47 protein-coding genes are annotated in these 53,174 nt (G+C 63.1%); 29 read left to right on the plus strand and 18 right to left on the minus strand.

The window, feature by feature from the left end; translation table 11 throughout:
* Positions 1-231: 231 nt before the first annotated feature.
* On the minus strand, positions 232-1,308 hold the full coding sequence (torT, locus tag ABID37_RS24880; protein ID WP_354199666.1) for a TMAO reductase system periplasmic protein TorT: 1,077 nt from the start codon (positions 1,306-1,308) through the stop codon (positions 232-234).
* A 53-nt stretch (positions 1,309-1,361) separates the two neighbouring features.
* On the opposite strand from torT, the gene torS reads away from it, so the two are divergent.
* Positions 1,362-4,283 (plus strand): TMAO reductase system sensor histidine kinase/response regulator TorS, encoded by a 2,922-nt coding sequence (torS, locus tag ABID37_RS24885; protein WP_354199667.1) that lies wholly within the window; start codon positions 1,362-1,364, stop codon positions 4,281-4,283.
* A 3-nt stretch (positions 4,284-4,286) separates the two neighbouring features.
* On the opposite strand, the gene torR is transcribed toward torS, so the two are convergent.
* Complete coding sequence (gene torR, locus ABID37_RS24890) at positions 4,287-5,018, minus strand: two-component system response regulator TorR (protein WP_354199668.1); 732 nt, start codon at positions 5,016-5,018, stop codon at positions 4,287-4,289.
* 188 nt (positions 5,019-5,206) lie between these two features.
* On the opposite strand from torR, the gene ABID37_RS24895 reads away from it, so the two are divergent.
* The 3 genes from ABID37_RS24895 to ABID37_RS24905 all read left to right on the plus strand — a co-directional run bounded on the left by ABID37_RS24895 (position 5,207) and on the right by ABID37_RS24905 (position 9,271).
* Entirely contained in the window at positions 5,207-6,160 is a 954-nt protein-coding gene (locus tag ABID37_RS24895) for an ABC transporter substrate-binding protein (protein ID WP_354199669.1), read from the plus strand.
* A gap of 100 nt (positions 6,161-6,260) precedes the next feature.
* On the plus strand, positions 6,261-7,289 hold the full coding sequence (locus ABID37_RS24900) for a quaternary amine ABC transporter ATP-binding protein (protein ID WP_354199670.1): 1,029 nt from the start codon (positions 6,261-6,263) through the stop codon (positions 7,287-7,289).
* Positions 7,286-9,271, plus strand: coding sequence for an ABC transporter permease (locus ABID37_RS24905; protein ID WP_354199671.1), 1,986 nt, complete (start codon positions 7,286-7,288; stop codon positions 9,269-9,271). Before ABID37_RS24900 ends, ABID37_RS24905 begins: the two co-directional genes overlap by 4 nt.
* A 156-nt stretch (positions 9,272-9,427) precedes the next feature.
* On the opposite strand, the gene ABID37_RS24910 is transcribed toward ABID37_RS24905, so the two are convergent.
* From ABID37_RS24910 to ABID37_RS24925, 4 genes are all read right to left on the minus strand, one after another.
* Positions 9,428-9,586: a hypothetical protein gene (locus ABID37_RS24910; protein WP_354199672.1), complete on the minus strand. Its 159-nt coding sequence runs from the start codon at positions 9,584-9,586 to the stop codon at positions 9,428-9,430.
* Between the two features lie 106 nt (positions 9,587-9,692).
* Complete coding sequence (locus ABID37_RS24915; protein ID WP_354199673.1) at positions 9,693-9,854, minus strand: hypothetical protein; 162 nt, start codon at positions 9,852-9,854, stop codon at positions 9,693-9,695.
* Between the two features lie 34 nt (positions 9,855-9,888).
* The gene (locus ABID37_RS24920; RefSeq protein WP_354199674.1) at positions 9,889-11,544 is read right to left on the minus strand and encodes an FAD-binding dehydrogenase; all 1,656 of its coding nucleotides are present in this window, start codon (positions 11,542-11,544) and stop codon (positions 9,889-9,891) included.
* A 72-nt stretch (positions 11,545-11,616) separates the two neighbouring features.
* Positions 11,617-12,066 (minus strand): universal stress protein, encoded by a 450-nt coding sequence (locus ABID37_RS24925; RefSeq protein WP_354199675.1) that lies wholly within the window; start codon positions 12,064-12,066, stop codon positions 11,617-11,619.
* A 334-nt stretch (positions 12,067-12,400) separates the two neighbouring features.
* Between ABID37_RS24925 and ABID37_RS24930 the strand changes: the two genes are divergently transcribed.
* From ABID37_RS24930 to ABID37_RS24955, 6 genes are all read left to right on the plus strand, one after another.
* Positions 12,401-12,718, plus strand: a complete 318-nt coding sequence (locus ABID37_RS24930; protein WP_354199676.1) for a hypothetical protein — start codon at positions 12,401-12,403, stop codon at positions 12,716-12,718.
* A 2-nt stretch (positions 12,719-12,720) separates the two neighbouring features.
* Positions 12,721-13,101, plus strand: coding sequence for a hypothetical protein (locus ABID37_RS24935; RefSeq protein ID WP_354199677.1), 381 nt, complete (start codon positions 12,721-12,723; stop codon positions 13,099-13,101).
* A gap of 9 nt (positions 13,102-13,110) precedes the next feature.
* The gene (locus tag ABID37_RS24940; RefSeq protein WP_354199678.1) at positions 13,111-13,278 is read left to right on the plus strand and encodes a hypothetical protein; all 168 of its coding nucleotides are present in this window, start codon (positions 13,111-13,113) and stop codon (positions 13,276-13,278) included.
* A gap of 12 nt (positions 13,279-13,290) precedes the next feature.
* A complete protein-coding gene (locus tag ABID37_RS24945; RefSeq protein WP_354199679.1) occupies positions 13,291-14,688 on the plus strand; it encodes an APC family permease in 1,398 nt (465 codons plus the stop codon).
* Positions 14,689-14,806: 118 nt separating this feature from the next.
* Positions 14,807-15,505, plus strand: coding sequence for a hypothetical protein (locus ABID37_RS24950; RefSeq protein WP_354199680.1), 699 nt, complete (start codon positions 14,807-14,809; stop codon positions 15,503-15,505).
* A 7-nt stretch (positions 15,506-15,512) separates the two neighbouring features.
* Positions 15,513-15,767, plus strand: coding sequence for a hypothetical protein (locus ABID37_RS24955; protein ID WP_354199681.1), 255 nt, complete (start codon positions 15,513-15,515; stop codon positions 15,765-15,767).
* Between the two features lie 145 nt (positions 15,768-15,912).
* On the opposite strand, the gene ABID37_RS24960 is transcribed toward ABID37_RS24955, so the two are convergent.
* Together ABID37_RS24960 and ABID37_RS24965 are read right to left on the minus strand one after the other, a co-directional pair.
* Positions 15,913-16,881, minus strand: a complete 969-nt coding sequence (locus ABID37_RS24960; protein ID WP_354199682.1) for a methionyl-tRNA formyltransferase — start codon at positions 16,879-16,881, stop codon at positions 15,913-15,915.
* A gap of 106 nt (positions 16,882-16,987) precedes the next feature.
* Entirely contained in the window at positions 16,988-18,442 is a 1,455-nt protein-coding gene (locus tag ABID37_RS24965; protein ID WP_435521636.1) for an aldehyde dehydrogenase family protein, read from the minus strand.
* A 187-nt stretch (positions 18,443-18,629) separates the two neighbouring features.
* On the opposite strand from ABID37_RS24965, the gene ABID37_RS24970 reads away from it, so the two are divergent.
* Positions 18,630-19,706 (plus strand): substrate-binding domain-containing protein, encoded by a 1,077-nt coding sequence (locus ABID37_RS24970; protein ID WP_354199684.1) that lies wholly within the window; start codon positions 18,630-18,632, stop codon positions 19,704-19,706.
* A gap of 51 nt (positions 19,707-19,757) precedes the next feature.
* Here ABID37_RS24970 and ABID37_RS24975 read toward each other — a convergent pair whose 3' ends face one another.
* The 3 genes from ABID37_RS24975 to ABID37_RS24985 all read right to left on the minus strand — a co-directional run bounded on the left by ABID37_RS24975 (position 19,758) and on the right by ABID37_RS24985 (position 24,393).
* Positions 19,758-20,282 (minus strand): UCP036055 family protein, encoded by a 525-nt coding sequence (locus tag ABID37_RS24975; protein ID WP_354199685.1) that lies wholly within the window; start codon positions 20,280-20,282, stop codon positions 19,758-19,760.
* Between the two features lie 77 nt (positions 20,283-20,359).
* Positions 20,360-21,670 carry a serine hydroxymethyltransferase gene (glyA, locus tag ABID37_RS24980; RefSeq protein ID WP_354199686.1) on the minus strand — a complete coding sequence of 437 codons (1,311 nt, stop codon included), beginning with the start codon at positions 21,668-21,670 and terminating at the stop codon, positions 20,360-20,362.
* 41 nt (positions 21,671-21,711) lie between these two features.
* On the minus strand, positions 21,712-24,393 hold the full coding sequence (locus ABID37_RS24985; RefSeq protein ID WP_354199687.1) for a phosphoenolpyruvate carboxylase: 2,682 nt from the start codon (positions 24,391-24,393) through the stop codon (positions 21,712-21,714).
* Between the two features lie 30 nt (positions 24,394-24,423).
* Here ABID37_RS24985 and ABID37_RS24990 point away from each other — a divergent pair, with 30 nt between their 5' ends.
* A complete protein-coding gene (locus ABID37_RS24990; protein ID WP_354199688.1) occupies positions 24,424-24,585 on the plus strand; it encodes a hypothetical protein in 162 nt (53 codons plus the stop codon).
* A gap of 267 nt (positions 24,586-24,852) precedes the next feature.
* On the opposite strand, the gene ABID37_RS24995 is transcribed toward ABID37_RS24990, so the two are convergent.
* From ABID37_RS24995 to ABID37_RS25020, 6 genes are read right to left on the minus strand one after another with little or no spacing between them, the layout of a single operon-like run.
* Positions 24,853-26,154: a glycerate kinase type-2 family protein gene (locus ABID37_RS24995; RefSeq protein WP_354199689.1), complete on the minus strand. Its 1,302-nt coding sequence runs from the start codon at positions 26,152-26,154 to the stop codon at positions 24,853-24,855.
* Positions 26,154-27,122, minus strand: coding sequence for a 2-hydroxyacid dehydrogenase (locus tag ABID37_RS25000; RefSeq protein ID WP_354199690.1), 969 nt, complete (start codon positions 27,120-27,122; stop codon positions 26,154-26,156). The genes ABID37_RS24995 and ABID37_RS25000 overlap by 1 nt, the downstream gene beginning before the upstream one ends.
* 38 nt (positions 27,123-27,160) lie before the next feature.
* Positions 27,161-28,060: a succinate--CoA ligase subunit alpha gene (sucD, locus tag ABID37_RS25005; RefSeq protein WP_354199691.1), complete on the minus strand. Its 900-nt coding sequence runs from the start codon at positions 28,058-28,060 to the stop codon at positions 27,161-27,163.
* An 11-nt stretch (positions 28,061-28,071) separates the two neighbouring features.
* Positions 28,072-29,262: a malate--CoA ligase subunit beta gene (locus tag ABID37_RS25010; protein ID WP_354199692.1), complete on the minus strand. Its 1,191-nt coding sequence runs from the start codon at positions 29,260-29,262 to the stop codon at positions 28,072-28,074.
* A gap of 12 nt (positions 29,263-29,274) precedes the next feature.
* Positions 29,275-30,225 carry an HpcH/HpaI aldolase/citrate lyase family protein gene (locus ABID37_RS25015; protein ID WP_354199693.1) on the minus strand — a complete coding sequence of 317 codons (951 nt, stop codon included), beginning with the start codon at positions 30,223-30,225 and terminating at the stop codon, positions 29,275-29,277.
* 13 nt (positions 30,226-30,238) lie between these two features.
* Complete coding sequence (locus ABID37_RS25020; RefSeq protein WP_354199694.1) at positions 30,239-31,429, minus strand: aminotransferase class V-fold PLP-dependent enzyme; 1,191 nt, start codon at positions 31,427-31,429, stop codon at positions 30,239-30,241.
* A gap of 322 nt (positions 31,430-31,751) precedes the next feature.
* On the opposite strand from ABID37_RS25020, the gene ABID37_RS25025 reads away from it, so the two are divergent.
* The 9 genes from ABID37_RS25025 to ABID37_RS25065 all read left to right on the plus strand — a co-directional run bounded on the left by ABID37_RS25025 (position 31,752) and on the right by ABID37_RS25065 (position 42,593).
* Positions 31,752-32,477, plus strand: a complete 726-nt coding sequence (locus ABID37_RS25025) for a helix-turn-helix domain-containing protein (RefSeq protein ID WP_354199695.1) — start codon at positions 31,752-31,754, stop codon at positions 32,475-32,477.
* 494 nt (positions 32,478-32,971) lie between these two features.
* Positions 32,972-33,868, plus strand: coding sequence for a class II glutamine amidotransferase (locus ABID37_RS25030; protein ID WP_354199696.1), 897 nt, complete (start codon positions 32,972-32,974; stop codon positions 33,866-33,868).
* 3 nt (positions 33,869-33,871) lie between these two features.
* Positions 33,872-34,606 carry a GXGXG domain-containing protein gene (locus ABID37_RS25035; RefSeq protein ID WP_354199697.1) on the plus strand — a complete coding sequence of 245 codons (735 nt, stop codon included), beginning with the start codon at positions 33,872-33,874 and terminating at the stop codon, positions 34,604-34,606.
* Between the two features lie 10 nt (positions 34,607-34,616).
* Positions 34,617-35,945, plus strand: a complete 1,329-nt coding sequence (locus ABID37_RS25040) for an FMN-binding glutamate synthase family protein (RefSeq protein ID WP_354199698.1) — start codon at positions 34,617-34,619, stop codon at positions 35,943-35,945.
* A 25-nt stretch (positions 35,946-35,970) separates the two neighbouring features.
* Entirely contained in the window at positions 35,971-37,314 is a 1,344-nt protein-coding gene (gene glnT / locus ABID37_RS25045) for a type III glutamate--ammonia ligase (protein WP_354199699.1), read from the plus strand.
* Between the two features lie 41 nt (positions 37,315-37,355).
* Complete coding sequence (locus ABID37_RS25050) at positions 37,356-38,606, plus strand: sarcosine oxidase subunit beta family protein (protein WP_354199700.1); 1,251 nt, start codon at positions 37,356-37,358, stop codon at positions 38,604-38,606.
* 15 nt (positions 38,607-38,621) lie between these two features.
* A complete protein-coding gene (locus ABID37_RS25055; RefSeq protein WP_354199701.1) occupies positions 38,622-38,930 on the plus strand; it encodes a sarcosine oxidase subunit delta in 309 nt (102 codons plus the stop codon).
* Positions 38,927-41,989, plus strand: a complete 3,063-nt coding sequence (locus ABID37_RS25060) for a sarcosine oxidase subunit alpha family protein (protein ID WP_354199702.1) — start codon at positions 38,927-38,929, stop codon at positions 41,987-41,989. The genes ABID37_RS25055 and ABID37_RS25060 overlap by 4 nt, the downstream gene beginning before the upstream one ends.
* Positions 41,982-42,593 (plus strand): sarcosine oxidase subunit gamma, encoded by a 612-nt coding sequence (locus ABID37_RS25065; RefSeq protein ID WP_354199703.1) that lies wholly within the window; start codon positions 41,982-41,984, stop codon positions 42,591-42,593. The genes ABID37_RS25060 and ABID37_RS25065 overlap by 8 nt, the downstream gene beginning before the upstream one ends.
* 169 nt (positions 42,594-42,762) lie before the next feature.
* Here ABID37_RS25065 and ABID37_RS25070 read toward each other — a convergent pair whose 3' ends face one another.
* Entirely contained in the window at positions 42,763-43,440 is a 678-nt protein-coding gene (locus ABID37_RS25070; protein WP_354199712.1) for a response regulator transcription factor, read from the minus strand.
* 328 nt (positions 43,441-43,768) lie between these two features.
* Here ABID37_RS25070 and ABID37_RS25075 point away from each other — a divergent pair, with 328 nt between their 5' ends.
* The 8 genes from ABID37_RS25075 (at position 43,769) to ABID37_RS25110 (ending at position 52,900) form a co-directional block, all read left to right on the plus strand.
* Positions 43,769-45,481, plus strand: a complete 1,713-nt coding sequence (locus ABID37_RS25075) for a trimethylamine N-oxide permease (protein WP_354199704.1) — start codon at positions 43,769-43,771, stop codon at positions 45,479-45,481.
* Positions 45,482-45,784: 303 nt separating this feature from the next.
* Entirely contained in the window at positions 45,785-46,684 is a 900-nt protein-coding gene (locus ABID37_RS25080; protein WP_354199705.1) for a bifunctional methylenetetrahydrofolate dehydrogenase/methenyltetrahydrofolate cyclohydrolase, read from the plus strand.
* A gap of 57 nt (positions 46,685-46,741) precedes the next feature.
* Positions 46,742-48,421 (plus strand): formate--tetrahydrofolate ligase, encoded by a 1,680-nt coding sequence (locus tag ABID37_RS25085; RefSeq protein ID WP_354199706.1) that lies wholly within the window; start codon positions 46,742-46,744, stop codon positions 48,419-48,421.
* A gap of 174 nt (positions 48,422-48,595) precedes the next feature.
* The gene (locus ABID37_RS25090; RefSeq protein WP_354199707.1) at positions 48,596-49,729 is read left to right on the plus strand and encodes an aminomethyl transferase family protein; all 1,134 of its coding nucleotides are present in this window, start codon (positions 48,596-48,598) and stop codon (positions 49,727-49,729) included.
* Positions 49,730-49,751: 22 nt separating this feature from the next.
* Entirely contained in the window at positions 49,752-50,342 is a 591-nt protein-coding gene (locus tag ABID37_RS25095) for a dimethylamine monooxygenase subunit DmmA family protein (RefSeq protein WP_354199708.1), read from the plus strand.
* Positions 50,339-51,304 carry a PDR/VanB family oxidoreductase gene (locus ABID37_RS25100; RefSeq protein ID WP_354199709.1) on the plus strand — a complete coding sequence of 322 codons (966 nt, stop codon included), beginning with the start codon at positions 50,339-50,341 and terminating at the stop codon, positions 51,302-51,304. The genes ABID37_RS25095 and ABID37_RS25100 overlap by 4 nt, the downstream gene beginning before the upstream one ends.
* Before the next feature lie 24 nt (positions 51,305-51,328).
* Positions 51,329-52,369, plus strand: a complete 1,041-nt coding sequence (locus ABID37_RS25105) for a heme-dependent oxidative N-demethylase family protein (RefSeq protein WP_354199710.1) — start codon at positions 51,329-51,331, stop codon at positions 52,367-52,369.
* Positions 52,370-52,498: 129 nt separating this feature from the next.
* Positions 52,499-52,900 carry a group II truncated hemoglobin gene (locus tag ABID37_RS25110; RefSeq protein WP_354199711.1) on the plus strand — a complete coding sequence of 134 codons (402 nt, stop codon included), beginning with the start codon at positions 52,499-52,501 and terminating at the stop codon, positions 52,898-52,900.
* Positions 52,901-53,174 lie beyond the last annotated feature (274 nt).

Genomic DNA, 53,174 nt, shown 5'->3' on the forward strand with positions numbered 1-53,174 from the left:
AACCTCATAGCGCTCCATCCCTGCAGGCAGCGCGAGCGAGCCGGGAAGCAAAATCCCGCTCGCACGAGGTGGGCCAGGCACCACATCGGGATAAGGGGCACCTGTCATGGCCATCACCGCCCTCCTCGCAGCAATCGACTGAAACCTGGTCGCCAAGCTAGCAGCCTGCTGTGAACCAGTCCGCCGACACAGGTGAAAATCACCGCACCGGATGTGAAAAATTGTGACAGTCTACTGGACCTCGAAGGTCGGCTTGAACCAGGCCGGGGCGAGACTGCGCTCGAGGTCGAGCGATTGCACATTGCCACGGTCGACAATCGCGACCGGCGGCCCGACATGGCGGTAGCGCAGCGTGCCTTCGATCGCCCGGATCGCCTGGTCGATGGCGATGCGGCCCTGCAGGGGCGGCGAATCCGTTGGTGCCGCAACCACCTTGCCGCGGTTGATCTCGCGGAACGTGCCGTGCGTGAAGTAGTCGGCCAGCACCTGGACGTGATTGGCGCGGCCCTGCGCCCTGAGGATGCTTACCGCGGCATCGGCCGTGGGAGCGCTGCCGACGATGTAGTCGATGTCGGGCTGGGTCTCGAGCACCTCCTCGATCAACAGAAGCTGGATCTCGACGCCGGTGTCTCCCCATTTTACTGCCGATATCTCGGCCGAGCTCTGTTCCAGCGCCCGCCGGAAGCCCGTCTCGATGAACTTGACCCATCCTGCGTCTTTTGGTCCGGGGAACCAGGCGACGCTGACGGGCATGGTGCCGGCCGGATGCATGCGGGCGAGATAGGCGCCGATCGACTGGCCCATCTCCTCCCAGGAGACGCCGGTCTTGGCGGAGATGCCGGCGTCATCGATGTCGTTGATGGCGGCGATGACCGGGATGCGCTCGGCGATTTCCCTGATGGTCGGCGTCAGCCCTTCATAGGATACGGTGCCGACAATGAGAGCGTCGGCATTGGCACTGCAGGTGCGGATCTGCTCGATCTGGCGGTCGAGATTGGGATAGCCGCCCGCTTCGACGACCGTCAGCTTGACGCCGGACGAACGTGCCTGCTCGACCATGCCGTAATTGACGCTGACCCAGTAGGAATCCTTGAGATGCGGATAGGAGGCGCAGATGCGCCACGGCTTCGCCGCCCTGGCGACGGGCTGGTAGTCGATCGTCGTCGGAGTCCGCGTGTAATCGAACGGCGGATCCCAAGCGTTGAGCTTCCAGCTCGTTTCCGCAGCCAGGGCGAAATGCCCGAGGCCGCACGCCAAGAGGGCGGTCGCGAGCAGGCGCAGGCATTGGCGGCCGGCAGATACGTACATTGCTTTACGCTAGACGGCTTACGTTGGCAGCGCAAACCATGGTTATATGAGCCATGCTTCATAGGTTCGGCATCGGTGGGAGGCTGTTCCTCGCCTTCCTGTGCATCACTGGCCTGTCCCTGACATCCGGCCTGGTTAGCTGGCTGATCCTGCGCAACATCGCCGATGCGCAGGCTGTGGTGAATGCACAGGCCTTGCCGGCGGTGGCGGTGACCCAGCGCACCGCGGAGCTCAGTGCCAAGCTGATCGCCACCGCTCCGGCGCTTGCGGCAGTGAGATCGCGCGAGGAGCTCCTCGCCGAGCAGGCGAAGCTCACGACGCTGTCGCAGGAAATAGTCAAGTCGCTCGCCGAGGTCCGGCGCCTGTCGATCGACCCCAAGCTCGTGGAGGCCTTCGCCGGCTCGGTCGAGAAGATGCTGGCCAACCTCAAGCAGAACAACGAGCTGGTGCGGCAGCGCCTCGACGAGGACAAGGCTTATCGGGACGGTGCGGACGCTGCCGCCGCTGCTGCGCAGCAGATCCTGCTGCTATCGGAAACGTTGATCTCCAACGCCTCGGCAGGTGCGTCGGCGGTGACGGCCAACCTCTACGGGCTGATCGGCGATCCGGCGCGGCGCGAGGATGCCTATATCGCCCTCGATCGCCTGATCGAACATGACATCTACCTGATGGAGCGCATGTACGAGCTGCGCCACCGCAGTGCCCAGATCAGCCTGCTGGCCAATCGTCTCGGCCGCGCCGAAACGAAGGCAGAGATCAACGAGATCAGCAACATCTTCCAGGACCATGTGAAGGTGATCCGCCGACGCATCCTCAGCATCGACGACCCAGTGCGACGCAAGCAGGGCCTCGAGTTGTTCGCTTCCATCGAGGCCGCCGCAGGCGAGGTCCCCGTCGCCGGTTCGATCTTCGGCCGTCGCCAGCATGTCGTCGATCTGGCCAGCAGCCTCGACGCCATGGCCCAGGCCAACCGCGACCTCGCGGTGACGCAGAACCAGGTAGCGCGGAACATCCTCGACCGCTCCGACGAATTTGCCCGAACCACGGCCGAGCGGGCCGACAATGCCGTGCGTATCGGCGTCGTCGTGCTGGTGGCCACGTTGCTCGGTGCCGTCCTCGCTTCGGGTGCCATCGTCTGGTTTTATGTCGAGCGCAATCTCGTCCGTCGCCTCAGCGGGCTGTCGCGGGCGATGCAGCGGCTAACTGCGGGGGATCTCGACGTAACCGTCACCGACGATGGCGACGACGAGTTGCGCACCATGGCGGTGGCCGTCAACCAGTTCCGCGACGAGTCGCGCCGGCGGCTCGAACTGGAGCAGGAACGCGAGCGCATCACCGACGAATTGAGGCGTCACCGCGAGGAATTGCAGCAGCTCGTCGAGGAGCAGACCGAGCAGATCAGGCTGGCCAACAAGCGCCTGCGGCAGGAGGCGGTCGAGCATGATGAGGCGCGTGCCCGCGCCGAGCAGGCGAGCAGCGCCAAGTCTGCCTTCCTTGCTACGATGAGCCACGAAATCCGCACGCCGATGACCGGCATGCTGGGCATGATACGTCTTCTCGCGGACAGCAAGCTTGGACCGAAGCAGCGCGAGCACCTTACGGTCGCGGCAAGCTCCGGTGAGGCTCTGCTGGGCATCCTCAACGCCATCCTCGACTATTCGAAGGTGGAGACCGGCAATGTCGTCATCGACAAGATCGACTTCGACCTAGCCAAGCTGGTGAGGGGCGTGGTCATGTTCATGCGGCCGATGGCGGCGGAGAAGGGACTGGATCTCAGGCTGGTGGTCGATCGCAAGCTGGCACGCGCCTTCAATGCCGACGCCGGCAAGATACGCCAGATCCTGTTCAATCTCGTCAGCAACGCCATCAAGTTCACCGAGCATGGTCATGTGCTGGTCGAGGTCATGGTGGCGGCCAATCGCAAGCAGAGCCAGACCGTTCACCTTGCCGTTTCCGACAGCGGCATCGGCATCGCGCCCGAGCGCCAGGACGACGTCTTTCAGCCCTTCACCCAGATGGATGCGTCGATCACCCGCCGCTTCGGCGGCAGCGGGCTCGGGCTTGCGATCAGCCGCGAGTTCGCCCGGCTTGTGGATGCCGAGCTCACGGTCGCATCGCAGCCGGGGAAGGGGAGCACGTTCAGGCTGGAAATTCCGCTGCAGAAGGTGGCTGCCGGCACGTTGTCGGCGTCAGGGCAACGCCGTGCCCGCCGGCCTTCAGGTGCCGCACAGGCCATCCTGGTAGTCGAGGACGACGACGCCACGCGCATGGTGGCGACGGAAGTGCTGGAACGGGCTGGCCATCGCGTGAGAGCCGTGAATTCCGGCTATCTCGCGCTCGAGGCGATCGACGACTTCAGGCCGGATGTCGTTGTCATGGATGTCAGCCTGCCCGGCATCGACGGTATCGAGACCATGAGTCGCCTGAGGTCCAAGCTTTCCGCTCCGGATCTGCCGGTCGTCGCGATGTCGGCCCATGTCTTCAGGACCGACATCGAGCGCTATCTTGACGCCGGTGTGGACGCATTCGTGGCCAAGCCCATCGTACACGAGCAACTGCTCGATGCGGTCGCATCGCTGGGCCTTATGACTGCACCGGCCAAGCCGGTTGCCGCCGCCATAGACATCGTCGCCTGCCGGGCCGACATGGATGCGCTCGGCCCGGAAACCGTGAGGCACCTGCACCGTATTGCCCGTGACAACTTGCCAAGGCGCTTCAAGTCGATGCGGGAGGCGCTGGCGGCAGGTGATCGCGAGATCTTGCGCGATCTCGCCCATGCCACACGCAGCACGGCCGGCTCCATCGGCTTCCCACGCCTGCTGGAAGAAGCGGAAGCGCTCGAGGCGGCTGCCGCGCAGTCGCCGGCCGCCAAACTCGGTGCCATGGTCAAGGCTTGCGAGAAGGCCTATGCCGACGGTTCCCGGCAATGGGAGGCGATGCTCGACGAGGCTGCCGATCCGGCACACCCTGCCTGAAGATCAGTTGGCGCTAGCAAAGGCATGTTGCGCAGCGTCGGGGGCGAAGAAATAGCCCTCGCCGTGCGAGGTGACGATGATGCGCGGGGCCCTCGGATTGTCCTGCAACTTCCGTCTGAGACGCCGGACCAGGACGTCGACCGTGCGATCGCTGGCATCCCATTCGCGCCTTGATATCTCGTGCAGCAGGCGCTCGCGCGACAGCACCTGGCCGGGGTTGGCGGTCAGCACTGCGAGCAGCTTGAACTCGGCGCCGGTCAGTTCGACGAAGGTGCCGTCGGCGGCCTGCAGCGTCCGCCTTGGCACCTCCAGCGTCCAGCCGTGGAACTGCCGTGTCGCCGAGGCCGCCTGCGGCAACCTGTTCTTGCCGACGCGGCGCAGCAGCCCCTTTACGCGGGCAAGAAGTTCGCGATGTTCGACGGGTTTGGTGACGTAATCGTCGGCGCCGATCTCGAGGCCGACGATGCGGTCGATGGTGTCGGAACGGCCGGTGACCAGGATGATGCCGACATCGGAGCGTTCGCGTTGTTCGCGGGTGAGCTTGAGGCCGTCCTCGCCGGGCAGGTTGATGTCAATCATCAGGAGATCGGCCGGGTACCTGCTCATGATGGCGCGCATCTGCTCGCCGTCACCCGCCTCGCTGACCTTGTAGCCCTCGGCTAGGAAATAGCTGGCGAGCTTGGCCCGTGTGACCGGGTCGTCCTCGACGATCACGATGTGATGCTGGACCCGCATGCCATCCTACCCTCCCAAGTCCGTTAACATCATTTCACAAGTCGGCCTACGACTTTTACACCCCGGGCGACACCGGTTCACTTCTCGCCGCTATCTTTGCGGTAATGGAGCGGAAATGAACCGGCCCGCAGAGGCCGGCACTCCGCCTTCCATGGGAACAATCGCAACACAAAGGAAAGGGAGGTTCAATGACGAATTTCACGAAGTCCGCAACTATGGCCACGGTCATGGCTTTCGCGACCGGTACTGCATTCGCCCAGGATTCCACCGACGTCATCAAGATCCCGACCCATAACTGGTCAAGCCAGATCGTCGGCGCCCATATCGTCGGTAAGCTGCTGGAGAAGGGTGGAGCCAAGGTCGAGTATGTCTCGGCCGACAGCCAGGTGGTCTACACCGCCCTCTGCGAAGGGGACGTCAGCCTGGTCCATGAGGTTTGGGAGGGGGCCTTCGGCGTCGCCTTCCAGAAGGTGGTCGATGAGGGCTGCGCCATCGATGCCGCCACCCATGATGCCAAGACGCGCGAGGAATGGTGGTACCCGACCTATGTCGAGGAGGCTTGCCCCGGCTTGCCGGCCTGGGAAGCGCTCAACGCCTGCGCCGACAAGTTTGCGACGGCCGAAACCGCTCCCAGGGGCCGCTTTCTCGGTGGACCGGTCGACTGGTTGAAGCACGATGCCGAGCGCGTCGAGGCACTTGGCATGAACTTCGAGGTCGTGAATGCCGGTTCGGCGGCGGCGCTCTGGGCGGAGCTCGATTCCGCCGTCAAGCGCAAGGAGCCGCTTGTCCTGTTCAACTGGACGCCGAATTTCGTCGAGGCGCTTTATGACGGCAAGTTCGTCGAATTCCCTGCCTTCGATCCCAAGTGCAAGGACGATCCGTCATGGGGCTCTAACAAGGAGCTTTCCTATGACTGCGGCAACCCTAAGGACGGCTACCTGAAGATAGCGGCCTGGAAGGAATTCCCCGCCAAGTGGCCCAAGGCCTACGCGATCCTGCAGAAGGTCAACTTCTCCAACATGGACATCGCCGTGCAGGCCAAGCTGGCCGACATCGACAACATGGAGCCGGAACAGGCCGCCGACAAGTGGCTGGCCGACAACGAGGCGCGCTGGAAGGCCTGGCTGAACAACGCCAGCTAGTTCCAGCATCCAAGGTCCTGTTCCGGTGTCGTGGCGCCCGCACAGCGGACGCCACCTCTCCACGTGCACCCATCGGCCCCCTGGCGAGAGGCAGCCCGACATGTCCGAAGCGAAAATCGCATGCCGCAACCTGTGGAAGCTCTACGGCTCCGATCCGGCCGGGTTCCTGCGCCGCCATGCCGGCGATCTCTCGATCGAAACCATCAGGGCCGAAGGTTACGTTTCCGCCGTCCGCGACGTCTCTTTCGAGGTGATGCCGGGTGAAATCCTCGTCGTCATGGGGCTGTCAGGGTCGGGCAAGTCGACCCTGCTGCGCTGTCTTGCCCGTCTTGTCGAACCGACTTCGGGCGAGGTGATGTTCGAGGGCCGTAACATCCTTGCGGCCACCGAGCGCGAGCTGATCGACATCAGGCGCCACAAGATGGGCATGGTCTTCCAGCATTTCGCCCTGCTGCCGCATCGCACCGTTCTCGACAATGTCGCCTTTCCCCTCCAGGTGCGCGGTACGGATCGCCAGAAACGCGAGGCCCGCGCCCGTGAGGTGATCGAGCTGGTGGGGCTCAAGGGCCGCGAGAGCTACTATCCGCGCGAGCTTTCCGGCGGCCAGCAGCAGCGTGTCGGCATCGCCCGTTCGCTCGCTGTCGGCCCCGACGTCTGGTTCCTCGACGAGCCGTTTTCGGCGCTCGATCCGCTCATTCGCCGCGAGATGCAGGACGAGTTCCTGCGCCTGCAGCAGGTTCTCAACAAGACCATTGTCTTTATCACCCACGATTTCGACGAAGCGATCCGCGTTGCCGATCGCATTGCCATCATGAAGGATGGCGTCGTCGAACAGCTTGGCACTGCAGAGGAGCTGGTGACCCGTCCGGCCACGCCCTATGTCGGCGAGTTCACCCGCAACGTCTCCCACGACCGTCTGCTGTCGGTGCGCTCAGTCATGGCGCCCGCATCCTCCCGCTCGCCTGAAGCGACGGCCGTCCAAGCGCAGGCGCTGCTGGCCAGCGTCGCCCGTCAGGTGCTGTCGTCGGAACAGCCTGTCGACGTCGTCGACGATGGCGGAGCGCTGGTCGGCACGCTGAGCCGCAGCAGCCTGATCAATGCGCTCTACGGCAAGGAACAGCGCTCATGACAGCCGCGACGCTGACCCGCCCCGCCGAGATGGAAGAGCAGAGGTCCGTGAGCTCGATGACGAAACCTCTCCTGGTGCTGCTGCCCTTCCTTATGCTCTTGTTTGCCGCGTCCCTGCTTCCCGACTGGGCGGCGCAGGTGCCCAGGAACTGGACGATCCCCTTCGTCGGCTGGGTCAATACGCTGATCGAGCATCTGCGCGACGACGCGATCTTCGGGCCGTTTTCGTTCCGCGACCTTACGCGCGGCGCAGCCGAGCTGATCACCTGGCCGCTGGCTTTCGTCGAAGGGCTGCTGGTGTCGGGCTTTCCCGGGGTCGGGCTCGCGGCCATGCCGTGGGTCATGATTGCAGGGCTGGCAGGCGTGTTCGGCTGGTATCTCCGGGATTGGCGGCTCGGTCTGCTGTCGGCCGGTTGCGTCGCCTACATGGCGATCTTCGGCAAGTGGGACCTGTCGATGATCACCTTGTCGGTGGTGCTGGTCGCAGCTCCCATCGCCGGTCTCATCGGTTTCGGCATGGGTATCCTCGCAGTGAAGAAGCAATGGTTCGAAGCGCTCATCGTGCCGTTGCTCAATGTGCTGCAGTCATTGCCGCATTTTTCCTACCTGATCCCGATCGCCGTGTTCATAGGCGTCGGCCACAAGGCGGGTGCCATCGCCACCGTCATCTTCGCCATCCCGCCGATGGCCCGGCTCACCATCCTCGGCCTCAAAGGCGTCGCCGAGGAAGTGCGCGAAGCGGGCAAGATGGCCGGCTGCACCCGCTTCCAGATCTTGTGGATGGTCGAAATCCCCTCCGCCCGCCAGTCCCTTTTGGTCGGCGTCAACCAGGTCATCATGCAGTGCCTGGCGATGGTGGTCATCGCGTCCTTCGTCGGCGCGCGCGGCCTCGGCCACGATCTCTTGTTCAGGCTCCAGGCCCTGAAGATCGGCCAGGCGCTGGAGAGCGGCGTCGCCATCGTCCTCATGGCCATCACGCTCGATCAGCTGAGCCGTGCCGCTGCCTACAAACAGCCCTCGCATGTTTTGCCCGATGCCACCTGGCTGCAGCGCTTCCCGTTCCTCGCAGCCGCGGTGGCGGTTGTGCTGGGCTCGCTGCTCCTGGCGGCTGTCACGCCCAACGCCCGGGCCTGGCCGGCGGAACTCGCCCTGAGCACAGCGCCTTTCTGGGACGCGCTTGTCGACTGGGTCACGGTCACGCTCTACGACCCGCTGCAATATCTCCGTAACGCCATGCTGCTCTATGTGCTGATCCCCATTCGCGACCTGTTCCAGAGCATCCCGTGGACGGCGATGGTAGCGCTGGTCGCGGCCGCCGGCTGGACGCTCGGCGGGCTGCGCCTGGCGCTGATCGTTACCGGCTTCGTGCTGTTCATCGCCTTCGCCGGCTACTGGGAGCGGTCGCTGATCACAGCCTACATGGTGACGGTCGCCGTGCTGATCTGCATCGCCATTGGCCTGCCGATCGGCATCTGGGCTTCGCGCAGCGAGCGCCGCACCGGTATCGCCAAGCTTGTGTGCGACACCTTCCAGACCTTCCCGTCCTTCATCTACCTGATCCCGGTGATCATGCTGTTCAAGGTCGGCGACGTCGCAGCGATCTCGGCGATCATCATCTACGCGATGATCCCGATCGTGCGTTACACCATTTTCGGCCTGCGCAATGTACCCCAGGAGATCGTCGAAGCCGGCCTCACCTCGGGCTGCACGCAGCGGCAGCTTTTGTGGAACATCTGCATGCCGCTGGCCTTCCCCGAGATCATGCTCGGCATCAACCAGACGATCATGTTCGCGCTGTTCATGGTCATCATCGCGGCCTTCATCGGCACCAAGGACATCGGCCAGGAGATTTTCCGTGCCCTGACCTTCAACGATGCGGGCAAGGGTTTGGTGCTTGGCCTCTGTGTGGCCTTCATGGGGTTGACGGTCGACCAGCTGATTACGGCCTGGTCGACGAAAAGGAGGCAACGGCTGGGGCTTTAGCGAACCGTGAACTTTCAGGAGGGCACCCATGCGGGTATGGATGCCCAATCACGGCAAAATCATTACTGACGAGGGTGATGTCAGGTTGGCGACGGCGATTCCGACTGGCAGGCGGTCGACGCGACTGCACCTGATCTGATCAGCCGCGCACGCATTCTAGACGATGCGTGGCAGTTTGCCGAAGGATGGGCTGTGCAGGAAGTTCGTCAGCAGGCACCCAATCTCGATTGCCTTGCGGTTGATGATGAACCATGCGGGCTTCGGGAACATGCGGAAAGGCTGTTCCAGAACAGTCCGCTCTGGCTTGTCGAACATGAGCGTGTTGTGAACGTCGCCGATGCCGCTTTGCACGTCCTACAATGTGTGGCGACATTCTTCAGGAACGCTTTGCCTCACCTTTCTTGCGCGCGGCGGTCCTGGTTCAGGCTTCGGCAATCTCCAGCGTATCGTCGGCGATCCTGTTCAGCAGCCTGATACGCTCCTCGTTGCCCGTGCGCGCCGATTTGAGGCCGTCGAGTTCGGCCAGGGCGGCATCTAGTTCCTCCCTCCAGGGCTGAGGGGCCATCTTCAGCCGGGTAGCCATTCTGTACTCCCTTTCCCGGCTGACCGAGTTCGGATCATTTCCGGCCCGCCGCGCGGCGGCCGGCATTGCGGCCTGAAAAGATGCAACCGCCGAGGAACGTGCCTTCCAGCGCGTTGTAGCCGTGATAACCGCCACCGCCGCCGCCGGCGACTTCACCTGCCGCATAGAGGCCCGGCATGGGCTCGCCCTTGCTGTCGAGCACCTGCGCATCGACATTCGTGTGCAGCCCGCCCAGCGTCTTGCGGGTCAGTATATGCAGCCGCACCGCAATCAGCGGGCCGTTCCGAGCATCGAGGATCTTGTGCGGCTTGGTCACGCGGAAGATCTTGTCGCCCAGATAGCGACGCGCGTTGCGAATGCCGGCGATCTGCGCGTCCTTGGAATAGGATGCCTCCACCTCGCGGTCACGCGCCTCGATCTGCCAGCGCAAACGGTCATGGTCGAGAAGACCGTCACCCGAAAGCTCGTTCATTGCCGCAACCAGGTCACGAAGGGTATCGCGCCGGATGAAATCCTCGCCGTGGTCGAGGAAGGCGCGCACCGAAGGCGGAGCCTTGCCGCCGCGCCGGTTCTTCAGCACCGCGCGCCAGTCCTTGCCGGTGAAGTCGAGGTTCTGTTCCGAACCCGACAGCACGAACTCCTTCGCCGCCATTTTCGATGTCAGCACGAACCAGGAGTAGTCATGGCCGGTGGAAAGGATGCGCCGCAGCGTTCCGAGTGAATCATAGGAGGGGAAGAAAGGTGCTTCCAGCCGTTCGCCCAGGGCGTCGAACCACATAGGGGAGGGCGCCGACAGGATGCGGATGCCATGGTTCGGCCAGATCGGGTTCCAGTTGCGGATGCCCTCGACATAGTGCCACATCCTGTCCTTGTTGATGGTGGCGGCCCCCGCTTTCTCGGCTATGGCGAGCATGCGCCCGTCGACATGATGCGGTACGCCCGCCACCATCGATTTGGGGGCAAGGCCCAGCCGATCCGTCGGCCACATTTCGCGAACCAGATCGTGATTGCCGCCGATGCCGCCCGAAGTGACGATGACGTTCGCGGCGGCGAACTCGAATTCGCCGACCACATTGCGGCCCGACTGCTGGCCGCGGGCCACATCGGCCGGCTCCAGCACCTCGCCGGCCACGCCCGTGATTGCTCCCCCGGTCTTGACGAGCCGCGAGACCTGATGACGGAATTTCAGCGTGGTGAGGCCCTTGGCGACATGTTCGCGCACCCGCCGTTCGAACACCGCGACCACGCCGGGGCCGGTGCCCCAGGTCAGGTGGAAACGCGGCACGGAATTGCCGTGGCCATGCGCCAGAGCGCCTCCGCGCTCGGCCCAGCCCACAACCGGCCACCACCGCATGCCCATGCCGTACAGCCACGCGCGCATCTCGCCGGCGGCGAAATCGACATAGGCTTCCGCCACCTTGCGCGGCCAGTGGTCCTCGGGCCGGTCGAACTGTGCCGAACCTTGCCAGTCCTGCCAGGCAAGCGCGCGGCTGTCCCTGATCCCCAGACGGCGCTGCTCGGGCGTGTCGACCATGAACAGACCGCCGAGCGACCAGTAAGCCTGGCCGCCGAGCCAGTCGCCGCCTTCCTGCTCGACGATAAGCGTTTTCCTGCCGGCGTCGCCCAGCTCCGCGGCGGCAACGAGGCCGGCCAATCCTCCCCCGACAACAATGGCGTCCCAATGTTCCACCAACTGCCCTCCGTGGACCACGGATTTGTATCTCGCCGGTGGGTTATTTCAACAGCCTGGAGCAGAACTTTCCTACCGAACAACCAGCACGGGCACGGTTGAGTGATGTACGACCTCTGCCGTCTGGCTTCCCAAAAGCAGTCGCCCGATCCCCCGCCGTCCATGCGAAGCCATGACGATCAGGTCGCAACCCTGGCTCTTGGCGGTCGCAAGAATACCTTCAGCCGGGGAGTGGTCCGAAACCTGCTTGTATTTCGCTTCGACTCCCAGCTTTTCAGCCGCTTTCCGGGCATCTCCCAACACCGTATCGGCGAACTCCTTTTGACTGGCGTCATACCGGATTTGATCGTTCTCACCCGAAACCCAGCCCGTAACGTCAATTACACCCTCCATCGGGAAAGGCTTCGTAACGATGACCACCGTGGCGTTGCATGAAAGTGCCTTGGCTAATGCCAATCCATGATCAACACCCTTGTGGGATATAATTGAACCGTCCGTTGCAATAAGAATGTTGTTGTACACCTGCTATCTCCGTTGTGATTGTTCGGCCTTGGCCAGGAGCGGTATCCTGTGACGAAGGCTCTCCCGGTCCTAATCCTGCATCGCATTCAGCCCAGGTGGAGAAGATAGTTTTTCATGAACGGCCATTGATCCAAGGCAACATGATGCCGATCGTGTGGATCGAATGGTGCGTCCGTCAGCCAGGTTCTCCCTCCAACACGCAAGGCTTCAATTTTTCCACTGTTTAAAAAAGTTTCACTTGACAGAAAAATCCTACCATTAAATATTCCTGGAGGGCAACATCATTTCTGCCCATGCAAGTCACTGCTTGACGCACTTCATATGGGAGGAACCAATGGAAGCGGTCAGCATACACTTCAACACAGATAGTGAGCTAGAACAGCGCATCAGCAGAATGCATGCGCGCGATCGTGCCGGACTTATCGCGTTTGTGCTGGTCCTCTGGTGCACCCTTCTGTTCACGATAATCAGCATTTGGTCCTACATTTCGGTTCCCGCCATCCAGGTCATACTGGTGACTGCCGGCAGCTTCGTCCTTGCCCTCAATTCCGCAGCCGTCCTGGCCATGTTGCGCCACTACGATGAGGACAGGCATTTCATTTATGGCCTCGATCTCAAGCATCTCGACGAGATGCGTCAGCGGCGGAGGTGACGATGGCGTATCAACCGAAGGAACAGGGTCTGGTAGCGCAGATCATCGACGTCGTAACCTTGCTCATACTGACGGTGGGCGCGCTCTATATCCCGCTCTACATGGGGCTTGCCGGGGCAACGAAGACGCCCAACCCGATAGCCGACCCCACCTGGGAAGCCCTTGGGCAAAACGCAAGCGAACAGAGACAATGGGCTGCGTTGGGATTTACCGATCCCGCCGCGGCAAATGACATCATCACCGCGCGGTTCGACTACAGCTTCAGCTGGACGGCGCTCATCATCATGGCCGTCTTCGTCATCGGCTACTTCGTTCTTATAGTCAGGCTCTCCGACAAGGAGTACCGCGAGGTAATAGCCGAACGTTTTGCGAACAAGCGCTAGGAGGCGACCATGGATGTATGGAACATTCTGGAATATCTCGCCTGGGCACTCTCGATCATGTTCGGCGCCCTGCTTCTCCTGGACCTCGTCCGCATAGACACGACCTATGACAACGCGCTGCTGACCTCCTCTCGCGAAGGCGAGATCGAGGCCACGCAAGAGCGTCACACGATCTAGGGGGCGGCTCACATGTCAAATGTTTCGACCAACGCCGGTGAGCCGGAACGGCTTCAACTGTTGCGCGTGCTCGGTCCGGCGCATGTCTGGGCGCTTGGTGTCGGCATCGTTCTCGTCGGCGAATATATGGGCTGGAATTTCTCGGTCGGCAAAGGCGGCATGATTGCCGGCCTGGTTGCCTGCTGGGTGGCAGGTCTGCTCTACACTTGCGTGGCCATGATCGATTCGGAAGTGACATCCACCGTCGCAGCCGCAGGCGGTCAATATGCGCAGGCCAAGCACATCGTCGGTCCGCTTATGGCCTTCAATGTCGGTCTCTATCTAGTCATGGCCTACACCATGCTGGAGGCGGCCAACGCCATTACCGTCGGCTTCCTTCTCGATTCCGTGGCAGGCATGCTCGGCCATACCGGACTCAACCAGCAGCCGTTCATCGTGCTGGCCATCATGTTCCTGGCCTGGCTCAACTATCGCGGCGTGCTGGCAACGCTGACGTTCAACCTGGCGATCGTGGCCATCGCGTTCACCGCAATTGTCGTGCTGTTCCTGGCGATTCAGTTTGGCGTTTCCGCGGTCCCGCTCGACTTCTCCGCCGTTACCGAGGAACCCCTGCCTTATGGGTGGGTGGGTATCGTCGCCGCCCTGCATTTCGGCCTGTGGTACTACCTTGGCATTGAAGGCACCTGTCAGGCGGCAGAAGAGGTCCGATCGCCGGCCCGCTCGCTGCCCTATGGAACCATGGCCGGGATCATGACGCTGCTGATTGCTGCAACCATGACGTGGTACATGTGCTCGGGCCTGATTCCGTGGGAATATCTCGGTCAGGCGGGAACGCCGCTTTTCGATGCGGCGCGTGTTACCGGCAGCACCTGGCTGATGGTGTTGTTGTTCATCGGTACAATGTTTGCGACGCTGGCATCCGCCAATGGCTGCATCAATGATGCCTCGCGGGCGTGGTTCTCCATGGGCCGTGACCGGTACCTGCCGAGCTGGTTCGGTGCCGTCCATCCTGTCTACCGCACGCCTTATCGCTCGATCGTGTTCCTGGTTCCTATCGCCCTGATCTTTGCTTTGGGTGCGCCGCTCGACCAGGTGGTGACGTTCTCGATCCTGTCGGGCCTTCTCGGCTATACGTTCATGACCTTCAACATGGTGATGTTCCGTCGCAAATGGCCGCTCGACACGATCAAGCGAGGCTATGTGCACCCGTTCCACCCGCTGCCGACGATCATCCTGCTCATATTGTGCTCGACGGCATTCTTCGCGGTGTTCCTGGGGTATGGCACCCAGCTTATCGCGATGATGTGCTTCTACATCATTGCATCGCTGTGGTTCCACTACAGGCGCTATCAGTTCGTGCGGCGCGGTGACCAGTTCACCATGCCGTGGCCGAAACCGCTGGGGTATTGAATTAAGCGTAGCGGCGGCAGTCCGCCGCTACGCGCCTTATGCCTGAATGTTGCAGTCCCAATTGCTGCCAGTATTGGACTAAGCTGTTGGGAGTTTTGGTTCACGAGAAGGCACGTCGTTGACGGTTATCAATCTCGCCTTCATGGCCTTTGCAGCCGTTTCGCTGGGATGGCTGTCCATGCGCGCTCTGAGAGATCACCGCATGGCTCTTGCGGAGCGCAGTGGCCTGCTGGATTCACTAACCGTACTGTTCAGCGACGTGAACATAAGGCTTGGCCGCGATGCCTTTCCGGTCTTGGTCGGCAAGCTGCCGGATCAACGTTCGGTGAAGATCGAACTGATTCCCGACACCCTGGTCTTTCGCCGGCTTCCGCAACTTTGGCTGCAGGTCACCCTTGCGGAAACCGACATCCAGCGGCGACCGTCGATCGGCGCGCTGGCACGGCCGACGGGGGCCGAATTCTATTCGATCGTCCATGAATTGCCGCAGTGGATCGACCCGCCTCAGGCAGATGTGCCGTTGCTGGTGCGTGGGGACGGCAAAGCGACTGCCGCACAGATCGAATGCGTGTCGGCGTTGTTTCGGAGCCTGTTCTCAGATCCCACTGTGAAGGAGGCGGCGATAACACCACGTGTTGTAAGATTGACCCGGCAGGCCGCGCAAGGTGATCGCGGGTCGCATCTGATATTGAGACAGACTCGGTTTCCGATAGGCGCCATTTCGCCGGAACAGGTAAAGGCAGCGATTGCGGACGCCGAGATCTTGCGCCAGGTTTTGCCTGGGGAGCGAAGCGCTGCCGTCTCAGCGGTGGCCTGAGGTTGCAATGTCGAAGCTGTCTCGTCCCTGGATCGTCCTGGTGCTCGCAATCCTCCTGCCGGGGGCCGGCCATGTGGCCATACGAGAGGCAACCCGCGGACTCGTTTTCGTGCTTTTCGTCGTATTGTTTTCAGTCCTAAGTTACGTGACGACCACGCCCGATCAGTCGTTTATCGGGCGCCACGCCGGTGGCCTGTTTATCTGGGCGCTATCTATTCCCGACGCATATCGGCGGGCTGCGTTGAAAGCCCGTGCAACGTGAATAACGAAGCCGCTCTCGCGAAACCGCCGGGAGCCTGACAGTCTGGTGTTCAAGGATAAGCGGCAGTCGCGCGAGAAGTCGTGCGCCTGCCGTCTGCCGTTCACGATGCCTCGATCGCTCGGCAGGAGAGGGGCAGTCCGGAAGGTCATTGACCCGCTGCCGCCGCAAGGTCGGTTTCCGCCTGAGACTCCAGCCGATCGCCAATCGAAAGGCCATGCAATTTCACGAACGCAGCCGCCGAAAGCTTCTGCCCGGACTCAGTGCGGACCTTGGCGATCTCGATCGTTCCGCCCTGGACCGATACGGCAATTGTCTGCTCTGCGACCTCCACGATCTCGCCCGGCTTGCCCTGCACATCGCCGAAGCGGCGGACGGGCTGCTTTTTCGCATCGAACAGCCTCACCTTGGCGCCGAGCACGGTCGTCCATGCGCCCGGAGCAGGATCGCAACCGCGGATGAGGTTGTGGATCATGTCGATATGCGCATTCCAGTTGATCTGCGCTTCGGCATCGCGGCACCAGCCCTCGTAGGAGGCTTCGTCCTCGTCCTGCACGGTCTCGGTGTGACGTCCGGCGACGACGAGATCAGCGGCCTCCAGCATCGCCTCGACACCCAGCGGAAACAACCCGTCGAAATAGATGCTGCCCAGCGTGTCTTCGGTGTCGATGGTGACGCGCTTCTGCAGGATCACCGGGCCTTCGTCCAATCCGTCCGTCGGCCGGAAGATGGTGAGCCCTGTCTCGGTGTCGCCCTTGATGATCGGCCAGTTGATGGAACTCGGTCCGCGGTACTTCGGCAGCAGCGACGGATGGTACTGGATGGTGCCATGCCTGGGGATGTTGACGAAGGATTGCGGTGCGAACTGCAGCACATAGGCCATGACGGCGAGATCGACATCGAGCGCGCGCAGCGCGCCTTCCGCCGCGAGGCTCTTCAGGTTGGGAAGCTGAAACAGCCTTAACCCCAGCTCTTCGGCGGCCACACGCAGCGGATCGGGGCGCGCGCCGGGCTTTTCGGGCGCGCAGAACACGCCCGCCACTTCGTCCCCCCGTGCCAGAAAGGCTTCCAGGACACTCTTTCCAAAGGCCTGCTGGCCGATAATTGCAATGCGCATGCTTTCTTCCTCCTCGGTTTTGGACAAAGACCGGCCGTGCATCGCCGATGGCTGCGCGCCGGGGCGGCAGACCTGTCGGCAATGGCTGGCGGGTGGGTGGTGCGGGCTAGCGGCCCGTATTGATCCAGACGACCTTGGGTTCGGTGAAGTTCTCGATGGCCGCGTCGCCATGCTCGCGGCCAAAACCGGAGTCGCGCGCTCCACCCCATGGCAGGCGGATATCGGTGGGTCCGTAGGTGTTGACCCAGACCGTGCCTGCTTTCAGCCTGCGGGTGAAGCGGTGGGCCCGGCCGATATCGCCGGTCCATACACCCGCGGCCAGGCTGTAGACGGTGCCGTTCGCAATGCGCAGAGCATCCTCATCGTCCTGGAAGGGGATGACCGCTGCGACCGGACCGAAAATCTCCTCCTGGGAGATGCGCATTTCGTGACGCACGCCGGCGAAGACCGTAGGCTCGACGAAATAGCCGGTGTCGCCGCGCCGCGAACCGCCGGTGACCAGCGTGGCGCCCTCCTTGCGACCGACCTGGATATAGTCGAGGACGCGCTTCATCTGCACTTCCGATACCAGTGGCCCCATGCCCGTCGAGCTCTCCAGCGGATCGCCGATGCGGGTCGACTGCGCACGCGCGGCCAGCCGCTCCACCACCTCGTCATGGATGCTGTGATGCACCAGGATGCGCGAACCGGCCGAGCAGACCTGTCCGGTGTTGAAGAAGATGCCCGCGCCGGCGGCCTTCACCGCCGCATCGATATCGGCGTCGGGGAAGATGATGTTGGCGGATTTGCCGCCCAGTTCCAGCGTCACGCGCTTGAGGTTCCCGGCCGCGCCATGCAGGATCTGGCGTCCGACCACCGGCGAGCCGGTGAAGGTCACCTTGTCCACGTCCGGATGATCGACGAGCGCCTGCCCGGCGACCTTGCCGAAGCCCGGCACCACGTTGAGCACGCCGGCCGGGAACCCGGCCTCCAATGCCAGCTCGCCGATCCTGAGCGCGGTGAGGGGGGTGATCTCTGCCGGCTTCAGCACCACAGTGCAGCCGCAGGCCAGCGCCGGCGCGATCTTCCACATGCCGATCATCAGCGGGAAGTTCCAGGGAATGATGGCCCCGACCACGCCCAGCGGCTCGCGCACAGTGTAAGTGAGCGCATCGGGGCGGGCGGGAATGACCTGGCCGTTTATCTTGTCGGCCATGCCGGCGTAATAGGTGAGCGTGTCGATCACGGCCGGCAGGTCCTGACGGCGGATAGCCGAGACGGGCTTGCCCGAATCCAGACTTTCCAGCCGCACCAGCTCGTCCTCATCGCGACGGATCAGGTCCGCCAGCCTGAGCAGCAGCGCGCCGCGCTCACTGGCCTTCATGTGACCCCATGCGCCCTCGAAGGCGGCGCGAGCCGACCGGACCGCCGCATCGACATCGGCTGCGTCCGCCTCGGCAACCCGGGCCAGGATCTCGCCCGTGGCGGGGTTCAGGGTCTCGAAGCTGCGCCCGGAGACAGCCGCGACGCGGAGCCCGTCTATCAGCAGCTTGTGTGTGTCGTCGGTAACTCGATTCAGCAAGTTCGAATCTCCCATAATATGAAACTTAGTTCATATATTAGCTACTACCGAAGTCTATGAAGACTATGATAATAGCAGGGTATCCGGTGAATTTAGTTTCGTGAATATGAAATTTATTTCCTAATATGAAAGGGTAAAATATGATCTGAAGTTCCAATTTATGGCTTATCATGCCTTAGGAGGAAACATGATCCAGATTCAGATCGAGCCCGTCTGGCGCTTTCGGCGTCGCGAGGATGATCAGTCCCTCGAGATCCTGCTCGATTTCCTGGCGGAGATACGCACGACCGGAAAGATCACCGCTGCCGCCGAGCGGGCAGGCGTTTCCTATCGCCATGCATGGAATCTGATCGAGAAATGGTCCGATTTCTTCAACATGCCGATCGTCGTGCGCCGGCAGGGCAGGGGCACCAGACTCACTCCGTTCGGTGAAACGCTGGTCTGGGCGGGCCAGAGGCTGGAAGCGAGGCTGAGGCCCTTGTTGCAGAACCTGTCGCAGGAACTGGAAACCGAGATCAACCAGATGCTCGCGCACGGTCCGCTGGTGCTGCGCGTGCATGCCAGCCACGGCTTCGCCGTGCCGAAGTTGCGGGAACTGCTCGCCCGCGAGCCCGACATCGACGTCGATTTCCGCTATGTCAGCAACCAAAGCTCGCTCGTCTCGCTGGGGCACGACGGTTGCGATCTGGCCGGCATGCACCTGCCCCAGGGCGAGTTGCGCAAGCGTGCGATCGCTGCGGGCAAGGGCTGGTTGAACCCCAGGACGCACCGAGTCATTTCGTTCGTCACGCGCGAGATGGGCCTTATGGTTCGGCGCGGCAACCCGCTCGGCATCTCGGCGGTGGAACGGCTGCTCGACCCGCAGATCCGCTTCGTCAATCGTGATCCGGACTCCGGCACGCGGCTTCTCTTCGAGCAGTTGCTGGCCCGTCATCGCATCGACGGCAGCCGCATCAACGGCTACGAGCATTCCGAATTCACGCATGCCGCCGTCGCTGCCTATGTCGCCAGCGGTTTCGCGGATGTGGCCTTCGGTGTCGAGGCCGCTGCCCGCCAGTTCGATCTCGATTTCGTGCGCCTGCTGACGGAAGACTATGTCTTCGTCTGCCGCAAGGAAATCCTCGAACTGGAGGCTGTGCAGCGGGTATTGTCGGTCATGCGTGGCCACGAGTTCCATGCCGCCATAAACCAGTTACCCGGCTATCAGGTGAAAGAGGCGGGAGCCATCAAGACCATCAGCGAGGTGTTCCGGCAAACGCAATAGCGGCTCGATGGAGCCGCTGCGAGATGCGGCATTCCCGGGCGCATACACGGATCAGTCCACCGCCCGCGGCCGCTCCGCCCGGTGGCGCGCGACGGCCGCGCGCATCGACGCCGACCGGCCTTCGACCTCGTCCGCCGCGCGTTCGTCGGCAGTGGCCTCCTCGATAAGCAGTTCGGCAGGAGGATAGGCGGACAGATACCGTTCCGCCTCGGCGAGATCGCTTGCGATATCGAGCAGCTCGACCTCGCTGTCGGAGCCGCGCAGCACGCGAAACGTCCCGGATTTAGGACGCTCGACAATCTCGAAGCGCAGGTCGCTGTCCACCGAAAAGGTCAGCAATCCGCTGTCGCCGGTACCAGGTCCATCGAGATCAAGGGTACGCAGTGTGATGGAAGCCGGCGGCGCCCAGCTTCGCAGTTCGGGTGAAGGTTCTCTCTTTGCCAGAAGCCCGGTGCCGTTCCGCTTTCGCCACGTCTTGAATTCGCTCGCGACCTCATCCGAAGGCTTGGGCGTGCCGTCGGAGAAGCGGATCAGGCTGCCAAGCGGTGCATTCTCGTAGACATGATATGCGGACATGTAGACCTCTTTTGGTGAAGAGACTGGATCTGGCGGCGCTCCAGCGCGCCGCTGATACCTGAAAGGCAGCAGCCGCTTCAGTCATAGATCGGGAATCTACGGACCAGGGCCTGCGCTTCCTCACGGACCTCCGCTTCGACTGCGGCATTGCCCTCTTCGCCATTCGAAGCCAGCCCGTCGATCACGCGCATGGTCATGCGACCGACCTCGCGGAAGTCTGCCACGTCGAAGCCGCGCGTGGTGCATGCGGGCGTGCCGAGCCTGACGCCGGATGTGACGGTGGGTCCCTGCGGATCGAAGGGGATGCCGTTCTTGTTGCAGGTGATATGGGCGCGGCCGAGCGCGGCTTCCACGGCCTTGCCGGTCAGGTTCTTGCGGCGCAGGTCCACCAGCATCAGGTGGGTGTCGGTGCCGCCGGACACGATGTCCACGCCGCCATCCGCCAGCGTCTCCGCAAGCGCCTTCGCATTGGCCACCACGGTCGCCGCATAACCTTTGAACGCGGGCGTCAGCGCCTCGCCGAAGGCCACGGCCTTCGCGGCTATGACATGCATCAGCGGCCCGCCCTGAAGACCGGGAAAGACGGCCGAATCGATCTTGCGGCCGATCTCCTCGTCGTTCGAAAGCACCATGCCGCCGCGCGGTCCGCGCAACGTCTTGTGGGTGGTGGTGGTGACGACATGGGCATGCGCGAGCGGATTGGGATGGATGCCGCCCGCGACCAGACCGGCGAAGTGGGCCATGTCGACGAAGAGCTTGGCGCCGACCTCGTCGCTGATCTCGCGGAATGCCTTGAAGTCTATCACCCGCGGATAGGCCGACCCGCCGGCCAGGATGACCTTGGGGCGATGCTTGAGGGCAAGGTCGCGCACTTCGTCGAGGTCGATGCGATGGTCGTCCGGCCGCACGCTGTAGGAAACGGCGTTGAACCATTTACCGGACATATTTGCCTTCGCGCCATGGGTAAGATGCCCGCCGGCGGCAAGGTTGAGGCCAAGGAAAGTATCGCCGGGGCTCATCAGGGCCAGGAACACCGACTGGTTGGCCTGGCTGCCGGAGTTGGGCTGGACATTGGCATAGGTGCAGTCGAACAGCGACTTGGCGCGCTCGCGCGCCAGTTCCTCCACCTCGTCCACATAGGCGCAGCCGCCATAGTAGCGACGCCCCGGATACCCTTCTGCATATTTGTTGGTGAGCACCGAGCCCTGTGCCTCCAGTACTGCCTTGGAGACGATGTTTTCCGAGGCGATCAGCTCGATCTCCTCGCGCTGGCGTCCAAGCTCGCGCTGTATCGATCCGTTCACCGCCGGATCGGCTTCAGCGACACCGGCGCCGAAGAAGCAGTTGGTTTTGCCGGTGCCCGGCCTGTTGGGAATATTGACGTTCATGGAAACCCTCCCTTGCGTCACCTGACGGTTGGCAAATGTTGTCAGCCGGTCCATCCGAGACCGGCCGATATGCAATTGATGGACAAGAGCAGCGAATTGACCGACCGTTTCGGGGCGTTGCCTTCGCGGACCTCGCGCAGGAGCTGCACCTGGAGACGGTGAATGCTGTCCATCTGCGGCCTGACGCGGTCGAAATCCCGCTTGAAGGCGGGGAACCGTTCCGGCAGCAGCTTGCCGCCATTCACCTGGCTGATCATCCGGCAGGTCAGCGCGAATTCGGCGGCGATCTTGTCGTAGATGCGCCTGGCGACGTCATCGTCCTGCACGAGTTCGGCATAGAGCCGGGCGATTTCCATGTCGGCCTGGTAGAGGACCTTGTCGACTTCATCGACGACCAACCGGAAGAAACGGAAGCGCTCGAACATCTGTTGAAGAAGCTCCAGACCGTTGTCGCCGCGCACCGTCACGAAGGAGTTGAGCGCGCTGCCTATCCCATACCAACCGGTCAGCAGATGACGGTTCTGGCTCCATGCGAAGACCCACGGAATGGCGCGCAGATCGGAAAGATCGCGCGCGCCGAAGCGCCGCGCCGGCCGCGAGCCGATCTTGAGCAGGGCCAGTTCCTCGACCGGGCTCGCCTGGTTGAAATAGTCGATGAAGCCCGGCTCGCCGACGAGGCCGGCATAGGAGGCCTGCGACATGCCCGTCAGCGCCTCAAGCGCCTCGGTGTATTCGGGAACGGCCTTCAATTCCTCTTCGTCGCGGGACTTCACGCTGTGGGCGAAGACGCTGGCGGCAAGGATTTCGAGCTGGTAGAGGCCGGTTCCGCGATTGGCGAATTTCGACGAGACGACCTCGCCTTGCTCGGTCACCCGCATGACGCCGCCGACCGTGCCGGCCGGCTGCGCGGCGACGGCCCGGCCTGTCGGGGCGCCGCCCCGGCTGACCGATCCGCCCCGGCCATGGAAGAAACTGATCCTGACCTTGCGCCGGGTGCCCAGATCGGCGATCCGCCTCTGGGCCTTGCTCAGTTCCCAGTTGGACGCCAGGAAGCCGCCATCCTTGTTGGAATCCGAATATCCCAGCATCACCTCCTGGCAGTTGCCGAGATCGCGCACCGACCGGCTGACGATCGACACGCTGAGCAGCCGGTCGAGAATATCCGGCGCCGCGCGCAGGTCGGCGATGGTTTCGAACAGAGGGACGACCTTGAGGGCTATGGTGCCGCTGCCGTCCGGAGCTGTCGCCAGCCCGCAATATTGCGCCAGCAGATAGACGGCCAGAAGATCCTCGCACGAACGCGTCATGCTCAGGATGAAGGCACCGACCGCTCCGCCGTTGAGGCCTGCGCGCGCATCGCGGATGACATCGAAAAGGTCGAGCATCTCGCGTGCTTCCGGTGACAGGCATGCCCTGTCGAGATCGAGGCGCTCTCCGCTGTTGAGCGCCGAGCGGATGCGTTCGCTCCACCGCGGCCCACCGGGCTCGGGCGCGCCGGCCTTGTCCGTGAAGCTGAAGATCTCGGCGAGAACCCGATTGACGACCGTCGAATTCTGCCGGATGTCGAGGGACACCGTGCGGAAGCCGAAAGTCTCGACCTGCCGCAGCAGAGGCCGCACGAAGCGACGTGCCGCCTTCCTGCCACCCACCCTGGCCAATGCGTGCTGGAGGCTGTGCAAGTCCGACGCGAACGCCTCGGCGCGCGGATAGGCCGTGCCCGTCCCGTCGCCCCGGGTCGCCAGAAGCCGCTCCAGCATGGCCGCGCAAAACTGGCGGAACGGCTCGTCGGGGTTGCGCGCCGCAATCCTCTCGGCATCGCCGCTGTGTTCCAGAACCGCGGAGAGGGCGGCGCGAAATTCATCCGGAATATCCACCACCCGGGCGCTGACGCTCAGCACCGCAACCAGCCTGCGGACCTGGGAGACATACCAGTTGAGGGCGGCACGCCGACATTCCGCCAGCGCGTGAGCGGTGATCTTTGCCGTCACGTCCGGATGGCCGTCACGGTCGCCACCGATCCATGACGCATAGCGCATGAAGGAGGGAACGGGGAAGACGTGTTCCGGATAGTGGTGCGCGAGTGCTTCCTCGACGGTTTCATAGAGCTTGTGTGTCGCCTCGAAGATCACTTCGCGGAAGAAGTGCAGTCCCCAGGCGATCTCATGCTCGACCGAAGGCCGTTCGAGCCGCAGTTCTCCCGACATCCACAGCAGCTCGATCTCGCCCCTGAGATCGTCGATGTGCTGTGCGCGTTCACGCGGTGCCCATCTGTGCTGTTCCAACTCGGTGAGCTTGCGGTAGATGCGCCGGTGGATTTCCAGCACAGTGACACGTTTGGCCTCGGTCGGATGGGCCGTCATGGTCGGACCGACAAGGAGGCTGTCGAGCGCCTCCTGGACCCGTTCGGCCGGATAGCCGGCGGCTGCAATCTCGCCGATCACGTTGGCGAAAGAGCCCACCACATCGTCCGCGCCGCCAAGCTTTTCCGCCTCCCGGCGGGCTCGCATGGCCAGCAGCTCGTTGGCGATGGCGACAAGCTGGAACCAGATGCCGGTCGCCTGCAAGGCAGGGATGCGTTCGTGGGACGCCAGCTCGTCGAGGGCAGTGCGGCCAATCAGCACCTGCGCCACGGTGGGCTCGCGCTCCTTGACCACCGACACGAGCTGCCTGAACAGCAGGCTCCTGGCATCCTCATGCTGGGTTAGAGGTTTTCCCTGGTCCAAGTGACACCGTTCCTCCCGCCGCAGCTCCGCTTGATCGTCCTGGCTCGTCACAGAGATGAACCGACGACGCTGGCTTTCGCCGAAGCGGGCCTGTTGCGGCTTATGTTCCTCAAGGACCGAGCAAAGCTCTTTTTCCCGCAAATCGAAACGCCCGGACGGGTAAAAATCCCGATCCTTCGGGTGGTGGTTTGATCGGCTGGCGGGTAGGTGGAAAAGCGCGTTCGCGTATCCGTAAGCAGCCTTTGCCCCTGCCGAGGGGCAAAGCCATGCCAAATGCTTGAAAACCGCTGCGTTGAAGGCTTTGCAGACCGGTTGAACCGAAGCGTGACTTCCGCTCCCGGACAAGAAAAAGCCTCCGGCCGGGACCGGAGGCAAGTACCGGAAACCTACCCGGTAAGGGGAGGCAGGCTTCCGAACCGGACCCGTTCGAGAGCCCGGAGCGGGTCAGGATCGTCCGAGCTATCGCATGAGCAGGATTTGCAGATCGGCCACATTGGTGCCCGTTGCGCCGGTCAGCAGAAGATCCCCGGATGAGGCGAGTGCGGGATATGAATCGTTGTTGGCCAGATGCATGTCCGGATCGCAACCGAACTGGCGCATCCATCCCGTCGACCCTGCATCGACGATCCCGCCGGCAGCATCGGTGGGGCCATCGCGCCCGTCCGTGGCGCCGCTGAGGAACACCCACTGGCGGCCGATCGGAGCGTTTTCCTCAAGCACGGCGAAGCGCAGTGCGAGTTCCTGATTGCGCCCGCCCGTGCCGCCGCCCTTCACCTTGACGGTCGGCTCTCCGCCGGCCACGATCGCGATGGGACCGGTCTCGCGGGCGGCGTAGAGCGCGATCCTGTGGAGGGCGCAGGCGGCATCGGAAACGTCACCGTCGAGCCAGTCGTTCGCCTTCACCACAGCCGGGAAAAGCGAGCTGGCGCGCTCCATCACCTTCTTCAGGCTGATGTCGTTGCCGCCGATCACGATGTTCTCGACATGATCGAAGCTGTCCGCCTGTCTGCCCGTTTGGCAGGCGAGGCGGTTCAAATGCTCCCGCATCGCGGTCGGCAGCGCGCCGGTCAGCCCATACCGGTCGAGAATTGCCCGGGCATCCGTCTCGCGCGGTTTCGCCGTCGGCCCGCTGGCGATGGTGGATATGTCGTTGCCTGGCACGTCGGACAGGATCAGCGACAGCACTTGCGCGCCCGTCGCCAACTGGGCGAGGCGGCCGCCCTTGAGGCGGGAGAATGCCTGCCGCACCGTATTGATCTCGCGGATGTCGGCGCCTGACCGGATCAGCGCGTCATTCAAGGCAATCTTGTCGGCCAGCGCGATGCCCGGCGCCGGCGCGCAGAGCAGGGCGGAGCCGCCGCCGCTGATGAGGACCAGCAACAGGTCGCCCGGCCCGGCTGACCGCGCGACGTCCTCGACCATCTGTCCCGCCCGCAGGCTGTTTTCATCGGGAAGCGGATGGCCGCCCGCCAAGACCGCGACCCGGTCGTCGAGGCGTGCCAGATTCTCGGGATTGGTCACGGCGCACGCGGCGTGCAATTTGCTGCCGAGGAAGGGCAGGGCGCCTTGCGCCATCGGACAGGCTGCCTTGCCGAAGGCAATCAGGATCACACGCCGGGCGGCGGCAATCATCTGCCTGCGCTGATCCAGCGCCTCGGACACGGCCTTTTCGGGATCGGAGGCGCGGATGCCGTCGCGAAACAGTTCCAGCGCCTGCTTGCGCAACGTGATCAGGTCGGAAGCGGAGGCAGAAGGTTCCATCACGCCACCCGATCCGGGACGTCGCGTCCTTCGAAGAAGGCGATGACGTTTTCCACCACCTTCATGCCCATTGCGACGCGGGTTTCCTCTGTGGCGCTGCCGAGATGCGGCAGAAGCATGACGTTGTCCATGCGCTTGAGGGCCTCCGGCACCGCTGGCTCGCCGTCGAAGACATCCAGGCCGGCGCCGGCGATTGTTCCTGCTTCGAGCGCACCGATCAGCGCCTGCTGGTCGATCACGTCGCCGCGGGCGGTGTTGATGAGGAAGGCGCCGGGCTTCATGCCGGCAAGCCGGCGGCTGTCTATGAGGTGCCGGTTTTCCGCCCCGCCCGGACAATGGAGCGAGACGAAGTCGGCATCGGCCAGCACATCCTCGATGGTCGGCAACTGACGAGCGCCCATGGCGCGGGTCTCATCGTCATCGACTTTCGAGCGGTTGTAGAACACCACGTCCATGCCGAAGCCGAAATGCGCTCGGCGTGCAGTGGCCTTCCCGATCCGCCCCATGCCGATGATGCCCAGTGTCTTTCCCGAAACCCGGGTGCCGATCATGTGGGTGGGCCGCCATCCGGTCCAGGCGCCGGCACGCAGTTCGCGTTCTCCTTCTCCCGCCCGGCGCGCGATGCCCAGCAGCAGCGTCATGGCGATGTCGGCGGTGCAGTCGGTCAGCACGCCCGGCGTGTTGGTGACGGTGATGCCGCGCTGGCGTGCGGCATCGATGTCGATGTGGCTGAAGCCGACGCCGAAATTGCCGATGAGGCGCGACCGCGCGCCGGCATCCGGAAACACCGAGGCTGGCAGGCTGTCGCTCACCGTAGGCAGGATAGCGTCATATTCGGCGAACGCGTCGCGCAGACGATCCTGTCCAAGCGGCTCGTCGGAGCGGTTGAAGGTGGTTTCGAACCGCTCCGCCAGCACCTGCTCGACAGCCGCCGGCCAGCGTCGGGTGACGATAATACGTGGTTTCATTGTTTTGCCCGGTTGGTTCGGAAGAGATCTCTCTGCGATCAGGCGGCCTTTGGCTGGGCCTGCAGCACCTCCGAGACGACCGGGCCGAAAGCCGCTGGCGTGGGCACGATGGTGACGCCTGCTTCCCGAAGGATCTCCACCTTCTCCTGCGCGGACTCGCCGAACGCCGAAATAATGGCGCCGGCATGACCCATGCGCTTGCCCTTCGGCGCCGAAAGGCCGGCGATGTAGGCGATCAGCGGCTTGCGCATATTGTGCTTTGCCCACTCTGCCGCTTCGGCTTCCTGCGGTCCGCCGATCTCGCCGATCATCACCACCGCGTCGGTGTCCGGGTCTTCCTCGAACAGCTTGAGGATGTCGCGGAAGGACGAGCCGTTGATCGGATCACCACCGATGCCGACGCTGGTCGAGACACCGATGCCGTGCGCCTTCATCTGTGACGCCGCCTCATAGCCCAGCGTTCCCGAACGGCCGACGATGCCGACGCGGCCCGGCAGGTAGATGTTGCCCGGCATGATGCCCATCATGGCCTGTCCGGGCGTGATCATGCCCGCGCAGTTGGGACCGACGAGGCGCATGCGATCCTCGAAACGGAAGCGCAGCATGAAGCGCTTGACCCGCATCATGTCCTGGGACGGGATGCCGTCGGTTATGCACACGCACAACCTGATCCCGGCCTCGGCCGCCTCCATGATGGAATCGGCCGCGAAGGGCGGCGGCACGAACACGATGCTTGCGTCCGCGCCGGTCTCTCTCACCGCGCCCCGCACGGTGTTGAAGACCGGAATGCCCTGGTGGACCTGCCCGCCCTTGCCGGGCGTGACGCCGCCCACGACGTTGGTTCCGTAGCGCCGCATCTCGTCGGCATGGAAGCTGCCGATCTTGCCGGTAAGGCCCTGCACGATCACACGCGTCCTGCGGTTCAACAGAATTGCCATCTCGTCCTCCCTCAGTTCGCTTTCTTCTTTTTCTTCGCAAAGGCGCGCATGGCCTCGACCGACTTCTCGGCGGCCTCGGCCAGCGTATCGGCGACGATCACGTCCTCGCCCGAATCCGCCAGTATCTTGCGGCCTTCCTCCACATTGGTGCCGGCCAGGCGAACCACCAGCGGCACGCCGACGCCAACCTCCCGGATGGCCTTGACGACGCCCTCGGCAACCCAGTCGCAGCGGTTGATGCCCGCGAAGATGTTGACGAGGATGGTCTCGACATTGTTGTCGGCAAGCACGGCGCGAAACGCCTTGGCGACCCGTTCGGGCGAGGCGCCGCCGCCGATATCGAGGAAGTTCGCCGGCTCGCCGCCCGCGATCTTGATCATGTCCATGGTGGCCATGGCCAGGCCGGCGCCGTTGATGATGCAGCCGATATTGCCATCGAGCCCGACATAGGAGAGGCCACGATCGCTGGCGAAGGTTTCGCGGGGGTCCTCCTGCGACTTGTCTCTCAGTTCGGAGATCTCGGGTCGTCGGAACAGCGCGTTCTCGTCGAAGGACATCTTGGCGTCGAGGGCGATCAGGTTGCCGTCGCCCGTCACCACCAGCGGGTTGATTTCCAGCATGGAGGCGTCGAAGTCGCGGAATACGCGGTAGCAGCCCATGAGGGTGTCGACCGCCTTGCTGATGAGCCTGTTCTCCAGCCCGAGTCCGAAGGCGATCTCGCGCGCCTGGAACTGCTGCATGCCGACGCCGGGATCGACGATGGCGCGAATGATGGAGTCCGGCTCCTTCTCGGCAATCTCCTCGATCTCCATGCCGCCCGAGGCCGAGCCGACGATCATGACGCGCTCGGACTTGCGGTCGAGAACGATGCCGAGATAGAGCTCCTGGCGGATATCGACAGTCTCCTCGACATAGAGGCGCGAGACGAGCTTGCCCTTCGGGCCGGTCTGGGTCGTGGCGAGCTTGCGGCCGAGCAGGCCTTCGGCGGCCTTCGCGACTTCGCCGTCCGAATTGCAGATGCGGATGCCGCCTGCCTTTCCGCGTGCGCCGGAGTGGATCTGCGCCTTGACGACCCATTTGCCGCCGCCGATCTCGCTCGCGCGATAGGCAGCCTGCTCGGGGCTGTAGGCCAGACCCCCACGCGGGATCTGCACCGAATAGCGCGACAGCAATTCCTTGGCCTGGTATTCGTGGATATCCATCTTTACCTCCCGTCAGACTGCGTGCGCGGCGCGCTCGATGGCTTCATGGACGACGAGCACGTTGCGAGCCATGCGCTCGGACGCGGCGTCGATCATCTTGCCGTCCAGCGCGGCCGCGCCCCTGCCTTGATCTTCGGCTTCCCTGAGTGCCTCGATGATGCGCCGGGCGCGGGCCACCTCCTTCGCCGGCGGCGAGAAGACCTCGTTGGCAAGCTCGATCTGCGAGGGGTGGATGGCCCACTTGCCCTCGATCCCGAGCGCGGCGGCGCGCTTGGCGGCGTCCAGATAGGCTTCCGGATCGGAAAAATCGCCGAACGGCCCGTCGATGGCCCGCAGCCCGTAGGCACGGCAGGCCACCGTCATGCGCGACAGCGCGAAATGCCACTGGTCACCCGGATAGTCGGGATTGAGGCCGCCGATGCTGACCGTGCGGGCCTTGCAGCTTGCCGCATAGTCGGCGACGCCGAAATGCATCGCCTCCAGCCGCCCACCATAGGCGGCGATCGCCTCGACATTGGCCATTCCGAGCGCCGTTTCGATCAGGGCTTCCAGACCGACACGTGTCTGGTAGCCTTTCGCCATCTCGATCTGGTTGACCAGCGCCTCGACCATGTAGAGATCGGCGGGCACGCCCACCTTCGGCACCAGAATGGTGTCGAGCCGGTCGCCGGCCTGCTCCATCACGTCGACCACGTCGCGATACATGTAGTGGGTGTCCAGGCCGTTGATGCGGATCGAGACGGTCTTGCCGCGGCTGCGCCAGTCGATCTCGTTCAGCGCCTGGATGATGTTGCTGCGGGCCTTTTCCTTGTCCGGCGGGGCCACCGCGTCTTCCATGTCCAGGAACACGTAGTCGGCAGCGCCTTCGGCGGCTTTGCGGATCATTTCCGGATTGGAGCCCGGCACAGCAAGCTCGCTGCGCTGGAGCCTCGGTTTGCGAAGATGATGGAGGGTATGGCTCATGTCCGTGCCTCCCTCAGGCCGCTTTGGCGACGGCTGCACGCGCCGACTGGCGATAATGCTCCACTGCCGCGCCGACGCCGGAGCCGGCCTGGATCTTAACGCCGCAATCGAGCAGGGCCATTTCGGCGGCCGCCAGTGCGGAACACATCATCACTTCGTTGATCCATCCGATATGGCCGATGCGGAAGACCTTGCCGGCAACCTTGTTGAGGCCGACACCCAGCGAAGTCTGGTATCCGTGATAGGCGCGGCGCACGATCTCGGTGCTGTCGATGCCGTCAGGCACGATGACCGCGCTCACCGTGTCGGAATGCCACTTTTCCCCCTTGGCGCAGATTTGCAGGCCCCATGCCTTGACCGCTTCGCGGACACCCTGTGCCAGCCGGTTGTGGCGCGCATAGACATTGTCGAGCCCCTCGTCGAGCAGAAGGTCGAGCGCGGCACGCAGGCCGCGCAGAAGCTGGACGGCCGGCGTGTAGGGGAAATAGCCGGTGTCGTTTGCCCGGATCATGTCCTCGAAGGAGAAATAGGTGCGGTGCTGCTTCGCCTGCTTGTTGGCGGCCAGGGCCTTCTGGCTGACGGAGAGGAACGCCAGGCCAGGCGGCAGCATGAAGCCCTTCTGCGATCCGCTGACGGCGCAGTCCACACCCCACTCTTCCTGGCGGAAATCGATGGAGGCGATCGAGGACACGCCGTCGACGAAGAGCAGCGCGGGATGCTTGGCGGCATCGAGCGCGGCGCGCACGGCCGCGACGTCGCTGGTGACGCCCGTCGTGGTCTCGTTATGGGTGACGAAGACCGCCTTGATGCGGTGCTCCTTGTCGGCGGCAAGCCGCTCGGCGTAGATGTCGACGGGAACGCCGGTTCCCCATTCGGTGTCCACGACATCGACATCGAGGCCGAACCGTTGCGCCATGTCCACCCATAACAGCGAGAACTGGCCGAAACGCGACATCAGCACGCGATCGCCCGGATTCAAGGTGTTGGCGATGGCCGCTTCCCATGCGCCGGTACCGGACGAGGGAAAGATGAAGGCGCGGCCGGTCTCGTTGCGGTACACTTTCATCAGGTCTACGAAGAGACCGTTGACGAGCTGTGGATAGTCCGGTGCGCGCATGTCCTCCATGGGCATGTTCATGGCCTGACGGACGGTTTCTGGCACGTTTGTCGGACCCGGAACAAAGAGATGAGTATAGCCAGCCATCAGAAATCCTCCCACGGAATGCGGCGCAAGCGCCTGTTCGGCTTGCTCGAAGGATCAGCCTGGCCCTGGGAAGTAACAACACCTGTCCAGATAGAATCATGGACCTTGTGGCGTTGGAAAGAACCTACTCATTCAGCCGCGTGGATCTCCGATAGGATAGGCTGGACCTACCCGCCTATTCTCCTACCGGGCCATCGATTCATGGAGCTGACGAAGGACAACTCGGGGCTGCGGCAAGCGCTACACTAGGAATCGCCGCCATCAACATGGTACTGACATGAACAGACAAAGCATAATCACAGGCAACGGAGCGTCGCACCAAATGGCGGAAACCATGAAGTCGGTGAAGAAGAGCCGGGCAACCAAGGCCGCAGGCAAAGCCAAGCCGGAGGCGCCGGCTGCCGAACTGCGCCGCCTCGTGTCGTTGACCCAGGATCCTCATTCCGTGCGCGACACCCGCGAGAATGTGCTGGAAGTCGCGATCGGCCATGAAGTGCGTACATTCCGCAAGCAGCTCGGCATCACGGTGGCCGATCTTGCGGCCGCGACCAACATCTCGCTGGGCATGCTGTCGAAGATCGAAAATGGTATCACCTCGCCGTCCCTGACGACCCTGCAGGCATTGTCGCGGGCGCTCGGCGTGCCGTTGACCGCACTTTTCCGGCGCTTCGAGGAAGAGCGCAGCGCCGTATTCATAAAGGCGGGCGAAGGTGTCGACGTGGAGCGCCGCGGTACGCGTGCCGGCCACCAATACACTCTGCTCGGCCATATCGGCGCCAATACGAGCGGTGTCGTCGTCGAGCCGTATCTCATCACGCTGGCGGAGGATTCCGACGTGTTCCCCACCTTCCAGCACGAGGGGATGGAGTTTCTCTACATGCTCGAAGGCGAAGTCGTGTACAGGCACGGCAGCAAGCTTTTCCGCATGCTGCCCGGCGACAGTCTGTTCTTCGACGCGGATGCACCTCACGGTCCCGAGGAACTGACCCGGCGGCCTATCCGCTACCTGTCCATCATCTCCTACCCGCAGGGCAGCCGTCGCAACTGACGTCAGCGTCCCGAGGGCCCCTGTAGGCGCACGCAGGTGAGCTGTGTCGCAAGCATCGGCCCGATGTCCGCCGGCCATTGCGGCTGCCGGAATTCCTACACATGGATCGCCTGCATTGGTTGCGCCCTGCCGTTTCGTCCGCTGAATCGGCGGGCAGGCGATCCACGGTTTGCTCGCCGGCAGGACACCCTGAAGATTCCGGCCGCATCGGCAATGCCGCATTTCACCAAGAATGCCGTCCGGACGGATGCGCGCATGGCGGGCAGCCGCGACCATAGCGTTCGCATACCGATGTGACGTCCCATCCAATCCGCGCAACCCGCCAGCGTCGGCGGAGACGAGCGTCCATAAATGGCAGCACAGCCATGGCGCCGGCTGGGCACCCTGGGACTGCCACTTGTCCTAAATGAAAAAAAAATTCATACGAGTTGAATTGGAGAAATATGCCTGCTATCGTCCTTGACAGGGAAAGAGCTTGGAAGAGGTGAATATACATGTGTGGCATTGTAGGGCTGTTTCTGAAGGACAAGTCATTGGAGCCGCAGCTCGGCGCCATGCTGTCCGAAATGCTGGTGCTGTTGACCGATCGGGGCCCCGATAGCGCCGGCATAGCAATTTACGGATCGTCGGCTGCCGGGCATGGCAAGATCACCATCCAGTCGCCGTCGCCGGACGTGGATTTCACAGGGCTCGATTCCGAAGTTTCCAGGGAGATCGGCGCCCCGGTCGCCATGACCGTCAAGTCCACCCATGCGGTGCTGGAATTGCCGGCCGACAAGCTCGAGCTTGCTCGCGATGCCATCGCTACGCTGCGGCCCGACGCCCGCATCATGGGTGTCGGCGAATCCATCGAAATCTACAAGGAAGTCGGCTTGCCGGAAGAGGTGGCGAAGCGCTTCGACTTGTCAGCCATGTCGGGATCGCACGGCATCGGGCATACGCGCATGGCCACCGAATCCGCGGTGACGACCATGGGCGCACATCCATTCTCGACGGGTCCCGACCAGTGCCTGGTGCACAACGGCTCGCTGTCCAACCATAACAATGTGCGCCGCGAACTCAGGCGCGCGGGCATGAAGTTTGAGACCGAGAACGACACCGAGGTGGCGGCCGCCTATCTGTCGCACCAGATCGCGACCGGCAAGGGTCTGGGCGAAGCGCTGGAATCGAGCCTGAACGATCTCGATGGCTTCTTCACTTTCGTGGTCGGCACCAAGAATGGTTTCGGCGTCGTGCGCGACCCGATCGCCTGCAAGCCGGCCGTCATGGCGGAAACCGATCAATATGTCGCGTTCGGAAGCGAATACCGGGCCCTGGCGAACCTGCCGGGCGTCGAGCAGGCAAGGGTCTGGGAGCCCGAGCCATCCACCGTTTATTTCTGGGAGCACTAGGCGATGGCTACATCCAACCTTGCCAAGGCGGTTACGCCGGAGGACCACGGGGCGAGAATCTTCGATCTGTCGAAAACGACCCTGCGTGAGTTGAACCAGGCCCTTCACGAGGTGACCGAAGGTTCGAATCTGAGGAGCTGGGAAATCCTCAACCCCAAGGGAAGCCATGCCGTGGCCGTGGGCGTGGATACGCCCGTGCAGATAGATGTGCGCGGCAGCGTGGGCTACTACTGCGCCGGCATGAACCAGAACAGCACGATCACCGTGCATGGCTCTGCCGGTCCCGGTGTTGCCGAGAACATGATGTCGGGCACCGTCGTGGTGAAGGGCGACGCCTCGCAATATGCCGGCGCCACGGGCAGGGGCGGCTTGCTCGTCATCGAAGGCAACGCCTCCTCGCGCTGCGGCATCTCCATGAAGGGCATAGACATCGTCGTGCGCGGCAATGTCGGGCACATGTCGGCCTTCATGGCGCAATCGGGCAACCTGGTGATTCTGGGCAATGCCGGCGACGCGCTGGGCGACTCGATCTACGAGGCACGCTTGTTCGTGCGCGGCAAGGTCAAGAGCCTCGGCGCCGACTGCATCGAGAAGGAGATGCGCCCCGAACACATCGCGATCCTGCAGGGTCTGCTGGACCGCGCCGGGATCACCGATGTGAAGCCGGAGGAATTCAAGCGCTACGGTTCGGCGCGCACCCTCTACAACTTCAACATCGACAACGCCGACGCGTACTAAGAGGCCGGACATGACCTATCACAATCCACCGACCACGCCACGCCAATCGGCAACGTTCGACGAATACAGCCTGTCGGAAATCCGGCGCGCGGCCGCGACCGGAATCTATGACATCCGCGGTTCCGGTGCCAAGCGCAAGGTGCCGCATTTCGACGATCTGCTGTTCCTCGGCGCGTCGATCTCGCGCTATCCGCTGGAAGGCTATCGCGAGAAGTGCGAAACCAAGGTGGTGCTCGGCTCGCGTTTCGCCAAGAAGCCCATCGAACTGAAGATACCGATCACCGTTGCCGGCATGAGCTTCGGCTCTCTGTCCGGCCCCGCCAAGGAAGCGCTGGGGCGCGGTGCGACGCTGGCCGGCACGTCCACCACCACCGGCGACGGCGGTATGACCGAGGAGGAGCGCGGGCATTCTAAGACCCTGGTTTACCAATACCTGCCCTCGCGTTACGGGATGAACCCGCGCGACCTGCGCCGCGCCGATGCCATCGAGGTTGTCGTCGGTCAGGGTGCCAAGCCCGGCGGCGGCGGCATGCTGCTCGGCCAGAAGATTTCCGACCGCGTGGCCGAGATGCGCACCTTGCCGAAGGGTATCGACCAGCGCTCGGCCTGCCGCCATCCCGACTGGACCGGTCCGGATGACCTTGAAATCAAAATTCTCGAAATCCGCGAGATCACCGATTGGGAAAAACCGATCTACGTCAAGATCGGCGGTGCAAGGCCCTATTACGACACCGCCTTGGCGGTGAAGGCGGGCGCCGACGTCGTCGTGCTCGACGGCATGCAGGGTGGCACTGCCGCCACGCAGGAAGTTTTCATCGAGCATGTCGGCCAGCCGACGCTTGCGTGCATCCGCCCCGCGGTGCAGGCTCTCCAGGATCTCGGCATGCATCGCAAGGTGCAGCTCATCGTGTCCGGCGGCATCCGCAACGGAGCGGATGTGGCAAAGGCGCTGGCTCTTGGCGCCGATGCCGTTTCGATCGGCACGGCAGCGCTTGTCGCGCTGGGCGACAACGATCCGAGATGGGAGGAGGAGTATCGCAAGCTTGGTTCGACCGCCGGGGCGTATGATGACTGGCACGAAGGCAAGGATCCGGCAGGCATCACCACCCAGGACCCGGAACTGATGAAAAGGGTCGACCCGATCGCCGCTGGCCGCCGCCTGGCCAACTACCTGAAAGTGATGACACTGGAGGCACAGACGATCGCACGCGCGTGCGGCAAGAACCATGTTCATAATCTCGAGCCGGAAGACTTGTGCGCCTTGACGATCGAGGCGGCGGCCATGTCGGGAGTTCCGCTGGCCGGAACAAATTGGGTGCCTGGGAAGAGCGCCTTTTAACAAGCTTGAATTGGGGAACGATTCAATGGGTACCGTATTCAACGCAAGGCAAGACACATCGACGCAGACCAACCTCGAAGCCTACGCTAAAGCGAAGAACATCAAGTTCTTCATGGTGACATACACCGACGTGCTGGGCTACCAGCGCGCCAAGCTGGTGCCGTCCCGTGCCATCTCCGACGTGCAAAAGGACGGTGCCGGCTTTGCCGGCTTCGCCGGCGGCATGGACATGACGCCTGCCAATTCGGACATGCTGGCCATCCCGGACCCGGGCTCGGTCATGCAACTCGCATGGAAGCCGGAAGTGGCATGGCTGGCGTCCGACTGCGTCATGGACGGAAAGAGTGTCGAACAGGCACCGCGCAACACGCTCAAGCGTCTCGTCGAGGAAGCGGCGGCGCAGGGAATCCGTGTCAAGACCGGCGTCGAGCCGGAATTCTTCCTGACGACGCCCGACGGCAAGTTGGTCGCCGACGAGCATGACCGCATGAGCAAGCCCTGCTACGACCAGCAGGCGCTGATGCGGCGCTTCGACATCATCGCGGAAGCCAGCGAGGCGATGATCGAGCTCGGCTGGGATCCCTACCAGAACGACCACGAGGACGCCAACGGACAGTTCGAGATGAACTGGCGTTACGACGACGTGCTGGTGACGGCCGACCGCTATTCGTTCTTCAAGTTCATGATCAAGACCATCGCCGAGCGGCATGGGTTGCGGGCCACCTTCATGCCGAAGCCCTTCCCGGGCCTCACCGGCAATGGCTGCCACGCGCACATCTCGGCCTGGGACCTGACCGGAACCAGGAATGTCTTCGCCGACGACAATTCGCCGAACGGGCTGTCAAAGCAGGGCATGCACTTCCTCGGCGGTATCATGAAATATGCGCCGGCGATGACCGCGATCATCTGCCCCACAGTGAACTCCTACAAGCGCATCAACGCACCCCGCACGACCTCGGGTGCGACCTGGGCGCCGAACGCGGTGACATGGACGGGCAACAACCGCAGCCACATGGTGCGCGTGCCGGGACCCGGCCGCTTCGAACTGCGCCTGCCGGACGGTGCCGCCAATCCGTATCTGATGCAGGCGGTCATCCTCGCAGCGGGCCTCGCCGGTCTCCGCGACAAGCTGGACCCCGGCCAGCGAAGCGACATCAACATGTATGAGGAAGGCCACACCATCAAGGATGCCCCCCGCCTTCCCCTCAATCTCCTGGATGCGCTTCGCCTGCTCGAGGGCAGCGAGGACTTCAGGCAGATGCTCGGTGCGGAACTGGTCGACGCCTTCGTCAAGATGAAGATGAAGGAGTGGAACGCCTACGTTTCCCATTTCACCGAATGGGAACGCGACAACGCCCTCGACATCTGAAACGACGACGCCGGATCGCCCTCAACCCCGGAAAACATGCGATGAAATATTCGATCTTCTCCCTCGCCCGGGCGGCCATGACCGGCCACAGGGGCTGGACAAGGGCCTGGCGCGATCCGGCGCCGAAAAGCCGCTATGACGTGATCATCATCGGCGGCGGCGGCCACGGCCTCGCCACCGCCTACTTCCTTGCCAGGGAATACGGCATCCGTAACGTGGCCGTGCTGGAAAAGGGCTGGATCGGCTCCGGCAATGCCGGCCGCAACACCACCATCATCCGCTCCAACTACATGCTGCCCGGCAATGTCGGCTTCTACGAGCTTTCCATGAAGCTGTGGGAGCGGATGGAGCAGGATCTCAACTACAACACCATGGTGAGCCAGCGCGGCATCATCAACCTCTATCACTCGGATGCGCAGCGCGACGCGTTCGCCCGGCGCGGCAACTCCATGCGCATCAATGGCATCGATGCCGAGCTGCTTGATGCCGAACAGATCCGCAAGGAGCTGCCGTTCCTGAACTACTCCAATCCGCGCTTCCCCATCATGGGCGGCCTGGCGCAGCGGCGCGGCGGCACCGCGCGCCACGATGCCGTGGTGTGGGGCTATGCGCGCGCCGCCAACGACTTCGGCGTCGACATCATCCAGAATTGCGAGGTGACCGGCTTCCAGCGCACCAACGGCCGCATCACCGGCGTGGAGACGACGCGCGGGCCGATTGCCGCCGGCAAGGTCGGCATGGCGGTGGCCGGCAATACCTCGCGGGTCGCCTCGATGGCCGGGCTGAAGCTGCCCATCGAGAGCCATGTGCTCCAGGCCTTCGTCACGGAGGCGATCAAGCCGCTCATCCCCGGCGTCGTCACCTTCGGCGCGGGCCATTTCTACATCAGCCAGTCCGACAAGGGCGGCCTGGTGTTCGGTGGCGACCTCGACGGCTACAACTCCTATGCCCAGCGCGGCAACATGCCGGTGATGGAGGACGTCTGCGAAGGCGGCATGGCCGTCATGCCAATGATCGGCCGGGTACGCATGCTGCGCCAGTGGGGAGGCATCATGGACATGTCGATGGACGGCACGCCCATCATCGACAGGACCCCGGTCGACGGGCTCTATCTCAATGCCGGCTGGTGCTATGGCGGCTTCAAGGCAACTCCGGCCTCGGGGCTGGTCTTCGCCCACCTGATCGCGCGGGACGAGCCGCATCGGGAGGCCGCCCGGTTCAGGCTCGACCGGTTCCGGCGTGGCGCGATGATCGACGAGAAGGGCCAGGGCGCCCAACCAAACCTCCATTGAAAGCGGTATCGGCCAATGCGAATTGCATGTCCCTTCTGCGGCGAACGAGAAGTCGGCGAGTTCAGCTATCTCGGTGACGCCTCGCCCAAGCGCCCCCGCTACACGGTCGATGACGGCTCCGATCCCGCGGCGCTGGAGGAAGCCTTCTACGACTACGTCTATCTGCGCGACAACGTGGCCGGCACAATGCGCGAATACTGGTATCACGGCGGCGGCTGCCGTTCCTGGCTGATAGCCGAGCGTGACACGCGGACCCACGAATTCAAGTCGGTGCAGGCGGCTCCTGGCGCGGGAGCGTCCAGGGCGGCGCTGCCGGGAGAATGAGCATGTCGGGCTATATCGAATCCCAACCGCTGGGCAGGACGTCTGCCAAGGACGATGCCGCAGGGAACACGCAGGCGACTGGCGGCACGCAGTCGCATCGCCTGCGCGCCGGCGGCCTGATCGACCGCCAGGCGCCGCTTGGCTTCACCTTCGACGGCAAGGCCATGACCGGTTACGCCGGCGACACGCTGGCTTCCGCCCTCGTGGCCAACGGCGTCAAGCTGGTCGCCCGCTCGTTCAAGTATCATCGTCCGCGTGGCATCATGACGGCCGGCTCCGAGGAGCCGAGCGCACTGGTGGAAATGCGCACCGGGGCGCGCCGCGAACCCAACACGCGCGCCACCACACAGGAGCTCTACGACGGCCTTGTCGCCAACAGCCAGAACCGCTGGCCGTCGCTGCGCCGCGACTTCATGGCGGTCAACTCGTTGCTGTCGCCGATCTTCGTGGCCGGCTTCTACTACAAGACCTTCATGTGGCCGGCGAAGTTCTGGGAAAAGATCTACGAGCCGATGATCCGGCGGGCCGCGGGCCTCGGCAAGAGTGCTGAACAGCCCGACCCGGACCACTACGACAAGGCCTGGGCGCATTGCGACGTGCTGGTTGTCGGCGCCGGTCCCACGGGACTGTCGGCGGCCCTCGCCGCAGGCCGGATCGGCGCGCGCGTCATAGTGGTGGAAGAAGATACGCAGCTTGGCGGTCGCCTGCTCGGCGATGGCGGCGAGATCGACGGCATGCAGGCCGGCGAATGGGTCCGCCGGGCCGAAACGGAACTGGAAGCCCTGCCCAATGTACGCGTCATGAAGCGCACGTCGCTGTTCGGCGTCTATGACGGCGGCACCTATGGCGCGCTGGAGCGCGTCAACGACCATGTCCCGGTGCCCGGGCCGCACCAGGTGCGCCAACGTCTCTGGCGCATCATCGCCAGGCGCAGCGTCGTGGCTGCGGGATCGATAGAGCGTCCGATCGTGTTCCCGGGCAACGATCGTCCCGGCGTGATGATGGCATCGGCCGTGCGCACCTATGTCAATCGCTTCGCGGCCCTGCCGGGCAGGCAGGTTGCGCTCTTCACCAACAATGACGATGGCTGGCGCACGGTCGAGGCGATCCGCCGCGCCGGCGGTGAAGTTTCAGTGGTCGTGGACTCGCGCGGCCAGGTGCCCGTGGAATATCAGTCCGTCGTCAAGGCATCCGGATTGCGGGTGCTGTCCGGCTGCGTGTCGGACGTCAAGGGTGGCGTTGACGGCGTCAGGGGCGTCGTGGTCACAGGCGCGGACGGCCGCAGGCAAGAGGTGGCCGCGGACTGCCTGGCCGTTTCCGGCGGCTGGAATCCGAATGTCGGCCTGTCCTGCTTCCATCGCGGCCGTCCGGCATGGCGCGACGACATCGCCGCCTTCGTGCCGGGCGATTGCCCGCCCGGCATGAGGATGGTGGGCGCCGCCGAGGGCACTTTCGCGCTCGGCGAATGCCTTCGCGACGGCCATGCAGCCGGCGTTTCGGCTGCGGTGGATTGCGGCTTCGCGGAAGATGCCGGCAGTGCTGCCGAGGCGGGCGACGAAGGCTACGCGATCTCGCCGCTGTGGCAGGTGCAGGCCAAGGGCAAGGCCTTCGTCGATTTCCAGCATGACGTCACCGCGTCCGACGTGACGCTGGCGCAGCGCGAAGGCTATGAGAGCGTGGAGCATCTGAAGCGCTACACCACGCTCGGCATGGCCACCGATCAGGGCAAGACCTCCAACATCAATGGCCTTGCCATCATGGCCGCCACCACCGGACGGTCCATTCCGGAGACCGGCACGACCATCTACCGGTCGCCCTATTCGCCGGTCGCCATCGGTGCCTTCGCAGGCCACAATCGCGACGAGAATTTCCACGCCTGGCGGCTGGCCCCCTCGCACCATTGGGCGGCGGCGCGGGGTGCGGTGTTCGTCGATGTCGGCCTGTGGAAGCGCGCGCAATGGTATCCGCAGCCGGGCGAAACGGACTGGCTCCAGTCGGTCAGCCGCGAGGTCACGACCGTACGCAACGGCGTCGGCTTCTGCGACGTCTCGACCCTCGGCAAGGTCGATGTCCGCGGCGCCGATGCAGGCACCTTCCTCGACCGGGTCTACATCAACGCCTTCTCCTCGCTGGCCGTGGGCAAGGCGCGCTATGGGCTGATGCTGCGTGAGGACGGCATCGTCATGGACGACGGCACCACTTCGCGGCTGGCCGAAGATCACTATTTCATGACGACGACCACCGCCAAGGCCGGCCCCGTCATGCAGCACCTCGAGTTCTGCCGGCAGGTTCTGTGGCCTGAACTCGATGTGCAACTGTCATCTGCGACCGACCAGTGGGCGCAGTTCTCGATCGCAGGCCCGAGGACGCGCGAGCTGCTGCAAGCGCTTTGCGATCCCGCCGAAGACCTGAGCAACGAGGGCTTCCCCTTCATGGGCGCGCGAGAGGTGAAGTTGCGCGGCGGCATTAAGGCGCGGCTTTTCCGCATATCCTTCTCTGGCGAGATGGCGTTTGAAATCTCCGTGCCGGCGCGCTTCGGCAACGCCATGGCGGAAAACCTCATGATTGCCGGCAAGCCGTTCGGCGTCGTGCCGTACGGCACGGAAGCGCTCAGCGTCATGCGCATCGAGAAAGGCCACGTCGCAGGCCCCGAGCTCAACGGCACCACGACGGCGGATGACCTTGGCCTCGGCAAGATGATGTCGAAGAAGAAGGATTTCATCGGCCGCATCATGGCCGGCCGCGAGGCGCTGGCCGCGCCTGACCGGCAGGTCGTCGTCGGCATCAAGCCTCTGGACCGGCATCGGCGTCTTCGTTCCGGCGCTCATGTGGTGCCGAAAGGCGAAAAGCCGGGGCCGGATACGGACCATGGTTATGTGACCTCCGTGTGCTTCTCGCCGACGCTGAACCAGTGGCTCGGTCTCGGCCTTGTCACGCGCGGCCGCGAGCGTTTCGGTGAGATCGTTCGCATCTACGATCCGCTGCGGAGCGAAGACTACGAGGCCGAGATCTGCAGTCCCGTCTTCTACGATCCGGAAGGAGTGCGCCAGCGTGGGTGATTTTTCCTGGACTTCCCAATCGCCGCTGCAGAAGGCGCTCGTTCCCGGCGTGCACGGGGCCGGCAGCGTGCCGGGCGTCGAACTGACCGAGATCCGCAACATTCTTCTGGTGCAGGTGATGGCCCGGCGCGGCAACGCAGCCGCTGCGGCCCGGATTGCGAAGAAACTGTTCGGCATCGAACCGCCTTCGCGGCCCGGCGCGGTCTTCGGCAAGGGAGTGGCCCTTGTCTGGTCAGGTCCCGACCAGTTCCTTGTCTTTGCTCCGCAGGGCGACGGGAGCCTGATGGAAAGGATCGCCGATGCCTTTGCCGGTATTGCCTCTCTTTCCGACCAGTCCGATGGCCGCTGCCTGATCCGCATCTCCGGTGCGCGCGCAGCACAGGCCATGGCCAAGTTCCTGTCGCTTGATCTTGACGATGGCGTCTTTCCGGTCGGCGCCGCGGCAACGACGTCTCTCGACCACACGGCCATCAACATCTGGCGTGAGGCGGACGCTGCCGGCGAGACACCGCTCTACAACCTCGCGGTCTTCACCAGCTTCGCCGACAGCCTGTACCGCGTGATCGCCGATTCTTCGCTGGAATATGGTCTTCGGTCATCCTAGCCCGTAGCGGACCAGGATCTCTCCGGTTGCCTGATCGGTCCTTCAGTTCCTGATGACGGCTCCACTCCCGAGGTTCGGGAGTGGAGTGTCCATCTTCCGCGGATATGCATCGTCTGTTGCGAGCGGCGGAGCTGTCCCACCGGAGCCGCCTCCTTTCGCATGGAAGAGCCTATGCCGCGGGCCCGTGATTCTTTTCGCTTGCGTAAAGCGCCACGGCCATCGCCCGATTACGGACCTCGAGCTTGCTGTAGAGATTCTTGAGGTGATACTTGACCGTGTTCTCCGATATTCCCGTGCGCGCCGCGATTTGCACGTTGGTCCATCCGTCCGCCAGCACCGCCAGCAACTCATGCTCGCGTGTCGTCAATCGGGAAAGGGGCGTGTCGTTGATCTTAGAGACATCGATGTAAGGAATGCAGATGCGGCCATGCGCCACGGCGATAAGCGTGTCGAACAGTATCGCCGGATCGTCGAACTGGTAGCAGAAGCCGTGGGCGCCCAGCCGCACGCACTTCTTGAGGATGGACAGGTCGTGGTCGTTTGAAAAGATCACGACACGAACATTGATGTCGCGCTGGCGGATTTCCGCCAGAACCCCGCCGCCATCCATGTCGCTAAGCTTCCAGCCGAGGACCGCCAGATCGAATCCGGGACCCGGCATGGAGCAGGCTTCGAGAAAGGCCTTGCCGGAGGTGACGTTCTCTCCCAGATCGAAGCGGCCGTCCCGCGAGATCATGTCCGCCAGCGCCGACACCACCAACGGGTTGCGCTCCGCGACAAGAACCCTGAACTTGCGAGGAACGGCTTCGGCTGTCTTGGTGTCGCCGAGCTCGGTTTCTCGTTGCATCATGTCGACGCTCATATGCGCTTCCTCCCCAGGCGTCGCGATATGTCAGCAGGCCTTTCCCACGGGAGCGTGGCCTCATAGTCAATTCATAGCATGAATTCTTTTTTCACATCAGTATATTTTTCGATGTGGCGCCAAGCTTCTCAATTCCACGAGACAGTCAAGGCGGGCCATTAGACCACAAAAGCCTTGACGAAAGTCAAGTTTCCAACGATCTTTCACTGAAAGAAAAAAATAAGACTGAGCGGAAACATACCTTGCCGGTTCCAACAAGGGCGGGATCGCCTCCGGCAGCGTTGCCCGTTCATAAAGCGAAGGGGACTGTGCAATGACCGTGATTGCTGAAGCTCAGCCCGCGGAGGCGGGGCAACTTCATAGAGCCATCGATTGGCGGGGAGCTTTCTGGGTTGCCAGCGGCGTTCCCGCCCTGGTGCTTTTTTCGATCGGTGGAATCTCCGGTACCGTCGGCATTCCAGCTTTCGTCATCTGGATGGTATCGGTGTGCTTCGGCCTAATCCAGGCCTGTACATATGCCGAGATCGCGGGACTGTTCCCCAGCAAGTCCGGCGGGGCCTCCGTTTATGGGGCGACCGCTTGGCTGCGCTATTCGAAGTTCATCGCGCCGCTGTCGGTGTGGTGCAACTGGCTGGCATGGACGCCCGTGCTGTCGCTTGGCTGCTCCATCGCGGCTGCCTATATCCTCAATGCGCTGGCGCCGATCCCGACATTTAGCGAGGCGTCGCCGGAAGTGGCCGCCTGGCTTGCCGATCCGGCCAATGCCGGCAAAGCCGCTGCCGATGCGATTGCCGCGCTGACGGCTGCAGGCACCCCGGCCATCCGTGACTGGACGCTCTACAGCGGCTCGCTCGGACCGGTTTCCTTCTCCTTCAACTCCGTGTTCATGATCGGCGTGGTCCTGATGCTGATCACCTTCGCGATCCAGCATCGCGGCATCCTCGGCACGGCCAACGTCCAGAAATTCATTGGCCTCGCCGTCATCATCCCGATGCTGATCGTCGGCATCGTGCCGATCCTGACTGGCCAGATCAACTGGGACAACTACAGCCCCTTCGTGCCGCTGGCCGAAGCCTATGCCGCCGCACCCGGTGAATGGAACATCGCCGGCTGGACCCTTGTGTTCGGCGGACTGTTCATCGCCGCCTGGTCCGCATACGCCTTCGAAACGTCGATCTGCTTCACCAGCGAATTCAAGAATCCGGGCCGCGACACCGTCCGTGCGATCCTTTATTCGGGCCTGCTTTGCCTGCTGCTCTACACCCTGGTTCCCTTTACCTTCCAGGGCGTGCTAGGCCTTGAAGGCATGCTGGCGGACGAGATCGTCGACGGTTCGGGTGTCGGCAATGCGATGGCGCAGATGGTCGGCGGCTCCGGCTTCGTCACCTCGATCATGATCATGCTCATGATCCTGGCGCTGATGTTGGCCATCAACACGGCGATGGCCGGTTCTTCGCGCACTCTCTATCAGGGTTCGGTCGACGGCTGGTTGCCGCGCTACCTGTCGCACGTCAACCATCATGGCGCGCCGACCCGGGCGATGTGGACCGACCTCATCTTCAACCTCGGCATCCTGGCGATTGCCTGTGCCGATGCGGGGAGCTTCTTCTTCATCCTCGCCGTCTCCAACTGCGGCTACATCATCTTCAACTTCCTCAACCTCAACGCAGGCTGGATCCACCGCATCGACAACGGCCATATCAAGCGGCCATGGCGCGCTCCGACCTTCCTCATCGCAGTCGGCGGCATACTCTCCTTCGTCAACGCGATGTTCATGGGTGCCGGCGCCAAGGTCTGGAACCCCTGGGCGCTGTGGGCAGGCTTCATCGCCGCGGCCCTGATCATCCCCGTGTTCTGCTTCAGGCACTACATCCAGGATGGCGGGCGCTTCCCGGCTCATATGCTGGATGATCTCGGTATCACCCAGGAGGAACTGAAAGTTCGCAAGGCGGGCATTCTTCCCTACCTCACCCTTGCCGCCGGCCTCATCGTCGTGCTTGTGGCCGACAGGATCTTTGTCATGTGACCGGACGCCTTATCGGTAACAAGAAGCCGGCCGCAGGCCGGCTTCTTTATTTGGAAGGAAGTTCGAAAGCCTGCCGCCGATGCCTTGCGGCGCGCGTCTCCCTGGGCCAGATTGACAGGCATTCCGGGTTGTGGTGAGTTATTCTTTCTATGAAAGTTTTTTGCTTTTCAGTTGACGCAAAGGTGAGGCGACTGTTATAGTTCTGGAACATAATCAACGAGTTCCAGAACCGGCAAGGCCACGATAAGCCCTGTCGATCAAAAAGGACGCGGGCCGCCAAGGCCCCAGGGGGAAGCATAGGAAATGTCGACCGTCATAGATGGTAAGCTTGTCGCCGAAGACGTTGTCGCAACGGTCAGGAAAGCGGCGGAGCAGCTCAAGGCCGAGGCGAATGTGACGCCAGGGCTTGCGGTTGTGATCGTCGGCGAGGACCCGGCCAGTCAGGTCTATGTCGCTTCAAAATCCCGGAAAGCCAAGGAGTGCGGCTTCCATTCGGTGCAGCACACCCTGCCGGCCGAAACCTCGCAGGCCGATCTGCTGGCGCTGATCGAAAGCCTGAACAAGGATGCGGACATCCATGGCATCCTGGTTCAGCTTCCCTTGCCCGGCCAGATCGATTCCGGCGCAGTCATCCAGGCGATCGCGCCGGAGAAGGACGTTGACGGCTTTACCTATGTCAATGTTGGCAAGCTGGGCGCGGGCGCAGCGGATTCCGCTTTCGTGCCCTGCACGCCAGCGGGTTCGATGCTGCTGATCGAACGCGTGCGTGGACGGGATTTGTCCGGCCTGAACGCCGTCGTGGTCGGCCGCTCCAACATCGTGGGCAAGCCCATGGCAAACCTGCTGCTTGCCGCGAACTGCACCGTCACGGTCGCCCATTCGCGCACGCGCGATCTTCCGGCCTTGTGCCGTACGGCGGATATCCTTGTCGCCGCCGTCGGCCGGCCGGAGATGATCAGGGGCGACTGGGTGAAAGATGGCGCAACGGTGATCGATGTCGGCATCAATCGCATTGCCGCGCCCGAGAAGGGTGAGGGAAAGCAGCGGCTTGTGGGCGATGTCGCTTACAGGGAGGCCGAACGGCAGGCAGGCGCGATCACCCCCGTGCCCGGCGGTGTCGGGCCGGTGACGATCGCCATGCTTATGGCCAATACGCTGGTTTCCGCCTGCCGAGCTGCCGGGCGCACGCCGCCCCGATTCTGAAAACGCCGGCAACCGCATCGTTCTATTGAGTTCCAGTCAATACTATCGAGGAAAGACATGGCCGAGATCAAGACCGACATTCAGATTGCCCGCGCGGCGCGCAAGCAGCCGATCCAGGAGGTTGGGGGCAAGATCGGGATCCCGTCGGAGCATTTGTTGCCCTACGGCCACGACAAGGCGAAGGTTTCGGCCGAGTTCATCAAGTCGGTGCAGGGCAAGGCGGACGGCAAGCTGGTCCTGGTCACCGCCATCAACCCGACGCCGGCCGGCGAGGGCAAGACGACGACGACGGTGGGGCTGGGCGACGGGCTCAACCGCATCGGCAAGAAGGCGATCATCTGCATCCGCGAGGCCTCGCTGGGCCCGAACTTCGGCATGAAGGGCGGGGCGGCCGGCGGCGGCTATGCGCAGGTGGTGCCGATGGACGACATGAACCTGCACTTCACCGGCGACTTCCACGCCATCACCTCGGCCCACAACCTTCTGTCGGCGCTGATCGACAACCACATCTACTGGGGCAACGAGCTGGGCATCGACACCCGCCGGGTGGCGTGGCGGCGGGTCATGGACATGAACGACCGGGCGCTGCGCCAGATCGTGGTGTCGCTGGGCGGCGTGGCCAACGGCTATCCGCGCGAGGCCGGCTTCGACATCACCGTGGCCTCCGAGGTCATGGCCATCCTGTGCCTGGCGCGCGACCTGCAGGACCTTGAGAAGCGGCTGGGCGACATCATCATCGCCTACCGCCGCGACAAGAGCCCGGTCTTCGCCCGCGACCTCAAGGCGCACCGGCCGATGGCGGTGCTGCTCAAGGACGCCATCCAGCCCAACCTGGTGCAGACGCTGGAGAACAACCCCGCCTTCGTGCATGGCGGCCCCTTCGCCAACATCGCCCATGGCTGCAACTCGGTGATGGCGACCTCGACGGCGCTCAAGCTCGCCGACTATGTGGTGACGGAGGCCGGCTTCGGCGCCGACCTCGGCGCGGAGAAGTTCTTCGACATCAAGTGCCGCAAGGCGGGGCTGAAGCCGGCCGCGGCGGTCATCGTGGCCACGGTGCGGGCGCTGAAGATGAACGGCGGGGTCAAGAAGGAGGACCTCGGCGCCGAGAACATCGAGGCGGTGAGGAAGGGCTGCGCCAACCTTGGCCGCCACATCGAGAACGTCAAGCAGTTCGGGGTGCCGGCCATCGTGGCGATCAACCACTTCCACACCGACACCGAGGCCGAGATCCAGGCGGTGAAGGACTATGTCGCCACCATGGGCGAGGAAGCGGTGCTGTGCCAGCACTGGGCCCGGGGCTCGGCCGGCATCGAGGAGCTGGCCCACAAGGTGGTGGCGCTGGCCGAATCCGGGCGCTCGCAGTTCGCCCCGCTCTATGGCGACGAGCTTGGCCTGTTCGACAAGATCGACACCATCGTCAAGCGCATCTATCGCGGCTCGGAGGCGATCGCCGACAAGTCCGTGCGCGACCAGCTCCACCAGTGGGAGAAGCAAGGCTACGGCAACCTGCCGGTGTGCATGGCCAAGACGCAGTATTCGTTCTCGACCGACCCGAACCTGCGCGGCGCGCCGAGCGGCCACACCGTGCCGGTGCGCGAGGTGCGGCTGTCGGCCGGCGCCGGCTTCGTCGTGGCCATCTGCGGCGAGATCATGACCATGCCCGGCCTGCCCTCCAAACCATCCTCCGAAAACATCTACCTCAACGAAAACGGCGATATCGAAGGCCTCAGCTGAAGCCTGGGGCGCGGAAACAGGCACGGAGAATTCTCTTCCCAGTAAAAAAAATTGCTTAAGAGTGTTGCATCGCAGCAGCAATATGGTTCAATGGCAGGAAGCGGGAAACCGCTGCCGAGGGACGGCCGGACAGTCGGGAAAATCCGCAACGGCCTTAGAATGTGGAGGAATCGAATGACGGCATCGTGGCGCTTTTCTACCCTGGCCGACCGGCACCGGGCTCTCGGCTCGCAGCTCGAGGACTGGAGCGGCATGGGCACCGCCTGGAGCTATGACGGCGATCCCAATGCGGAATATACCGCGATCCGCACCAAGGCCGGCATCATGGACGTCTCAGGTCTCAAGAAGGTGCATATCAACGGCCCGCATGCCTCCCATGTGATCGACCTTGCGACCACGCGCAATGTCGAGAAGATCTATCCGGGCAAGTCCGCCTATGCGTGCATGCTCAACGACGCCGGCAAATTCACTGACGACTGCGTGATCTATCGCATCGCGCCGAATTCCTGGATGGTCGTGCACGGTTCGGGCTCCGGCCATGAGGAATTGACCCGTGCCTCCATCGGCCGCGACGTGTCGATCCGCTTCGATGATAATCTGCACGACCTGTCGCTGCAGGGGCCTGTCGCCGTCGATTATCTGGCCAAGCACGTTCCGGGCATCCGCGACCTCAACTACTTCCACCACATGCAGACGCAACTGTTCGGTTTCCCCGTCATGATCTCGCGCACCGGATATACCGGCGAGCGCGGTTATGAGATATTCTGCCGGGGGCAGGATGCACCGGCGATCTGGGATCGTATCGTGGAGGAAGGCAAGGAGATGGGCATCATACCTTGCCGCTTCACGACGCTCGATATGCTGCGGGTCGAGAGCTATCTGCTCTTCTATCCCTACGACAATTCGCAGAAATACCCGTTCGAGAACGAAGGCCCCGGCGACACCCTGTGGGAGTTGGGCCTCGACTTCACCGTCAGCCCCGGCAAGACCGGCTTCCGTGGTGCGGAAGAACACTACCGGCTCAAGGGCAAGGAACGCTTTAAGATCTACGGCCTTGAAGTCGCGAGCGACACGGCGTCCGACGAGGGTGCCGAAGTCTATCGCAATGGCAAGAAGGTCGGTGTGGTGACCTGCGCCATGTATTCGCCGCTGGTCAAGAAATCCATGGCTATCGTTCGCCTCGACGTGGATTGCGCAACGCCCGGAACGGACCTTGAAGTGCACAACGCTTCCGGAACCGTAAAGGCCAAGGCGCAGCCGTTGCCATTCGACGATCCGAAAAAGCTGAAGCGGACGGCGAAGGGATAGAACGTTGGACAGTGCACCGGCCATGGCTATGCTCAGTCGCCCGGTCTACGGAAAACTTTCAGCGCAGGCCGGAACACATCATCTCTTCATCGCGGACGCCGAAGGTGCGTCCGCGATCCTCGCCATGGCGAAGCAGGCGCCTCAGGATTTCTTCGCCTCCGCCGAAATCATGTACATACCCGGGTCGGCCGGGAACAAATACGTCGCGGGCCTGGAAGCGCTGGTGCCGGGCCGTTTCTATCAGGGGCCTTCGATCGCGGCTGCGATGCCGCGGCTGCGGCACATCTTCGAGAATGCCCATATGGGCCTGCGGCTTTATCTGACCGGCACCGAGGGCCTGATCGGACAGGTCAGCCAGATTGCAGCAGATGCCGGCATAGAACACAGCGCCATCCAGACCGAACACCGCGGTTCTCTGGCCCGGCGCGTCCAGTGCGTGCACTGCAAGGGCATTACCGAAAACGTGACCACCCAGCCGGTTCGCTGTTCCCATTGTGGCCTGCTTCTTCTGGTACGCGATCACTATTCACGACGCCACGCCGCTTTCCAGGGCGTGTGCATCAACGCGGAGGACCCGAGCGAGAATCCACCGGCAGAGGAGATATTCCGATGAACGCAGGGTCGAACAGGATCGAGGCGGTGGTAACCGATGTCGTCGCCGTCAACGAATTGGTGAAACGGTTCCATTTCCAGCGTGTCGATGGCGGGACGTTGCCGACATTCTCCGGCGGTGCCCATATCGTCGTGGAGATGCAGGACGAGGACCGGACGCGGCTCAATCCCTATTCCCTGATGAGTTCGCCGCTCGATACGCACGACTATACGATCAGCGTGCGGCGCGACGATGCCGGGCGTGGCGGATCGCTGTTCATGCACAACAGGGTCGAGCCGGGCCAGCGGATGGTGATCAGCAATCCTGTTAACCTGTTCTCGCTCGATCTGCGCGCCCGCAAGCATCTGATGATCGCCGGCGGCATCGGCATAACGCCGTTCCTGGCGCAGACGGCGCAGCTCGCCGCCGACGGCGGAAATTTTGAACTGCACTACTCGTTCCGCAACGACAAGGTGAGCACCTACGCCGACCTTCTCCGGGAGCGTCACGGCAAGCGGGTCCATCTCTACCGCAGCGACTATGGCGAAAATCTCGATCTGGAAAGAGTTCTGTCCAGCCAGCCTCTTGGCACGCATCTTTATGTGTGCGGGCCGGATGGGATGATCACCTGGGTGAGAGATGCCGCGACACAGCTCGGCTGGCCTGCCGGGACTGTGCACTATGAGCATTTCGCGGCGCCGCAGCCCGGCAAGCCGTTCGACGTCACGCTGGCCGTCAGCGGCATCGACATCCGTGTCGGCGAGCACGAGAGCCTGCTGGAGGCGATAGAGGCAGCAGGCATCGATCCGCCCTATCTGTGCCGGGGTGGGGTCTGCGGCCAATGCGAGACGAACGTGATTTCATACGACGGCAAGTTCCGGCACAACGATCACTGGCTGAGCGAGGAAGATCGCCGCTCGGGCTGCAAGGTAATGCCGTGCGTATCGCGTTTCGAAGGCAAATCCCTCGTTCTCGAACGGTAGGCGGGATACCCGGAGGAGGAGACCATGGGTATAAACTTCAGGCAGGAAACTTTTCGCGACGACTTCTCTTTCAAGAACAGCCCCGAACAGATCAGGCGTTTTCCCTTTCCGTTCCATGAAGACGGCTACATGTACTCGGTCAATATCGAGCCGCACGTGCCGGGACCCAAGAACACGGTGTTCGAACATCTCTTCGACGTCGACGAGCACTATATCTCCGAGATGCAGGACCGGGCCATGGTGCTGGCCGAGGATCCACTGCGCTGCCAGTCTCTTCCGCACATGACACTTGCCGGCTGGGATACGCTCGAACTTCTCATGACCGAGAAGGCGAAGAGCTATCCCGACCTTTTCTCGCTGACGCGGGACGGCGACCAGTGGCACTGGATCAACCGGCCGCTTGGCATCGAGGATCGTTTCACCTTCGGCGATACGTCGACGCTGCCCTATGGTCCGCTGGAGTACATAACGCGCCAGAGCCAGGGTGATTTCGCCGTGCTCGACCAGCGCGACGGCAATCTGTGGATGGATGCCGGCATGGTGACGACGCAGGCCGACTGGTCGCTGGATTTCGACATCGGCATGAATTTCTTCGAGTGGCATGCACCTGTTCCACTCGCCCATGAACTGGGTGTCTTCACCCGGGCGCTGAAGTTTTTGATGGCCATGCAGCAGGGGCAGCCGGCGCGTCGGTTCAACTGGACGATGACCATCAATCCGCGGCTCGACACCAGCCCTGAGAACTATCACAAATGGGGAACGGACCGCATGACCGTCACCCCTGAGAATGTCGGCCACAAGGTTCATCTGCGGGTTGAAGTGCAGATGTTCTTTCGCCTGCCGCGTTCAAACGCGTTGCTGTTCCCGATCCGCTGCTACCTCCTGAAGATGGAGGAACTGGTCACCTCGCCGAAGTGGGCGCGCCGTTTCCATCGCGTGCTGCGAGACCTGCCGGACGAACTGGCCGAGTACAAGGGTCTGGTGCGCTATCGCCCGACCACCGTCGAATGGCTGTCGAAATATGACGACGGCCAGCCGACCTCCCCGGGGTTCGGACCGGACTGACCACGCCGTTCCGGGCGGAGGCCCCCCACGAGCATGTTTGGCGTCTTGTAAGCGTTTGGGGCCGGCGCTCGCAGGGGTGCCGGACCATGGTGTTGCGTCCGATCCGCAGTGCCGAAAGGAGTCGAATCGATGAACGTGCCCGCGAAGCTGCGCACGCTCTACAAGGAGCTTGGCGAAGAGGAGGGCGTTCGAACCCTTGTGGAAGCCTTCTACGACATCATCGAGCAGGATGAGGACGCCCATGAACTGCACCTCCTGCATCTGAGAGGCCACGGGGTCGCCCATTCCCGTGAGGAGCAGTTCAACTATCTTTCCGGCTTCTTCGGCGGTCCGAGCCGCTATGTGCAGAAGCACGGCCATTCCCGCCTGACGGAAATCCATGCACATGTGCCGATCGGACCCGAGATGCGCGATCTCTGGTTGCGTTGCATGGAGCGGGCGATTGACCAGGTGGGGATCGACAGCCAGTTGAAGTCGCAGCTCATGCTTCACTTCACGCGCGCTGCCGAGACGTCCCGCAACATGGACTGACCCACCGATTTCGCCGTGCCTTGCAGTCGAGACTGGCACTGCAGGCTCAGCAAGAGATTCAATCGTGAGTTCGGGGTGAACCCCTGATAATAGTCTGAGAAGAGAAGCCCTTAGCCCGGAGGGTACTCGGTGTTTTCTGGCTGACCAGAAGCAATGTTATTGACGCAAGCTAGGGCGCATCCGGTTTAATTTGGGTCATATCCTGCGGCCTTGAAGTAATTGGCGCATTCGGCGGGCGTAAAGAGTTCGATGATGGAGCCGAGGGTGTTCCAGA

This window comes from Aquamicrobium terrae (genome assembly GCF_040545735.1).
GTDB classification, from domain to species: domain Bacteria; phylum Pseudomonadota; class Alphaproteobacteria; order Rhizobiales; family Rhizobiaceae; genus Mesorhizobium; species Mesorhizobium terrae_A.

Bases quoted from the DNA above. Each gene is read 5' to 3' on its own strand.
- ABID37_RS25090 (WP_354199707.1), top strand. From the start codon at position 48,596: ATGACGGCATCGTGGCGCTTTTCTACCCTGGCCGACCGGCACCGGGCT.
- ABID37_RS25015 (WP_354199693.1), bottom strand. From the start codon at position 30,225: ATGAGCCATACCCTCCATCATCTTCGCAAACCGAGGCTCCAGCGCAGC.
- ABID37_RS24930 (WP_354199676.1), top strand. From the start codon at position 12,401: ATGGAAGCGGTCAGCATACACTTCAACACAGATAGTGAGCTAGAACAG.
- ABID37_RS25055 (WP_354199701.1), top strand. From the start codon at position 38,622: ATGCGAATTGCATGTCCCTTCTGCGGCGAACGAGAAGTCGGCGAGTTC.
- ABID37_RS24970 (WP_354199684.1), top strand. From the start codon at position 18,630: ATGATCCAGATTCAGATCGAGCCCGTCTGGCGCTTTCGGCGTCGCGAG.
- ABID37_RS25000 (WP_354199690.1), bottom strand. From the start codon at position 27,122: ATGAAACCACGTATTATCGTCACCCGACGCTGGCCGGCGGCTGTCGAG.
- ABID37_RS24910 (WP_354199672.1), bottom strand. From the start codon at position 9,586: ATGTTCGACAAGCCAGAGCGGACTGTTCTGGAACAGCCTTTCCGCATG.
- sucD (WP_354199691.1), bottom strand. From the start codon at position 28,060: ATGGCAATTCTGTTGAACCGCAGGACGCGTGTGATCGTGCAGGGCCTT.
- ABID37_RS25035 (WP_354199697.1), top strand. From the start codon at position 33,872: ATGGCTACATCCAACCTTGCCAAGGCGGTTACGCCGGAGGACCACGGG.
- ABID37_RS25085 (WP_354199706.1), top strand. From the start codon at position 46,742: ATGGCCGAGATCAAGACCGACATTCAGATTGCCCGCGCGGCGCGCAAG.
- ABID37_RS24995 (WP_354199689.1), bottom strand. From the start codon at position 26,154: ATGGAACCTTCTGCCTCCGCTTCCGACCTGATCACGTTGCGCAAGCAG.
- ABID37_RS25030 (WP_354199696.1), top strand. From the start codon at position 32,972: ATGTGTGGCATTGTAGGGCTGTTTCTGAAGGACAAGTCATTGGAGCCG.
- ABID37_RS25100 (WP_354199709.1), top strand. From the start codon at position 50,339: ATGAACGCAGGGTCGAACAGGATCGAGGCGGTGGTAACCGATGTCGTC.
- ABID37_RS25010 (WP_354199692.1), bottom strand. From the start codon at position 29,262: ATGGATATCCACGAATACCAGGCCAAGGAATTGCTGTCGCGCTATTCG.
- torT (WP_354199666.1), bottom strand. From the start codon at position 1,308: ATGTACGTATCTGCCGGCCGCCAATGCCTGCGCCTGCTCGCGACCGCC.
- ABID37_RS25070 (WP_354199712.1), bottom strand. From the start codon at position 43,440: ATGCAACGAGAAACCGAGCTCGGCGACACCAAGACAGCCGAAGCCGTT.
- ABID37_RS25020 (WP_354199694.1), bottom strand. From the start codon at position 31,429: ATGGCTGGCTATACTCATCTCTTTGTTCCGGGTCCGACAAACGTGCCA.
- ABID37_RS25040 (WP_354199698.1), top strand. From the start codon at position 34,617: ATGACCTATCACAATCCACCGACCACGCCACGCCAATCGGCAACGTTC.
- ABID37_RS24895 (WP_354199669.1), top strand. From the start codon at position 5,207: ATGACGAATTTCACGAAGTCCGCAACTATGGCCACGGTCATGGCTTTC.
- ABID37_RS25095 (WP_354199708.1), top strand. From the start codon at position 49,752: ATGGCTATGCTCAGTCGCCCGGTCTACGGAAAACTTTCAGCGCAGGCC.
- ABID37_RS24905 (WP_354199671.1), top strand. From the start codon at position 7,286: ATGACAGCCGCGACGCTGACCCGCCCCGCCGAGATGGAAGAGCAGAGG.
- ABID37_RS25080 (WP_354199705.1), top strand. From the start codon at position 45,785: ATGTCGACCGTCATAGATGGTAAGCTTGTCGCCGAAGACGTTGTCGCA.
- ABID37_RS25050 (WP_354199700.1), top strand. From the start codon at position 37,356: ATGAAATATTCGATCTTCTCCCTCGCCCGGGCGGCCATGACCGGCCAC.
- torS (WP_354199667.1), top strand. From the start codon at position 1,362: ATGCTTCATAGGTTCGGCATCGGTGGGAGGCTGTTCCTCGCCTTCCTG.
- ABID37_RS25105 (WP_354199710.1), top strand. From the start codon at position 51,329: ATGGGTATAAACTTCAGGCAGGAAACTTTTCGCGACGACTTCTCTTTC.
- ABID37_RS24975 (WP_354199685.1), bottom strand. From the start codon at position 20,282: ATGTCCGCATATCATGTCTACGAGAATGCACCGCTTGGCAGCCTGATC.
- ABID37_RS24945 (WP_354199679.1), top strand. From the start codon at position 13,291: ATGTCAAATGTTTCGACCAACGCCGGTGAGCCGGAACGGCTTCAACTG.
- ABID37_RS25025 (WP_354199695.1), top strand. From the start codon at position 31,752: ATGGCGGAAACCATGAAGTCGGTGAAGAAGAGCCGGGCAACCAAGGCC.
- torR (WP_354199668.1), bottom strand. From the start codon at position 5,018: ATGCGGGTCCAGCATCACATCGTGATCGTCGAGGACGACCCGGTCACA.
- ABID37_RS24955 (WP_354199681.1), top strand. From the start codon at position 15,513: ATGTCGAAGCTGTCTCGTCCCTGGATCGTCCTGGTGCTCGCAATCCTC.
- ABID37_RS24935 (WP_354199677.1), top strand. From the start codon at position 12,721: ATGGCGTATCAACCGAAGGAACAGGGTCTGGTAGCGCAGATCATCGAC.
- ABID37_RS24940 (WP_354199678.1), top strand. From the start codon at position 13,111: ATGGATGTATGGAACATTCTGGAATATCTCGCCTGGGCACTCTCGATC.
- glnT (WP_354199699.1), top strand. From the start codon at position 35,971: ATGGGTACCGTATTCAACGCAAGGCAAGACACATCGACGCAGACCAAC.
- glyA (WP_354199686.1), bottom strand. From the start codon at position 21,670: ATGAACGTCAATATTCCCAACAGGCCGGGCACCGGCAAAACCAACTGC.
- ABID37_RS24915 (WP_354199673.1), bottom strand. From the start codon at position 9,854: ATGGCTACCCGGCTGAAGATGGCCCCTCAGCCCTGGAGGGAGGAACTA.
- ABID37_RS25060 (WP_354199702.1), top strand. From the start codon at position 38,927: ATGAGCATGTCGGGCTATATCGAATCCCAACCGCTGGGCAGGACGTCT.
- ABID37_RS25110 (WP_354199711.1), top strand. From the start codon at position 52,499: ATGAACGTGCCCGCGAAGCTGCGCACGCTCTACAAGGAGCTTGGCGAA.
- ABID37_RS24900 (WP_354199670.1), top strand. From the start codon at position 6,261: ATGTCCGAAGCGAAAATCGCATGCCGCAACCTGTGGAAGCTCTACGGC.
- ABID37_RS24960 (WP_354199682.1), bottom strand. From the start codon at position 16,881: ATGCGCATTGCAATTATCGGCCAGCAGGCCTTTGGAAAGAGTGTCCTG.
- ABID37_RS25075 (WP_354199704.1), top strand. From the start codon at position 43,769: ATGACCGTGATTGCTGAAGCTCAGCCCGCGGAGGCGGGGCAACTTCAT.